Here is a 57,671-nt window from a genome sequence, read left to right on the forward strand (position 1 = left end):
TTATAAAATAACACAATGTATTCTGTAATATCTGCTTTAGCTTCATCTCTGGTTTTATAGTTGCAATGATGCACTAATTCATTCTTGAGTATGCCCCAGAAACTTTCAATCGGTGCATTATCGTAACAGTCCCCACGTTTGCTCATTGAACCTTGAAAATCACATTTTTCCAGTATCTTTCGATATTCATGGCTGCAATATTGGCTGCCTCTGTCCGAATGAATAATTAAGCCTTTCGTTGGTTTTTGATTACGAATCGCCATAGTCAGTGCATTGCAAACAAGTTGTGCGGTCATACGCTCATTTAAGCTATAGCCAACCACTTGTTTCGTGTACAGGTCTTTTACTGCTGCCAAGTATAACCAACCTTCAGCAGTCCAAATGTATGTAATATCGCTTGACCATGCAAGATTGGGCTTAGTCATTGAAAACTGTTGCTCTAGTAAATTTGCGTAGATCGCTCGATTATGATCACTCTTCGTAGTTCTTTTGAAACGCTTATGACGCTTACAATACAGCTGGTTGAGCTTTTTTATTTGACGTACAGCATACGTACTGATTTTGATACCTTGCGCTTGTAAATGCTTAGTTAATCGAATATAGCCATAGCTTTGTTTAGTTTCCTCATGAGCTATTTTGACCAAAATTGTCTGTTGATTTCGCTGAACCAATCTTTTATTCATGCCTCGTTTTAGCCAATCATAAAATCGTGACACTGAAACGTGAAGTAATCTAGCCATAAAGCTAATCGGGAATAAATATCTTTGCTGTTTCATATAGGCGTACCTTACTGACTTTCTTTCGCAAAGTACGCTGCTGCCTTTTTTAGAAATTCACGTTCCATTTCAGCTGTTTTGAGCTGTTGTTTGAGCTTTTTATTTTCTTCGAGTAAGGCATTTAGATCAGGTGAATATTGTTTAGTGCCTGCTAAGGTGCCAGTCTTTGCTTTATTATTCCAATTTGAAAGAGTTTGCATTGAAATGCCAAGTTGTCTGGCTGTTTCCGATACATTGCCTTGATTGGCTTCAATCAATTTTATTGCTTCAACTTTAAATTCTGCGGTGTAAGTCTTCTGTTTCTTGCTCATGGTAAACTCCTGATGAGTGTCTATAGTTTACCAAGTTAAAACCTCCTGTTTTCTCAGCACACATCACATTCCCACCAGTTTCTGCTTGATAGGTATTATCCACAACTCTATACTTTTTCATATTCCCTATCCAAATTCCAAAGGGTTTATCTAGATCTGGCTGGAATTGTGCATAGTAAGCATCGGGTAGTTGTTGTGTAACATTTAATGTATCAACTGGAATAGCTGGAGTTCCTGTATTTAATGCAGATATACTCGTCTTTAACGTTGCAGAGAAATTAATAATCGCATCTGCCAAGTTCTGTGGAGATACAATAGGATAAAAGCCACCTTGTCCATACCCACCTACGCCTGCTAATTCAGCATTCCCCTCAACGGCAATTTCTCCTAAATTACAGGCATTTTTAATATCCTGAATATTCTCAGCGCTAACAGTAAATGAAGCTCCTTCAAACGTATATGTATCTCCAACATTTATAGAATTGCATTTATAATGTGTTCGAGTGACTGTGTTTCCTAAAGCATCTATTGAGGAAACATTAACTTGTAAATTACTTTTCTGTGTATAGGGTATATAGTTACTACCAAAACCCGCCACAGCAATCTTAATTGGTTTTGTTTCATCACTAGATAATCTTTTTGCAAACTCTCCAATACAAGACCAGCCAAAATCTGTTTTTCCTGTGGGAGTACGCAAGAAATTACCAGTAGATGGACAAGTAAAGGCTGGGTCGCCCAATGCATTTCTCATCATTTGCTGTGCTTCTGCTCTTGGTACAGATGTTGGAGCTGCATTGGTCAATAAAAATATACCATTTGCATTACAACCTGAGGTTGTAATTGGGCTTTGATATTTTGTTCCACCAGTTATTTTAGTGGTATCAGGAGAATATTTAAAACCATCCGCAGAATATGGTCCATTGGTTTTACCATCATAACTAAATGCAGAGACTAAGTTTGTTGTGCCCCCCTCTGTAGTAGTTCCTAACATATATGCCCCAGATTCAGCTACTGCACTGGCAAGAGGAGTTAAACCACCACTTCCCAAATTAGAAACCGTGACACGCATTTTATATCGTTGGTCACCAGATAAAGGAGCTGCTGGCACAACAATTTTGGCAGAAACATCATTACCCCAGCTACGCTCTTTTGTCGAACCCGTAAGAGCACTACTATAACGAGAATACAATATTTGAGCTACACTTACGTTATTCGATGAATCATTTGCAGCGTTTATAGTTGGCTGGTAACCTTTGGGGGATTGGGCAGGAAATTGCCCTAATCCCATCACTACGTCATCACTTAGACTAGTGTTTCCCAGTAACAGTGACATTGCCAACTTCATCCTATCCATACGACTGAATTTAAAATCATTCGTTATCGTTGCTGCAGTTGTACCTGCTGGTGGTCTTGATGAATTTGTGTAAGGACGACCGCTGGCTTTTACATTATCACAAAAAGGCATCCCCCAAAGAATTGCTGTCTGTGATGTACCACTTGACAGTCGTTGAGTAAGAGGATAAGCCTTTTGTAATAATGTCGTACTTACTTCTGAAAGATTACCTAGTCCTTTACAACCAGGATAATCTTCCTTTATGGAACGTGCAGCAGCCTGACCTCCAGATTGATCATCCATCCCACCTGAAGCATCTAACATCACCAATAAATTCTTTTTACCTGCTTGTGGAGGTGAATAAATATCCAAATCATTAGGAACACCACTATTTACCACATTTGGCAATGTAGCACCCAACACAATAGATGCGATTGCAATAACCAAAGGATTTGGCCTGAAATCTGATTTTTTATTATTTAAGACTTTCATTACATTTCTCCAACTTTTAGAGAGAATTAATTACATAGGTGTATTACTTTGACGGTATTCAGCGACTTGGGCATTAAATGGCACATCAAGGTTACGTAAACAATCTGAGATCGAATTACTACTATTTGAACCATCCACAATTGGATCAGCAGGATAATCGGTTAAACATGATTTAATTTGTGCAGAGGTCGCTGTACTTGCCATTGCTGGCATTAAAGATGTTGTATTAATTCTGACTCGGATGGGTTGAGGAACTTGAGGAACATCAGTGCCTTCTACAAAATTCTCCAAAGGATTCATTGCTGTATTGTCGACCTTGATTGCAACTTGTGTCATTACCGCCTTACGCCCACTGGTATAATTCTCTGCGATCGCGGGATCACACGCACCTCGAGTGATTGGCGTAATTTTTTTCTTCCCTGTACCGATTGGATCTACTGTATTAGTCAATACATTGGAAATCACGCCTACAGTATTGGTATCAAAATTTTGTACAATATTCTGGTTAAAACAAAAAACTACTTCCTTACCAATATTTTCAGGCTGAGAAGCAAAGCCAACAAAACCAAACTTACTTGCATTTAATTTTTTATATACATCACCCGCAGCTTCAATATTAAAAAAATAAGCATCTGAATTACGCATAAGCAAAGATTGAGCTTGACTATTGGTTGAAATCTTTAAGGAAGTAATACTTTGACGAATTGCGACTAACCCAATAATTGTCACAACAACAATTAATATTAAGACCACAATTAAAGTATTACCCAACTCTGAGTTTCGATATTTGCTTTTCATGATCCCCCTCCCAAAGCATTCCTAAACGCCACTGTCTGTGAAATAACCTGACGTAAGTTTGAGTCCACTGTATTGACAGTGATATTATTTTTATCCAAAACATTAAAGCTTGAACTATTACGTGTTTTAACCTCGGCATTCCCGCCAACGCTTTCATTAGAACGCATTAGCAGGCCAATCTGTACACCACGTATACGAGGTAAAGGTTGTGTAGTTGGATAACTGTCTATATAACGAAAATTCTTCTGAACCAGACCATCAGCCGGAATAGGATCATTAGAAATATTATCTCCATCAACTTTATCATCGCTTACTGCAAATAAAATACGCATGTATTCGGCATTACGGATAACGATCTCTCCATTTCCAGTAAAACCTGTCAGCGTACGTGGTAAAGGTTTACCATCTGCATCCGTTGCTGTAGGAGCCGCTTTAGGATATGTGCCTGCAACACATCGTAAATCTCCATTTAATATAAAATAACGTTGCAATACATAACTATTCTGTGGAATAAGTTTAGCCTCACAATCATACTGATCTGTTCTATCTACAAAATATTGAATCGTGAGCTGATCACTACTTGTATTGGTCTGCTTCCCTGTTCCCTCTGCCTCTTTTTTTGTCATTTCTGTAGCAGTGACAGGTGGGTTGAGAGCAGGTAAATTACCTGCACCTAAAACAATTCCAGCAAAAGGGATACCACTTTTAATTATAGGTTTATCTGCCGAAAAATTGGCTTTACGAATATCTTCGATCATGTAATTAATACCGAAGTTTCCATTATCCTGCACATCGGCTACCGCTCTTTGCAAATTGGCTCCTATTTGTGCTGTTACAAATAATTGTATCGCTGCAGCTACAATTATTAACCCAAGAACCAAAGCAACCATTAATTCTACAAGTGTAAATCCAGAATTAGGACGAATTAAGCTATGTTGTCTTATCATCTTAATAGGTCTCCACAACAATACACTTTGAATCGTCCTTAATCTTCCCGTATAAGGTACAGTAATTACTTGTCACCCCTTCACTTGCAGCATCTGTCGCTTCCGTAGTATCCCATGCCACATAAATGCATTTTCGCTCACTAGCCAAACTTGCGCGTTCTGTAATCGTTTTTGTGCTATCTGTTTCATCTGCTCTTGTTGTAGATTTTGAGCAAGGCAAGATATTAATTGTCATACCTTGTTGACGGGCTTTATCTACTACCTGCTTTACATCTTCAACTGCCATCTGAGCACTACTACATACATTCGTCCCATAACAGGAAGACCATGTATGAGCAATAACTACCCCTTTATTATCTGCAACTGCCTGTATATAAGCAGAATTGGTTGTATCACTTGTTATAGGAGAATTGTTTTTATCTAGCAATGTATATGCATAAGGATTAATTCGAATACGTTCAGCTAGATCCCGTGCAATATTCATCGCCTGAATTTTGTTCAATGATTCATTGGCAGCCTCTACAGCACGCAGTTGCAATGCGACGAAACCCAATACAGCAATTGCTAATAGAAAAAGGGAAACCAAGACTTCCATCATCCCCATCCCTTGTTGTGTGTTTTTTTTATTCATTAACAAGCTCCATCACTTTTAACAACTATCGTTCCCATTCTAGATACTGAAATAGTTTTCGTTATATGAAGATCGCTATTACAAATCACCAAATCACTATCATTTGTGGCATCTTTAACGAGTCCATATGAAGTAAAAATAATTGACGTGGCACTGGATGCTGTTAATGCATTACCTGTCTTGGCTAACCAGTACATTTGAGTATCTGTGTTATTTTTAGAAGATTTGGTTGTATCATTAAATGTAACTCTGACGTCCTTGCGTATTAGAACTGCTTTACTTCGCGCTTCGTTTAATGTGCTTGATAAATCTCTTACTGTTAATATCAGATTTTGTTTTGCAATCATTTCACTCATCTTAGGCGCCGCCATCATCGCAATCACAGCCAGCACCGCAATCGTCACCATCAATTCAATTAAGGTGAATCCCCGAGTTTTCCCCATTTCCCCAGCACCCAATTTTTAAAAATTCACTACTCTATCTTAAATTTTATTTTTACAGAACCAATACAAAACAGATAAGCAGCAAAAAAAACGGATGGAGTGCAATCCATCCGTTTCCAGTTCACATTTTTCTAATAAAATTAGGCTTGTATCACCTGTATACGCAACTCTTTTGGTAGACTAAAAGTGATATTTTCCTCACGTCCCTGTAACTCTTTTGGTGGTGTTGCACCCCAATCTTGTAAACGCTGGATCACCTGTTTAATTAAAATTTCAGGCGCAGAGGCACCCGCAGTCACCCCAATTTTACTGTCGGCTTTAAACCAGTCTTTTTGCAGCTGATCGGCATTATCGACCAGATAAGCAGATTTGCCCATGCGCTCGGCCAGTTCGCGTAAACGGTTTGAATTGGATGAGTTGGGCGAACCCACGACTAATACCACATCACACTGCTCCGCCAGATCACGTACTGCATCCTGACGGTTCTGTGTGGCATAGCAAATATCGTCTTTACGCGGGCCTTGAATTTGTGGAAATTTCGCCCGTAACGCATCAATCACTTTCGCCGTATCATCAATTGACAACGTAGTCTGGGTAACGAAAGCGACTTTATCAGGATGATTGACCATCAAGGCTTCCACATCTTCTTCATCTTCGACCAGATAAATTGCGCCGCCTTTGGTTTTATCATACTGGCCCATGGTGCCTTCAACTTCCGGATGACCTTCATGTCCAATTAGAATCGCTTCAGTCCCTTCACGGGCATATTTAGTCACTTCGATATGTACTTTGGTGACTAAGGGACAGGTGGCATCAAATACTTTTAAACCACGGCGCTCTGCTTCTTGTTGAACGGCTTTGGATACGCCATGGGCGCTAAAAATCACAATAGAATCATCAGGTACCTGATCCAGCTCATCCACAAACACGGCGCCACGCTGACGCAGGTCATCGACCACAAATTTGTTATGTACCACTTCATGACGGACATAAATTGGCGGATTAAAACATTCCAGTGCCCGATTGACGATTGCTATAGCACGGTCAACACCAGCACAAAAGCCTCGTGGATTGGCCAACACGATTTCCATAACAACCTCTCTGATCAACTGAATTTTTACGCCAAACTATTTCGTTTAATGGCACGCTACACTACAATAGCCAAGATATTTTATCATATTCAGGAAAAATATCATGTCGGGTCTCTTGTTTGTCGTTTCTGCAGCCTCAGGAACGGGCAAAACATCTTTGGTCAAAGCCCTACTCGATCGAGTCAGCAACCTGCACGTTTCTGTCTCACATACTACACGCGGTCAACGTCCTGGTGAACTCGATGGCGTTCACTATCATTTTACCAGTAAAGAAAGTTTTTTAGCACAAGTCGATGAAGGTGGTTTCATCGAATATGCCGAAGTGTTTGGAAACTATTACGGTACCTCACAAGCCAAAGTGAAAGAGCAGCTTGAACAAGGTCATGATGTTTTACTTGAAATTGACTGGCAAGGTGCTGAACAGGTTCGTCGACTTTTTCCTGAATCAAAACAGATCTTTATTCTCCCGCCAACCCAGTATGACTTAAGACAGCGCCTGTCAAATCGTGGTACCGACTCTGTCGACGTGATTGAACACCGCTTGAGTTGTGCCGTAGAGGATATGCGTCATTTTGCCAGTTTTGACTATGTCATTATCAATGATGATTTCAATAAAGCAGTACATGACCTGGAAGCCATTATTACCGCAAACCGCCTCGTGACCTTGCAGCAAAGCAATCGCCATCAGCAATTAATCCAAAACTTGATTACCCTTAATCGCGAATAACTTGAGTCTTGTATAAAAGCCTTTTATACTACTCAGTCTTTCAAATGTGATGTTCAGACGAGACAACTTATGGCACGTGTAACCGTTGAAGATTGTTTAGACCATGTAGATAACCGCTTCGAGTTGGTACTGGTAGCGAGTAAACGTGCACGTCAATTGGCACGTCAAGGCATGGAACCAACTGTAGAGTGGGATAATGACAAACCAACAGTGGTTGCATTACGCGAGATCGCAGTCGGTCATGTGACTAAAGAAATTTTAAAACAACGCGATCAAGACTATCAAACATCAAACCTTGATATGGTGTTGTCTACAAATTCATTAAACTTAGAAGGTTTCACTTTCTAAATCGAATTTGCTCTGCTGAAAAGCCCATTGTGAAGACACTGGGCTTTTTTGTTTGTTGTAAAATTCAGCGTTATATTGGTAAAAACAATATACTTCATTGAAAAAATTTACGAGTTTTTATAATGAACAAATTGACAAGCTTTGCAATTTGCTTTTCATTAGAAGATAAGCTTATTCATTACTGAATTCATGTTAAAAAGGTGTTATATGCCAGGCGAAGAAGTCAGCCAAGCCAAGCAACAGCTCAAAGTCATCATTGAAGCCTATCTCAAGGATAGTGACGTTCAACGTGTGCTTGCTGCCTGCGATTTTGCTGATTTAGCCCATAGCGGTATTACCCGTAAAAGCGGTGAACCCTATGTATTACACCCGATTGCGGTCAGTTGTATTCTTGCGCATATGCGTCTGGATGCCGATACCCTGATGGCCGCTTTACTGCATGATGTGATTGAAGACACTGACTTTACCAAAGACGAAATCGGACAGAAATATGGTCTGGTGGTAGCCGAACTGGTGGATGGCGTGACCAAACTCAGCCATTCCAGCGATAAAGAATATAACAAGGCTGCATCATTCCGAAAAATTTTACAAGCCACACTACAAGACCCGCGTGTCATTATTATTAAACTGGCAGACCGCTATCATAATATGACCACCTTGGGCGCACTGCGTCCCGATAAACGTGCCCGTATTGCGCAGGAAACTTTTGATATTTTTGTACCGATGGCACGTCTGGTCGGTATGAATGAAATGGCAGATAACCTTGAACATCTCTGCTATCAAAATCTTGATCTGGATATGTTCAATGATGTGCAAACCGCCTTATTGGAAACCAAACCAAAACGTTGTGAATATCAGGCCATCTGGGAACAGAAACTGACCGATCTATTAAAAAATCATGATTTAAAAGGTCGTATTAAAAAGAAAAATAACAATATCGAATTACTGCGTCACTTTGTTAAAAATGAAATCGACCTGAATGAACTCAGCCATAGCCATGCCTTTGAAATCATTTTACAAAGCATCGCTGACTGTGACCGTCTGGTCGATGCGCTCAAAGATAATTTTCAGGTTTTACAATATAGCGACCATATTCGCCGCCCTCTTCCGGGGGGTAACCAGTCCTTAATGATCAAGCTCAAGGGTGAGAAAACCACACTCTCCTTGACCATTCAAACCGAGCTGATGCGTAAAGCTGCACGTTTCGGGGTGGTGCTGGGTGAAAATGCGCCACAGGCCTGCCGTTCTGCAATTCAGGCGTCGATGCAGAATCTGAATACCTTGATCGATAGCGGTTGTGCCAAAACCACATTTAGCGACTTGCTGGACTATTTGCATCAGGAAAAAATCTGGGTCTATACTCCACATGGGCAATTACACGAATTACCGCAAGGTGCAACGGTGGTTGATTTTGCCTATTCAGCCAGCCTATTTTTAGGTAACCATGCGGTGGGTGCTAAAGTCGATGGCGAAATCCGTCCTTTATCGACCCCTTTGCATAGCGGACAAGTGGTCGAGATCATTACCGATGTACTGGCCACCCCCAATCCAGACTGGCTCAGCTTTATCAATACCCAGAAAGCCCGTCGCGCCTTACAGAACATGCTGCGTGAACAAGATATTGATGAGCAACGTCTGGTCGGTCAGCAAGCCTTGAACCGGGCCTTAAAACTGTTCCAGCGTTCGATCAATGACCTGTCGCAAACCGACTGGATTAACGTACTTGAATGGCGTCACTTAAGTAGCAAAGATACCCTGTTTGAACAGATCGCAGTCGGTGATTTGCTACCACAACTGGTGGCCAATCATTTGTTCTCGCAAGACTATTCACAGCATCAGGAAACGTCTGACCGCTTGATCGCGGGGACTGAAGGTGTCGATGTCAAATATGCGCATTGCTGCAATCCAGTTCTAGGCGATCCGATTCAAGGGCATTTATCACGACGCGGTTTAATCGTGCATCGCTCACGCTGTCGTAACTTATTGCATGAACAGCATCTGCATCCAGAAAATATTATGCCGCTTAACTGGCAATCTGAAGAAATTGATGATGTCCGCTTCAGTGCCTATCTATGCATTCATATGGAAATGAATGATGAACAAATCTCTGACCTGATCTATCAATGCCGTAAGGCCAAAACAGGGGTTGAAATGGTCCATTCCCAAGACCAGAAAACCTATGTCAACATCGTCGTCAGTAACCGTAACCAGATTGCCCAGATCATTCGTGATTTACGTATGCACTTCGGTTTCCCACGCATTGAACGTCTCAATATGCCAATTGTGCAGCCCGAAGTTGCCAAAGCCGAAACAGTGCATTAAAACTCAGGCTGTGCCGTAATCAATATTGCACAGTAAAAACTCAAGAATAGATTCAAACAACAGCGACTAAACAGTATTCAGCGCTTTCGTGTCTGCACTTTTGTGTTAAAGTCGCATTGTTTAAGAAAAAACATAGGACTTAGGAGAGCTTAATGTCACGTCAAGTTATTCATACTGAACACGCCCCTGCTGCTATCGGCACATATTCTCAGGCAATTCTTGTTGGCAACACGCTCTATCTCTCAGGCCAGATTGGTTTAGATCCGTACAGTATGGAACTTGTAGAAGGCATTGAAGCGCAAATCCGCCGTGTATTCGACAATCTTAAAGCAGTATGTACTGCTGCTGGCGGTAGCTTGGCAGATATTGCCAAACTAAATATTTTCCTGACCGATCTTTCACACTTTCAACTGGTCAACCAGATCATGGGCGAATATTTTGCTCAACCTTATCCAGCGCGTGCAGCACTGGGTGTCGCGAGTCTACCCAAAGGTGCACTGGTCGAAATGGATGGCATTGTCATCATTGCATAAGATATTTTTAACTTATAACTATCAATAAGATAAAAAACACTAAAAATACCGCCGATCAAGCGGTATTTTTTTATTCAAATTCCCAATAAAGTTATGAACTGCATTAGAATGAAATTCATTGACAAACGATAACAATTATCAATAATATCAATTATCGCATTTATATTTGTGGATCACTCCCATGTATGTCTGTTTATGTCGTGGAATTACAGATCAGGATATCAAAGACGCTGTTGCAAACGGCGCTGAAAGCTATCGTGAAATCCGTGACCTACTCGACCTAGGTACCTGTTGTGGTCGTTGTGCACCTGAAGCACGCGCAATTATTAGTGATGAGCTTGCTGAAATTGCAGCACGTATTTCCATTGCAGCCTGATTTAATTTAAAAACGACGTATTCATGTAAAGTATCTTTTACGACTCCACCGCTTCTTGCAGAATCTCAAAGGTTCCTCATCCAGCGGTTTTTTTATGAAAATCACATCCCTAACTGAATTTCGGTTGTTTCAAATACTCCTCTTATGATTGTGATTTTCATTTGCCGTTCTATAAATTACTCGCCAGAACATTATTTGTTGATTAATATAAGATAAATTGCCTTAGCTACTAGGGCATCAACACTTGGTGTTTTGGAGTAAACGCAATGAAAGGCAATCGCGAAGTTATCAACCAACTGAATCAGGTGCTTTACCACCATTTAACCGCCATCAACCAGTATTTTTTACACTCGCGTATGTTTAATGACTGGGGGATTGAACAGTTAGGTTCAGCTGAATACAAAGAATCGATCCGTCAGATGAAACACGCCGATAAAGTCATCGAGCGTATTTTATTTCTGGAAGGCTTACCGAATTTACAACATTTAGGCAAACTCTATATCGGCCAACATACCGAAGAAGTGCTGAACTGTGATATTCGTAAAGTCAAAGAAAATATTGAAGCGATCAAGCAAGCGGTTGAGCTTGCCGAAGCTCAACAAGATTATGTGACCCGCGATCTGGTCCAGGAAATTCTAGAGAAAGAAGAAGAATATTGGGACTGGCTCGATACCCAACTTGATCTGGTTGAAAATGTGGGTATTGAAAACTATATTCAAAGCCAGATTTAAACCTGCAACAAATAAAAAAACCAAAGCATTGCTTTGGTTTTTTTATTGCAAACAGTCTGGCTTAAGACTGTTTTACCTGTGTCTTATTATTTAATTCGATAATCTCTGCCAGACTCAGCTTTTGCTTATACAACTGCCTCAAAACCACCAACTGTTGCTCTGCTTTCTCTAACTTGTGATTGTAGGCCAGTAGCTGCGCATACTTCTTCAGGTTGTACGGCGTAGCTTTATTCTTGACCATTTCTCCCAACAAGCTTAGCTCAGACTCAGACATTTTGGTTTGCGGTTTTAAAGCAATCCAGTCAAGACGTTGCTGAAACTGGGTCAGTACTATAATTTTAGAACTGCCCAGAATTTCTGCTGTAGGCGCTTGGTTTTTAAAGACCAAACGGCTATTTTCCTGATAGAGCTTATAATCACGCCAGATCAACAATACCACGATCAGTGCAAGCACTCCAATACAGCGAATGACATTGTTATTGACCGTTATGCCTTTTAGTTTTGGTGTTTGGGCCTGAATGAGTCCCAGCAAGAAGCCCATAGGTAGCAGAAAATAAGCGTAGCGTTGTGGAAACTCCAGCATGGCATGTATCAGGATGGCACAGACCATCAAGATCGCAATAATCGAGCTGGTCTCCTTGGCATTCTTATTCAGCCAGAACAACCATAACGAGATATAACCAATAATCAACAGCCCGAGTGGCACACCATTCCAGACCAGCAGATCCAGCAATACATTATGCGCGCTGTTAAACCAGACCTGTACGGTATTGAACTGAATACTCTCGAACACCGCAATACTGGTTTGACTCCAGCCATAACCAAACCATGGCTTCTCGGCAATGGCATGTAAGATCTGCACCCACATCCCCAGGCGCTCATGCCCCGACCCTGCACGTTGCGCAATGGATGCAGTCTGGGTCACACCGGTATCAATGCCTGAGCTTAAAAGTTGGCTCAGCACAGGGAGTAAGTAACCTGCAATCACCAAGTACAGCCCGACCCAGAGCAGTAGTCTTGGGAAATTAAATCGCGGTGAATTTTTGTATTGTTTATAAATCCAGTAAAAGAACAGGAATATACACACCACCCAGGAAGTTCTTGATTGAGTCAGCGTGATTGCAAATAACGTAATCAAGCTTGCCGGGATTAACAACCATAAGGTCAGCCTTCTTTTTTCATATAAATATAAGCCCCCCATCAAGCCCATAATTAAAAAGGTTGCCAGATTATTCGGTTGCCCGAAATTGGCATAAGGTCGGCTGGTCTTGAGCTTTATAATTCCATCAATATAGGCTTCGAGATTTAACCACTGTACGATGGCCATGATCGCACTGATGAACGAAATACTCAGCAATAGATAGCTTACGCCCAGCATAATCCGTTCCCGTTGCTCTGCTTGCAGGCTTAAGTTGTAACCCGCAACAACCATTAACCAGAACACAAACAGGTAACCGAAACTCAGGAATGCGGTACTAAAATCCGTAATTAAACCAAAAGCCCACTGGCATAGCGGAATAAACGCAATACCCAGCATCAAGATTTGAGGACGCGGGATTTTTACATTTTTATTGAACAGCAGGGCCAGTAACGCCACGCCACCGCCAAAGCTTGCCAGTTCACTGGAAAAGGTCACCCAAGGATAGGTATGGACTGGGGATAGCCAAGCAAAACTAAACAAGATGCTGGCAAGTAAAAAGCATAAAAATTGCATAGGTCATACATGAAAAAAGGCCTAGCGAATTATATCGTTAAGCCTCGAGATAGAAATCGAATATTAGATAAAAACTACAATTTACTTCCACGGACGTAAGTCAACAATCTTAACCACTTCACCTTTTTCTTTGTTAATGAGAACGGTCATGTCAACAGCATTGGCTTTTAAGGGAACAAAGGCAGTCGCTTGTGGATATTGGGCTAAGACTTTTTGAACTACAGCTTTGTCATTAAATTGGTTTAAAACATCCAAATTTTGAGCACGTTGTTGAATCTGTTTTTTTACGTTATCTAATGGGACATAACGTTCTGGCTTCTGAGCCAGTGAAATCCCTCCGAGAACTTCTGCAAGTATATCATTGTTACGACTCTTAAAATCTTTAGAAAACTCTACACCGACAAATTGCGGTTTTAACCATGAAGGCTGTTGATATTGGGGACTTGCCTGACTTATCTGTTCTCGGAGAATCTCGTTATTGCGCACCAGCTCAAAGCGATCTACATTATAAACTAGCCATGATGGACGCCCCTGAGCAATACTATAAACACCATAGCCTAATGCAAGAACCTGAATCAGGATAATGATACTCAAATCCATTTTTAAAGACTTCTTTCCTTCTTTGTAAACCAGTAGCCCTAGTAATGGCCCAATAATGACATCAATGGCTAACATCATTAAAAAGATATGGGTTACCCCCACAGCTTTTGCCAAAGGTGAGGGATACCAAATAAAAAATACAACCCCAATCACAATTAAAGCAATAAAAAAAGAAATTACTAAGTGACCTAGAAAAAAATTAAGGCGTTTGCTCATAAATTTCCTTATTAAATTATAAAAGTGAACAATAAAAAAACTGGCCTCAGCCAGTTATTTTATTGAGTTAACATTAAGATTGAATTGTACGGCAGCTTGCAGGTAAATATTTCACTGGAGTCCCGTTAGTTTTTGTAGGGCCACATGACCATTCCGCAATACCTGCAGAAGCAACACTGCTAAAATCAACTGATTTACTTCCATCAGAGTTTGTTACTTCTTTACCCGCTAACGGAGTATTCGCTTTAGACATTGGTACCATGACAATTGATGTACCAGCAGCACCTTTTAAATCACTAACTTGCTCCGTAGTAACTGTAATTTGGCCTGGTGTAGCCATAGCTGAACTTACGACTACTTTTGCAACATACTTAGAAGCTCGTTCTGCTGCGACATCATTTCCATTAGTATCCTTACTAGCATCTTTACCTTGTTCACATCCCCAGTTCCCTTCAGGAGGAATAATTCCATTTTGTATAGCCTCTGTTACTGCTGTTCGACAAGAAGAACCTGCTAGAATTGCTTCAGATACTTTTGCACGTACTGTATAGTCCTGATAAGCAGGTAATGCCACTGCCGCCAAAATACCAATGATCGCCACAACGATCATCAATTCGATAAGAGTAAAACCCTTTTGCATTGATTTCATAACATTTCTCCAATGGATATTTTTTATAAGCTTTTTTCAGCTACTTAGTATTTAGCATGTTTTATGCCAGTCCTTAGCTTAGCCAATTTTACTCTAAAAAAACAGGGACTTAAAAAAAATTCATGTTGTATAAAAGCAGAGCAATTTAGACGTTTTAAGAAAAAAAATGACAAATAACGTCAGCTTTACTGCTTTATTATGCGTTTTTTTAGATATCAAATTTGACTACTTTCGAATTGTATTTAAATTGAGCGACCTGAATCACACAAAATTTATTTCAATTATTTTTTATAATTTCTTACCGTTTATCGGAAGCTGATAAGAAGGCTTGCGATTCAGAAATTTATCTATACAGAATGGTCTGCACAATAATTTATTTTTTCTAAAATAACAAGCCAGATTTTTGATGAAAATTAAAAACCGAATTTAATTTAAAATGATCGGTTCATTAGGCAGTTCATTTTGATCATTCAAGTCTGATTTTACATAATACTGATCTAAAATCTGCCCAATTTCTGTCACCCCGTTGGTCACTGCTTGCAGATATTGTTTTTGGGCCAGCAACAACACCATACTTTGACAAATCCCGTTCCAGATTTCAGTCTGGGTCGCATTCTTTAAACCACGATCAATCACGATTTCAACTTTACGTTCGCACAGGTTCAAATACAGCAATACACCACTATTCAGTTCAGTATCCCAGACACCCAGTTCAGCAAACAGTTGCTGCGCCCGTAAGCGGGTATTTTGCTGATAGGCTTGAGAACATGGGATATGCCCTTCGATCACCACCTGTATTTCACCGACATGGCCTTTTTCTGCCTGCTGTACCGCTTTGGCAATTTCGTTCCGCTCCTGCTTGCTAAAATAACGATGCGCCGATGAGACATAGAGGAAATGTTTGAACCAGCGTTTTAAACTCGGTTGAACATGCTCATCCAGTTTCGGCTGGGTAATAATCTGTGTTGTATCTGTCTTGGTTACCATGAGCCTGATGCTCCTCCCCCGCCAAAGCTACCACCGCCACCGCTGTAGCCACCGCCGCTGCCGCCAAAACCTCCACCACCACCGCCTCCGCGGCCGCCACCTGACAAGAACATCTGGAAAATCAGTTGCGCCAGTGAAGTAATCAATAAAAAGAACACCCCGACGCCGAGTAACAAACTCATTACCAGACCTGCGCCATTGACGAGTCCAGCAACCGTTGCTGCCACGGCGGCGGTTGAGGCACTTAAGCGCTTGCCTATAATAAATGAGCCGACCACACCCGCGATCAGGATAAATAAGGCCATCATGAGGGTATTGTCTTTGGCTTGCTGCGCATGTAAGGCCTGCTCATGCCGGTCTTTTAACTCTTGAGCCGCCTGCTGGGCAATTTCAGGGTCTAAATTCACAATACGGGTGATTTCATCCAGACCCGCTGAGATGCCCTGTGCATATTGGCCCTGTTTAAAATAAGGCGTAATCTGGTTGCGAATAATCCGGCTCAGCACCAGATCTGGTAGTACACCTTCCAGACCATAACCCGTCAGAATCTGGATATTACGGTCATTCACCGCAATTGCCATTAACAAACCGTTATCACGTTTGGCTGAACCCAGTTGCCATTTTTCCCCAGCTCGCAGGGCAAAATCAAAAATCGCTTCCTGCCCGGTGGTCGGCACGATAATTACACCGACTTGGGCCTTCCCTTGCTGATAAAGACTTAGAATTTTCTGATTGAGCTGCTGCATTTCTGCATCACTCAGGATTTTGGCCTGATCAATGACCGGCTGGTTTAACGTGGGTAAGCCACGAATGGACTCACCCTCCGCCATATCATCGGCGACTTTGGGCAATACCGGTGTTTCAGTATTTGAGCTACTTGCAGGAGCAGTTTTATTGTTTTGCTGTTCCTGAATAATTTTGCCTGCAACCACCAGATCACTTTGATCCGTTGCGGTTGCAACCTCGGCCCAGACCGTATGTTGAAAACAAAATGTCGCAAACACCAGCAACAATGCAGCCCCAAGCTGCTGTTTTAATCTTTGCGTTAACATTGCGAACATACGGTCACTCCCCAGCATTCAAAAACAATTTCAAAACTTAGTTAAATGAAACTGTTGGTGCCTGTTGAGCAGACTGTTCTGCCTTGAAGTTTTCCTTGGTTTTCATGCCAATTACTTTAGCGGTCAAGGCTTGAGGGAATTGACGAACATAGCCGTTATAGTCCTGAACCGTTGTAATATAACGGTTACGTGCAACCGCAATACGGTTTTCAGTGCCTTCTAGCTGCGCTTGAAGGTCACGGAACTGTTCATTGGCTTTCAGATCAGGATAGTTTTCCGAAACGGCGATCAGACGTGACAATGCACCGGTCAATTGACTTTGCGCCTGTTGGTATTTCTCAAATAAGGCAGGATCTTCCAGCACTTCTTTATCGACTTTCAAGCCCGCCACATTCGAACGTGCCTGAGTTACTTCAGTGAGCACCTGTTCTTCGTGTTTGGCATAGCCTTTTACCACATTGACCAGATTCGGCACTAGGTCAGCACGGCGTTGATATTGGTTCTGTACCTCAGACCACGATGCGTTCACCGCCTCATCTTTCACTTGTAAAGTGTTATAGCCACACCCTGTGAACAGAAGCGTGCTTGCCAATACGGTTGCCAGTGCGGTTTGTTTCATGACTTTCATAAAAATTTATCCTCAAGTTTTTCTTTATATTTTTGCGTTACTTCATTGTAATGGGATTTTTTTGCCTGCTGTGTAACATTTATTAAAGTTGATGAATGAGACTGTTTAAATAAAAAAGGCATTACTCAAGCCTGTTGATGTAATGCCGCGCTAAGCAAACTTTATTTTAAGAGAGAATTTAACTATACAACTGGGGTGTGGCGCCCTCCTGAAAGCTGACCATGTCATACTCATCCGCCATACGTGCTTTCCAGTAGTTGACCAACTGCGTGTAATCATGTTTTGCCGGATGAAAATCCGCCTGATAATAGGACAAATATTCTGGAATCAGCTGGATTAACATTTTCGCCAGTAAATAGGTCCCGAACAGATTACCCCCCAGTTTAGGCAGGCTTTTCCATTTGTCCTGCCAGATCAGCCGCGACGTGGCGTAAAAAGTCAGGCTGGCAAAACCTGTGGTTACGCTACGCATCAATAGACGGCGGATACGGTCATCACCATAGACTTGCTGATAGACATCGAAAGCTACCGAACGATGCTCAATTTCCTCAATCGCATGCCATACCCACAATTTCATGGCATCCTCATCCAGGGTACTTAAAATTTCTGGATGTTTCAGAATATAACCGCCCAGCATGGCAGTAAAATGTTCAAAGGCACAGGTCAAGGCCAGCTGTAATTTAGGATGAATATTACGAAGCAGCTCATCGCGTTTTGCCAGCCACGCCTGAAAACGGTCTAGATTATAGTCATCGCGTCGCCATGCATCATTAAATTCGGTATGGGCCTTGGAATGCATTGCTTCTTGCCCGATAAAAGCCGCAATTTGTGCCTGTAATTGGGGATCTTTTACTTTGTCGCGAACATTGCGGACACTATTGACAAAATACTGCTCGCCAATCGGGAAAGTGGAAGACAGTGCGGTCAGCAGATGCGACATCACTGGTGAATTGGCAAAATAATGACGTTTGATTTTTTCTGGGTTAAATTGCAGACGACGTACAGTAATCCCCAATGCCTTGGGACGATTTAAATAGCTTTTTCCTACATTCGCATTTGCAAGTGCCATCGCGATTACCTTGTTCATTTTATAGTCCGTCTTCGAGTATTGCGCTGTAAAAAACTCTAGGACAGGGCAAAAAAGCTTAGAAGATTTGCCAAAACTACCAAAATGATGACTGGTCTATGACGATGAAACAGGTCCGCCACATTCTTCTGGTTTAATTTTTCTCAAGCTCAGCATGCCTATAATAAACAGTCCCCCCATGATGGTGACCACACTGTGAAAGGCCAATAACTGGGCTTGAGCCATAGAATAATGCAAGCTTGTCACTGCCCATTCGATCATAAACGCAGTCAGCGTACCCAATACTGCAATACCGAAAGTTAGACCTAGTTGTCTGAGCATATTTAAAATTGCCGCAGCAAAACTGGCATCTGCCTGCGATACCGCATGCAAGCTCAAGGTACTGGAACTGGGGACAATCAAGCCAATACCTGCTCCCAGCATGCAGCTTAAACCTATAAATAACAGATAAGAAGCGTTACTCTGGAAACTGATCATTGCGATCAAGGCGATACCCGAAATGAACAACCCCAATTTGAGTAAGGGCAATACGCCATAACTTTGCTGTAAGCGACCAAAGCCAATAGAAACCACCGCTTGCATCAGAAATTGCGGGGCGATCAACCAACCGGCCTGAGCCGCGCTTAAATGCACCTGCTCCTGATAAAACAGGGCAAAAACAAATAAGGAACTATAACCTGCAAATCCCAACAGAAAGGAGATCAGATTAAAACGTAAAAAAATACGGTTATGGAATAAATGACGTGGAATGAGCGGATGCGAAGCCTTGTTCTGATGTCGTATAAAAATCAGCGCAAACACCATCGAAAGCAGGAAACTAAACACAATCAGATAGCCAATATGTACTTGCTGTACCATGATGATGCTATAGGTTAAGCTGGCAATTGCAACTACACTATAAATCAGTCCTAAATAGTCAAACCTAATGCTTTGCTGCTGCTCATCGGCAACAATACCTTTCCAGCCTAAAAACAATGCCAACAATCCAACCGGAAGATTTAACCAGAAAATACTTTGCCAGCCCAGATAATGCACCATGAGGCCGCCCATCAAGGGCCCAACAATCAAGGCAAAGGCACTGAATGAACTCCAGTTGCCAATTTCCCGTGCCTTGCGATCAACTTGGGTAAAATGATGTACGATGATCGCCAAAGTCAGGGGAATCAGCATCGCTCCTGCAATGCCCTGAATTACGCGCCCCACGATCAATACGTTAAAAGCAGGTGCTGCCGCACAAATCACCGAGCCGAAAATAAAAATCACGACACCAGCCAACCACAAGCGTTTACGTCCTAGCCACTGGCTTAAAGCTCCCACCGCGAGCATCAAGCTCGACATGCTCAAAGCATAACTATCAATCACCCATTGTAAATCGGCAAGCTGGCTATTGAACTGTGTCTGGATTGCAGCTAAAGCCAGATTGACACTGCTCAAATCAACCAGGCAGAGAAAAGTACTGGTATACAGTGCGGCAATTAACAGCCTGTCATTGAGTTTTGGTGTCATTATTTTATCCACCTTAAAATGAGAATTATTATCATTTAAAGAGTAGCAATTTATTGCGCTTTTATTCAAGTCTTTTCATTATTCTGCTTATTGCATAGATGCTGACTATCCATCGCTTTTATCCAGATCCTTTAATTCATATAGAAAAATGCCCAAGCATGAGGCTTGGGCATTTAAAAATTAAATACTGAAAAAGAGCTTACACGCCAAGATAATCCAGAATACCTTCCGCTGCCTGACGGCCTTCCCAGATCGCAGTCACAACCAGATCAGAACCACGTACCATATCGCCACCGGCAAAGATTTTTGGATTCGAAGTCTGGAACTTGAACTCTTGTTGTTCCGCTGCAACCACTCGGCCTGAACCATCTAGACTTACATTGGCGCCACCAAACCAGTCTGCAGGACTTGGGCGGAAACCAAAGGCAAGCAACACTGCATCTGCAGGCAAGATTTCTTCAGAACCAGGAACAGGCTCAGGGCTGCGACGACCACGGCTATCAGGCTCGCCCATTTGCGTAGTCACGACTTTAACGCCAGTCACTTTACCGTTTTCACCGACAATCTCAATCGGTTGGCGGTTGAACAGGAATTTAACACCTTCTTCATAGGCATTCTTCACTTCACGTGCAGAACCCGGCATGTTGCTTTCGTCACGACGATATGCACAGGTCACATCATGCGCGCCTTGGCGTAATGAGGTACGATTACAGTCCATCGCAGTATCACCGCCACCCAGTACGATGACTTTCTTGCCATCGACACTGATGTATTCGCTTGGATCTTTTTCCCAGCCTTGGCAACGATTGACATTGGCAATCAGGAAGTCTAAGGCATCGTAAACACCATTCAGATCTTCACCCGGGAAACCACCTTTCATATAAGTATAGGTTCCCATGCCCATGAACACTGCATCGTATTCAGTCAGCAATTGTTCAATAGTGACATCAACGCCAATCTCGGTATTTAAACGGAACTCAATGCCCATACCGGTAAAGATTTCGCGACGACGTTTCATCACATCTTTTTCCATTTTAAATTCTGGAATACCAAATGTGAGCAGACCGCCAATTTCTGGACGTTTATCAAACACCACTGGCTTTACGCCACCACGCGCCAGAATATCCGCACAGCCTAAGCCAGCTGGGCCTGCACCAATGATCGCGACTTTTTTATTGGTCCACTTAACGCCAGACATGTCTGGACGCCAGCCCAAAGCGAAAGCGGTATCATTAATATATTTTTCAGCATTACCAATGGTCACTGCACCAAAACCATCGTTTAAGGTACAGGCACCTTCACACAAACGGTCTTGCGGGCATACACGACCACAGACTTCTGGCAAGGTGTTGGTTTGATGGCACAGTTCAGCGGCCTGAAAAATCTGGCCTTCTGCAATCAGTTTTAACCAGTTTGGAATGTAGTTATGTACCGGACATTTCCATTCACAATAGGGGTTACCACAACCTAAACAGCGATGGGTCTGATTGGCAGCCACTTCCGCAGTAAAAGGTTTATAAATTTCCACAAACTCTGCCTTGCGGACAGTAATATCTTTTTTCTCTGGATCTTGGCGTGCTACATCCAGAAATTGAAAGTCATTATTAAGGCGCTCTGCCATGTCTCTCTCCGTGGGTAGGCGCAGCGATGTCCCTCATCTCTGCACCTGCCTATGTCTATGCAGTCGTGGAATTATTGTGGATCGGCTTGGGTGGTTTTCAAAAGCGTCTGTAAATTAGCAGCTTTTGGTTTCACCAGCCAGAACTTACGACTATAGAAGTCGAACTCATTACGGATCTTGTAAGCCCATGCACTTCCCGTTTCCTGAATGTGCTCATCCAGAATACGCAGTAGGTTTTCTTTATGGTCTTCCATCGCCTCTGTCGAGATACGATTGAGATCAATCAGTTCGTGGTTATAGTAGTCAACAAAGTCATTATCAAGATCAAGGACATACGCAAAACCACCGGTCATACCTGCACCGAAGTTATGGCCCACTTTACCTAATACGGTTACCACACCACCGGTCATGTATTCACAACAGTGGTCGCCCGCACCTTCAATCACGGCAAATGCGCCTGAGTTACGCACCGCGAAACGCTCACCGGCAGTTCCCGCAGCAAAGACTTTACCGCCAGTCGCACCATATAAGCAGGTGTTCCCGATAATAGCCGTATTTTGGGTTTGGAACGGCGATCCTTTTGGCGGGAAGATCGAGACACGACCGCCTGCCATACCTTTACCGACATAGTCGTTGGCATCACCTTCAAGCTTGATATGCAGACCACCCGCATTCCATACCCCGAGTGACTGACCCGCAGTACCGATCAGGTTCATGACCACTGGATTGTTTTCCATCCCCAGATTGCCATAACGACGTGCAATCTCACCTGAGATACGCGCACCAATCGAACGGTCACAGTTACCGACAGTGAAGTTGAATGAACCACCTGTACCCGCTTCAATTGCTGGCAACATTTCTGCCACCATTTGCTCAGCCAAGACACCTTTATCAAATGGTGCATTGCCCTGAACCTGGCAATATTGCGCCTTACCTTCAGCAGCAGGATGTGAGGTCAATAAGGCACTGAGATCAAGATGGGCATGTTTGTCTGTTTCACCTGGTAGAACTTCAAGCAAATCAACACGACCAATCAAGTCTTTCAGTGAAGCAACACCCAATGCAGCTAACCATTCACGGGTTTCTTCTGCAATAAACTTGAAGAAGTTAATCAGCATTTCAGGTTCACCAATATAGTGTTCCTGACGTAAATGATCTTGCTGTGTTGCAACACCGGTTGCACAGTTGTTCAGGTGGCAGATACGCAGGTATTTACAACCCAATGCGATCATTGGCGTAGAACCGAAACCGAAGCTTTCCGCACCTAAAATAGCCGCCTTGATCACATCCAGACCGGTTTTCAAACCACCATCGGTTTGTACACGAACCTTGCCACGCAAATCATTAACACGGAGGGCTTGATGCGCTTCGCTTAGCCCCAATTCCCAAGGAGAACCCGCATGGTGAATCGATGAAAGTGGTGATGCCGCTGTACCACCGTCATAACCTGAAATGGTAATGAAGTCGGCATACGCTTTTGCAACACCCGCAGCAATTGTTCCAACACCTGGTTCAGAGACCAGTTTGACTGATACCATCGCTTGAGGATTGACCTGTTTCAAGTCAAAGATCAATTGTGATAAATCTTCAATCGAATAAATATCATGGTGCGGTGGTGGTGAAATCAATGTAACACCAGGTACTGAGTAACGTAAACGTGCAATTAAGCCATTCACTTTACCACCCGGTAACTGACCACCCTCACCCGGTTTTGCACCCTGTGCAACTTTGATCTGTAATACTTCAGCAGACGTTAAGTAAGCTGGCGTTACACCAAAACGACCAGAAGCAATCTGTTTGATTTTCGAGTTACGAATCGTGCCATAACGCGCAGGATCTTCACCGCCCTCACCCGAGTTGGAACGACCACCAATCGTATTCATGGCAATCGCAATTGCTTCATGTGCTTCTGGTGATAATGCACCTAAAGACATACCCGCAGAGTCAAAACGTGGCAGAATCTCTTCAATCGTTTCAACCTGATCAATCGCAATTCCATCTGTGGTTTTTAACTTGAATAAATCACGAATGGTCGCCACTGGACGGTTATTCACCAGTTCTGCATATTCTTTAAAGTCTTGATACTGGCCTGAACGTACCGCTTTATGCAAGGCATTGATCACGTCTGGATTAAACGCATGATACTCTTTACCAAATACGAATTTAAGCAAACCACCTTGATCAATCGGCTTACGGTTCTGCCAAGCCGTGGTTGCCAATTTCTTCTGGTCATTTTCCAGATCGGCAAAGGTTGCACCTTGAATACGGCTTGGCACGCCAAGGAAACATTTATCTACCACTTCAGAAGATAAACCTACCGCTTCAAATAGCTGACCGCCACGATAAGAAGCAACCGTCGAGATGCCCATTTTAGAAAGAACTTTCAGTAAGCCTTTCTCAATCCCTTTACGGAAGTTGGCTTGCGCTTGAATTGGATCACCCAGTAGCTCACCTTTCGCAACCAGATCATTGATCACATCATAGGCCAGATATGGATAAACCGCAGTCGCACCAAAGCCAAGTAATACCGCAAACTGATGGGGATCACGCGCAAAACCGGTTTCAACCATAATGTTCGCGTCAGTACGCAAACCGGTCTTGATCAAATGGTGATGTACCGCACCTGTGGCCAAGGCGGCATTTGCAGGCAAATACCCTTCGCGGAAGTTTTTATCGGTTAATACAATCAGTGTTTTACCATCACGAACCGCCTGTGCCGATTCTTCACAGATACGCTCAATCGCAGCCTGTAAACCTTCAGCTTCTGCATAGTTCAGGTCAATATCCACCACGCCATAGCCTTCGCGATCTTTTTCTACATCACGAAGTTGCTGCATTTTTGAATTAGACAAGACCGGGCTGGAAATGATGATACGGTCCGCATGCTCCGGGCCTTGTTCGAACACATTCTGTTCACGGCCTAAACAGGTTTCCAGTGACATCACGATCGATTCACGGAGTGGATCGATTGGCGGGTTGGTAACCTGAGCAAACTGCTGACGGAAATAGTCAGACACATGGCGCACTTGACGAGACAATACCGCCATTGGGGTATCATCACCCATTGAACCAACCGCTTCCTGACCACTTTCAGCGATCGGGCGTAACAGTTGATCGCGCTCTTCAAATGTCACCATGAACATTTTTTGTGCTGCTTTTAACTTGTCGCCGGTTAAGCCTTGATCGACCAGTTGCTCTTCAAGCTGTGGATTGGCCTGTAGGCGAATCGCATGATCACGCAACCATTCACGGTATGGGCGCATGTTCTTGAGGTGATTGCTGACATCCTTGGTATCCAGCACTTTGCCTGTCAAGGTATCGACAACCAGGATTTGACCCGGACCGACACGGCCTTTAGACACCACATCTTCTGGCTCGTAGCCCCACACCCCGATTTCAGAGGCAAGGGTAATGTAATCATTCTTGGTGATGACCCAACGCGCTGGACGCAAGCCGTTACGATCCAGCATACAGATCGCATGACGACCATCCTGGATCACCAGACCTGCCGGACCATCCCAAGCTTCCATATGCTTCGAGTTAAATTCATAGAAAGCACGTAAGTCAGCATCCAGAGTTTCAACGTTTTGCCATGCAGGTGGAACCAGCATACGTAGCGCACGGAACAGATCCATGCCACCACCGACCAAAATTTCAAGCATGTTATCCAGACTTGACGAATCTGAACCGGTCCGGTTAACGATCGGATTCAGCTCAGTCAGGCCAGGCAATAACGGGTTTTCAAATTTCGGGGTACGTGCCAATGCCCAGTTACGGTTTGCGGTAATGGTATTGATCTCACCATTGTGCGCAAGGTAACGGAAAGGTTGCGCCAAAGGCCAACGTGGCAAGGTGTTGGTCGAGAAACGTTGGTGGAACACCACAATATGCGATTTTAAACGCTCATCAGCCAAGTCGGTATAGAAGTCTGCAATCGCAGCCGGCATCATCAAGCCTTTATAGCTGATCACGGTCGAGCAAAGCGTGGTCACATAGAATGACGGATCGTTTTGTAATTGTTGTTCTGCACGACGACGTGCCAGGAAAAGCTTACGGTTAAACTCAACCTCACTTACCCCCATTGGACAGTTCACAATGACCTGTTCAAATGCAGGCAGAGATTGCAGTGCAATTTCACCGAGGACATCGTTATTGGTCGGAACCACACGCCAAGCCAGTACGCGTAAGCCATCTGACTCGATTTCTTTGGTTAAAATATTTTTGGAATGTTGCGCTAATGCCGGATCTACATTTAAAAATACGGTACCCACAGCAAAAATTTCACTCAGTGTAATATCACTCAGTTTTTTTGCTTCGTCACGGAAAAATTGCTTTGGCATCGCCAATAATAAGCCGCAACCATCTCCCGTCTTGCCATCTGCGGCAATACCACCACGGTGCGTCATGCAACTTAAACTGTGAATCGCGGTTTCTACAAGATGATGACTTGATTCACCCTTCATGTGGGCGATCAGACCAAAACCACAGTTATCCTTAAACTCGTCAGGCTGATATAAACCTTGAGCGGGAGCTACAGTATTAGGCGATGGCATGTGCATAGCGTACCCTTCTTTCAACATGGCTCTTTCGAGCAACAAACATTCAATTCATTTTCTGCGATATTGCCGATCAACTCATTTAAAGTTCAATGCTTCGCGAAAACATTTTTACTGGCGGATTTGCAATATACGCCTTTCTTTTTCAAGACGCAGTGCATTTCGCCATCTAAAGTGTTTTCAGTTATTACACCCTCAAAAAAGTTTGTAAAGCACAAAAACTTTCCATTTCACGAAACTAATGAATCATTTAGTTTCAAAAGGCGCAATGAGCAGACAAATTAGCACCACAAGGATGCAAAAAACATGCCATGTAAAATTAGGTTTACTAAATCATTAAAAAAATTAAAATAACTTTAAGTTATAAGGGGCAAACCACTTGCCCCTTTCTGAAAAGTGCACCAAAAATAATCAGGGTGCTATAAAAAGAATCATGTGTGCACAATTTTAGTGCATCATTAATTAAATGGATCACTGACTTCTCGTTTAGAAGAATCTGAATTTTCTTTTATTTTTTCAGCATTTGCTGGTGCTGGAGGTGCAGATTGGCTTTGTTTGACATTTACCACATTGCCCTGTGCATCACGTTGAGTCACCGTGGTTTTTACTGTGGTTGATGATTCAGCCGTCCGGTTGCTCGTTACTGGTGCTCGATTCATTAACAAGGTTTCATCAACTTTTGGCAATGCTGCAGGTCTGAGCTGAACCGCATAAAGCTGATTGGACGCCGATTTCATTTCATCAGCGCCCAAATCATTGACCAATTCAGCATAGGTCGACAATTGCTGCGCTTTGGGTTTGACCGAATCAGGCAGCGCCAGATTAAGCTGCGCAAATTGACGGGTAGCTTCTTCTGCATTTGAAAAAGCACCATAAGTAAGCACATATTGCTCGACCTGATCTTCGCCGCTGAGACGGAAATACACAAACTTCTTGCGATCTGAACGATTGAGCAAGAAGTTTTTAATAATGGCCTCATCCGAACTGCGGAAAATTTCCACTGTCCACTGACGTTGATGGTCCTTCATATATTTGGTGCCACGAAATTCGGGTGCATGATCATTGGCCACCACTACGCGTGTGGTCAGATCCAAAGGTTTGACTTCATCCGAGAGTGCGCCCAGATGCGCAGTCGCCGCCACTTTTTCCGGTTGAATTTGAACCTGTGCTTCGGTTTCAGCGGGCTGTTGCTCTTTCACCAATGCCTTGGTATCGGTAACGCCCCAGAATATCAACGCAGCAATTAAACAAGCCAGCGCAAAAACCAGCCAGCTATATTGTTGAATATTTTGCCAAATTGATCGTGACACAGCCATGCTTTACCCAAATAATTAATTATGCAGATTGATTCGCAAGAATAGATTGTTTCATTAGCTCAACATCAAAGTCTTTAGTAATGACGGCCTGACCCAAGCTTTTCAATAAAACCAGACGTAACTGACCGTTTAAGACTTTTTTGTCATGCGACATATAAGCCAAGAATTCATCTAATGGAATTTTTGGACATGATATCGGTAAATTGGCACGTTGAATGATATTTTTTGTACGTTGCACCTCTTCGGCTGAAATCCAGCCTAAACGATGAGACAAATCTGCTGCCATCACCATACCGGTCGCCACCGCTTCACCATGTAACCAGGTGCCGTAACCCAGATAAGATTCTATGGCATGGCCAAAGGTATGCCCCAGGTTTAATAAGGCACGCTCGCCCTGCTCTTTTTCGTCATTGGCCACAATCCGCGCTTTATGAGCACATGAACGATAAACCGCTTCTGCCAGTAAATTTGCATCACGTCCGATCAATCCATCCATGTTTTGCTCTAGCCAGACCAGAAAATCGACATCACCCAATAAGGCATATTTAATCACTTCTGATAGTCCCGCAGACAGTTCGCGATCTGGCAACGTCTCCAGTTGCGCCATATCCGCCAGCACCACTTGTGGCTGCTGGAAAGCTCCCAGCATATTTTTACCCAAGGGATGATTAATCCCGGTCTTGCCACCGACACTTGAGTCAACCTGTGACAATAACGTTGTCGGCACCTGCACAAAATAAACGCCACGCTGGAAACAGGCTGAGGCAAAACCAGCCATATCGCCAATCACTCCACCGCCCAATGCCAGTACGGTACAGTCACGGTTAAAACCGGCTTCAAGCAAAGCATCAAAAATAAGATTCAAATGCTGAATATCTTTATATTGCTCACCATCAGGCAGAATGCATTGCGCAACCTGTTTATCCAGCTGAATCAAGGCATCCATATAATGTTGTAAATACAAAGGCGCAACTGTTGAGTTAGACACCAGCATCACTTGTCGACCATGTAAATACGGCTCAAGCAATGTTTTCGGGTCTAAATGACTGCCTACAAATATGGGATAACGACGGTCACCCAACTCAACATGTAACGTTTGCATAATAACAACCAACCAGCGATTACTTAACTTGTTTAGATAAAATGACGTGCAAGATACGTTGTGCCAAATCCCGTGCCGCACCTTGATTTGTTTCAATGACGTAATGTGCGACTTCGCGATATAAAGGATCACGCAGGGCCAATAAGTCACGTAGTTTTTGCTCTGGATTTTCGACTTGTAAGAGAGGACGATTTTTATCACGATAGGTGCGCTGTAGCTGTAGCTCTACAGGCGTATAAAGATAGACAACGATACCACGCTGTTTGAGAAATTCACGGTTTTTGACTTGGGTGACTGCGCCACCGCCTGTGGCCAATACCAATAATGGACGAGAGGTTAAGTCATTCAATACATTGGTTTCGCGTAACCGAAATCCGACTTCCCCTTCTTTTTCAAAAATCCATGGAATTGTGGCACCTGTTTTACGTTCGATTTCATGATCGCTATCAATAAAATCACGGCCTAGCAATTCTGCTAAATGCCGGCCAACTGTTGTTTTTCCTGCCCCCATTGGCCCTACCAAATAGATATTTGGTAGGGTTTCAAACGCTTTGCTTGGCAACGCGCCACCTATATGAATTGCGATTATTGAAAATATATTAATGATTTCTGGTCAAAGTGTCATTAACAATTCTCGGCGTAATAAAAATAAGCAGTTCACGTTTATTGTCTGTTTTCAGGTCACGGCGGAATAAACGTCCGACATAAGGCAAGTCACCGAGGAACGGCACTTTGACCTGAGAACTGATATTTTCCTGCTCAAAAATACCGCCAAGCACCACGGTTTCACCATTATCCACCAATACATTGGTATCGATCTGGTTTTTATTGATAGTGAGCTAACCTGTCGGGGTCGGGGTACTTTGCGAGTCTTTGGTAATGTTCAGTTTCATCATCACCTTACCGTCTGGGGTAATGCTTGGTGTTACATCCAGACTTAAAGTCGCGTCAATAAATTCTGTTTTAGGCACCGCATTCGCACCACCGCCAGAAGAGGAGGTATACGGAATTTTCTTACCTGATTCAATTTTGGCTGCCTGCTTGTCTGCGGTCATGACTTTCGGTGTCGAAATCACTTCACCATAACCATCGGCCTGTACTGCTGAAAGTTCCAGATCCAGCATAAAGTCAGAAAGACTGATCAAACCAAAGGCAATACGGCTTGCACCAGGGGTAACTGCGCCCAAGTCGACATTCAGATTATCCGGGCGTTCAATTTCATATTTCCAGCCCCCTGTATCACTATCTTTCTCAGGCTTTCTTAAGTTCCATAGGGTTGTATCGCTACCACCGACTAACAGGTCATTATTTTTGGTGATCCCCTGCGACAGGATGCCCCATTTCACCCCCATCTCTTTGGTGAAATCGGTACTGGCACTGACAATACGTGCTTCAATCATCACCTGTTTCACCGACACATCCAGTAGGTCAACCATCTTACGGATCTGATCAATCTTCTGTGAAGTATCATTCACAATTAAAGTATTGGTTCGCGGATCAATCGAGATAGTTCCGCGTGGACTTAACAAGCCACCCGCCAAAGTATCATTGCTGATTGAGCCGGAAGAATTACCATTCCCTGTACTCGCATTTTTGCCTTGAGTAATCAATTTTTCAATATCGGCTGCTTTTGCATAGCTTAAGGTAATATACTCGGTTTGCAGTGGCGCCAGTTTCACGCTTTGCGCCTGCGCTTTGGCTTCTTCTTCCTCTGCCTTAATCAATTCTGAAACCGGTGCAATCCAGATCACATTGCCATTACGACGCTTGTCCAGATTCTTGGTTTTCAGAACAATATCCAGAGCCTGATCCCATGGCACATCTTTAAGACGTAAGGTGATGTTGCCCTGTACTGTATCTGCCGCCACCATATTGATACCGGTAAAGTCAGCCAGCAACTGCAAGACACGACGTACTTCAATATCCTGGAAATCTAGAGAAATCTTATTGCCAGTATAGGTTTGAGTCTTGGCCTTGGTTGGCGATTTATCTTCAGGACGCTTTAAACTGATAGTCAGTTTATTCTCTGCCTGATAGGCCATATATTCATAGCTACCTGCAGACTGAATCGTTACCACGCCATTACCTTTATCGTTATAGGCATCGATACTGGCAACAGGTGTTGCAAAGTCATTGGTATTTAAACGACGCGCCAGATGGGTCGGGATTTTATTGCCCATGGTCCGCACAACAATCTTACTGCCTTGCTGTTGCACATCGACCGGCGTGTTATTGCCAAGCAAATCAATCACTACCAGACCTTCACCCTGATTGCCACGCTGGAAACCAATATTGGAAATCCCTTGTTGAACCTGACGAACAGCAGCGACCGGCGTTGCCATAGCAGGTTTGGCTGAATTGATTTTCAGTACAAAAGTATTGCCTTCAACACGGGTGGTAAAAGCGCCTGCATCTTTTAAATTTACAATCACGCGGGAACGCTGATCATCAGCCGCGACTTCCACAGAGCTTGCTTCATTGGTAGATACAGGAATAGAGGTCTGTTTTAAATTCTGTTGTGCCTTATCAAAATCCAGAATCAAGCGAGCAGGCTGTTCCAGCTGATAAGCTTGTGGCTGCGGCGGTAACCCGTTAAACATGACACGGATCTCGGTCCCTTGTTCAGCCAAATTCATCGGCACAATGTTGGTCATGCTGACTTGTGCCGAAGCCACCTGCATCACTGCAAGCGTAATCGCAGCCATAGAAAATTGACGGAATGCATGATTCATGGTCTTCGCTTCCCCAAATAAAGAATCTTTAAACTGTTTTTTCATTGTTATTCCTTTAATCTTATGGTGCTGGCCCAATGAGAACGAGTGTTCGCGGTCTTTCCACATAACCTTCTCGTCCATCCGGTACGATTTCCACTAAATCTATTTGCGTCGGGCTAATTTTAATGATGCGCCCCTGATTCATCCCCAAATAACTCCCCACTTGTACGCGCTCGATTTGTCCATCCGGCGTTTGAATTAGAGCAATGGTGGCATTGGTTCTACCCCGCATACTGCCCTTCATATTTAAGGATTCGAGGGCATAACTTTCCAGTGGTTGCGGCTGACGGTTGAAGTTCGGATATACACGTTTACCGGCCATAATCTTTAACTCGGCCGCCAAGGAGCTTGGCATAAACGGGCTTTTCAGCTGATGCGCCGAATAGTTAAATAAAGGTACAGGTGTAAATACCGGTGCAGGCTCAATCGGTAAAGGCGGCTGATTGCGAATTTCAGCCATCTTCTGGTTGACTGCATCGATACGCGAATCACATCCAACCAGCCCCAATCCAAGCAACAAGCTCAGTAGTAATTTATAATTATTCATGGCTTATTTTCCTCCTGCAGCAGGTGGATTATTTGTCGCTGCCGCAGCGGCATTGGCCTGATCATCCGCACCTACATAGCGGTAGGTTTTGGCTTTCACGGTATAATTCACCACCGGAATATCCGACTTTTTCTGGGTATCTTCTTTTGCTTCTACGGTAAAGTCATGCAAGGTAACGATACGAGGTAAAGCCGCAATACCGGTAACAAATGCACCAAAGGCATGGTAGTCACCTGTCGCATCGATACTGATCGGTTGCTCAATAAAGAACTCTTGCTTGACTTCATTTTCCAGACGGATATTTTTAAATTTCAGACCTGAATTCACTCCGGTCAGGTTAATATCTTCAACCAGACTTGGAATTTCTGTCTCTTTGGGCAGTTGCTCTAATTGTTGATTAAAGTTCGCTTCCATTTCTTGCAGTTGCGCTTGATATTGCTGCAAGTTACGCAGCTTGGAATCTTTTTCTCTAAACTCGTTGAGCAAACTCTGTTCCTGGGCCTGAGCATTTTCAATCGCTTCGAGCTGAGATTTAATCACCACAAAATAACCCAGCGCCAGCACGGCTAAAAACACAAAAATCCAGCAGGTAATTTTGACAGATAAAGGCCAACTGCCGTAATTGTTCATATCCAGCGTATTAAATTGCTGGAAGAACTGCTCGACCGTCATTTTCTTTTTCTTGACCGCAACGCTGTCTTGATTCAATTCATCTTGGTTCATTTCGCGGCCCCCACTGCTACTACCCCTGATGCTGCCTGTTCTGATGCGGGTGCAGCTTCAACCGTTGTACCAATTTCACCCAAATCGACAGTGACAATAAAACTGCCATAATTTTCCTCAACCCGAGGAACCAGCGAACTTGCTGCTTTATCTTTGTTTTTATCTTCATCCACTGCCAGGAATGAATTCATGAAGGCATTGCGATACCATGGTGAAGCTTCCAGGTTACGCAACAGCTCAGCCACGGTATTCGGGCTTTCTGCTTTTCCTTCAATGGTGAATTTATCACCGGTGCGTGTGAACTTGGTTAAATACATGGTCGGTGGTGTGACCCGGACCAGCTCATCCACCAGACGTACGGTAACCGGACGCTGTCCTTGTAAACCCTGAATCAGCTTCATACGCTCGATAATCGCATTACGGCGTTCTTGCAAGCCATCCAGTGCTTTCAGTTGAGTATCCAGATTCTGGTTGGTACTCACAATCAGCTGATTGGCCTGTTCCTGATCACTGAGTTTATGATCAAAATACATCCAGCCTGAGAAGACCGAAGCAACCCCTAATGCAGCAACCCCAACACAAAAAGCGACAAACTGTTTCTTTCGTTGTTCTCTTAGCTCATCACGCCAAGGGAGTAAGTTAATCTTTGCCATTAATCAAAACTCCTCATTGCCAAACCGCATGCCACCATTAATGAAGAGGCATCATTTTCAATTTTTTTAATATCAATTTGGGGAGAAAAACCCATTTGTAAAAATGGATTGGCAATGGTCACCCGATAACCGAGCTTTTGTTGTAACAGCTTGGCCAGACCAGGAATATTGGCATTCCCGCCAGCAAGCAGAATATGATCAATCTCATTAAACTGAGAGGATGAAAAGAAGAACTGCAGTGAACGTGCCGCTTGCTGAACAACGGCATCAAGGAAAGGCTCAAGCACCTCGGTATCATAATCGTCTGGCAGGGTTCTTTCTTTTTTTGCACGACCGGCTTCTTCAAAAGACAAGCCATAGCGACTTTGTACATCCTGAGTCAGTTGACGACCACCAAAGACCTGCTCACGGGTATAGATAATTTTGCCTTTCTGCATTACAGACAGCGTGGTCATGGTATGCCCGATATCCAGAATACCCACGGTATTGGCACCCATCGGCAAGGTATCGGCAAAGACACTGAAAGCACGCTCCATGGCGTAACTTTCCACTTCTGCAATTTTCGCGGTGAGGCCAGCCAGTTCAAGCACTTCGACGCGCGTGTCTACATTTTCTGTCCGTGTTGCCACGAGCAGGACGTTTACCCGGTTTGGATTGGCCAAACGATCCGGTAAAACTTCAAAATCCAGACTCACTTCATCTAATGGGAACGGAATGTATTGCTCAGCGTCCATACGGATCTGAACTTCACGTTCTTCATCCGACATGTCAGCATCCATTTCTATGATCTTGTTAATGACCATAGATGTCGGCACTGCGATTGCAACATTGGTGGTGTGAGGATTGGCAAGGTTCACCACTCTCTCTAACGCATCCCCCACCGCCTCTGGGTTCAGAATGCTTTTTTCCACTACACTGTTTTCAGGTAATGGCATCACCGCATAACTTTCAACCCAATATCTACCGTTCTTTACAGAGAGCTCCAATAACTTAACAGTTGTCGAACTAATATCGACACCCACTAACCCCTTATTTGGTTTACGATATAACCTGAGCACAGTACTTTCCTATTTATTTTTTTATCCCCAAAAATACAACATACTAATTTTGTTTTGGTCTTTAATTGATACGGATACAATAACTCATCTAACAATCCGCATGTCTAAAGGATATACTGACCACAATTAGTTTGCCATTCGCTCTTATTAAAACTTACTTATTATGAAAAAGCTATCCAGTTCTGGTATTGTTCGCCCATTTTTTTTGATCATTATTATTATCTTAGTCTCACTTCCAATGGGATTTTATGGCATGTATCTCTATCTCGCGCCATCATTGCCAGATATGAGTTCATTAAAAAAAGCGCCTTTATTAAAACCATTGCAGGTCTATACGGCTGATAATAAGTTGATTGCGGAATACGGCGGAAAACTCTCCATTCCTGTTAAGTATGAACAGATTCCTCCAACCTTCATTCATGGTTTTCTTGCAGCAGAAGACTCCTCATTTTTTGAGCATAGCGGCATCAGTTTTAAAGGCTTGGGGCGAGCTTTAACTGAATCTGTTACGGGCTCGGATGTGCAGACTGGCGGCTCAACCATTACCATGCAGGTTGCGAAAAACTATTATTTAAGTCCGGACCGTACGCTTAGACGTAAACTGACGGAAGTGTTTCTGGCACGAAAAATCGAACAGAACTTGACCAAGCAGGAAATCTTGACGGCCTATGTCAATAAAATTTTCCTGGGTAAAAATGCCTATGGTATCGCTGCGGCAGCTCGTATCTATTACAACAAAAACCTGAATGAGCTGACCACCGCACAAATGGCCATGATTGCAGGCTTACCGAAAGCACCGTCAAAATATAATCCGGTGGTGAATCCAGACCGTGCGCTCGAGCGCCGTAACTGGATTTTAGGCCGTATGCTACAACTGGGTTATCTCAACCAGAACCAGTATCAGCAAGCGGTTGCCGAGCCGATCAATCTCAACATGGTGGATCGCTCTGTCAGTAACGTTTTTCCCTATGTCGGAGAAATGGTCCGTTCCGAATTAGTTGAGCATTTTGGCGAACAGGCGATTGATTCGGGCTATAAGGTTTATACCACCATTGACAGCAACCGCCAGCGCTATGCAGAACAGGCGATTCAAAACGGACTGGAAGCCTATGACCGTCGTCATGGCTGGCGCGGTCCAGAAGCACATGATAAACCGTTAAAACAGTTCATGGCCTATGCCAACACCTACCCTGCGCAAGTTACCAAAGTGAATAATAATTCCTTTGAAGCCTTGATGCAGGATGGCTCAACCGTAACCGTGAACTGGTCAGGCATGTCTTGGGTGCGTCCATATCGTAATGCCAATAGCGTCGGTGGTGCGCCATCCAATGCTGCACAAATTGTTAAAGTTAAAGATATTGTGCGTTTACGTCCAAATGAAGGCAAAACAGTCTGGGCTTTGACTCAAGTACCTAAAGTACAGGGCCAACTCATTGCCATTAATCCGAATGACGGTGCAATTGAAGCCGTTGTAGGTGGCTATAACTTCTATCAATCGAAATTTAACCGCGCTTTACAGGGTTGGAGACAGCCTGGTTCGACCATTAAACCATTTGTGTATGCATTGGCTTTAGAGCGTGGTATGACCCCATATAGCATGGTCAATGACAGTCCGATTACCATTGGTAAATGGTCACCAAGAAACGCCGATGGACGCTATCTTGGTATGATTCCGTTACGCCGCGCCCTGTATTTGTCACGAAATTCGGTTTCTGTGCGTTTATTACAAAATGTCGGCATCGAGCGTGCCCGCCAACTGTTTATGGATTTTGGTTTACAAGATGACCAGATTCCACGTAACTACACCATTGCCTTAGGTACGCCACAGGTATTACCGATCCAGATGGCAACCGGTTATGCGACCTTTGCCAATGGCGGTTACCGTATCCAGCCACACTTTATCACCCGTATTGAAGATGCGTATGGCAAAGTGATTTATGAAGCCAAGCCTGAATATGCATGTATTCCATGTATTGCCACGGCAAATAACAGTGCGAAGCAAGCAACGGCGGATGCAAGCAAAAAAGATGACGTCAAAGACATTACCAATGAGACACTGGATGATGTCAATGCGGCATCTGATGTTGAACTGACTGCTGCTGATACTGCACAGGCCAGCAAACCAAATGGTGACTACCGTCAGGCGCAACGCATCCTGAAATCAAGCTCGGCCTATGATATGGCCAACATTCTTCGTGATGTAATCCAGCACGGTACTGGACGTGCAGCGATGAAAATCGGCCGTGATGATCTGGGCGGTAAAACAGGGACCACCAATGATGCCAAAGATGCCTGGTTTGCAGGTTTTAACGGTAAGTTAGTTGCTGTGGCTTGGGTGGGCTTTGACCAGCCGCGTACTCTGGGTCGTCGTGAATATGGTGGGGTTGCTGCGCTTCCGATCTGGACTAACTTCATGGGTCAGTCTTTAAAAGACACACCATCAGCATGGGTACGTCTGGATAAAGATGCCAAAGATCCGATTTCGCGCGATAAGTTACAGATCCAGCAAAGCGAAGACAAAAAAGAATATCGTGCTTCGCCACCGCTGGCTCGTCCAATGTATCGCCCAGCACCACCAGCGCCAACGCGTTCAACCGAAAATGACTTTTCTGACTTGCCTGGCACCACACCACCAAGCGTCGGTGAGGAACGTCCAATCACACCTGCGAAGAAGCAGCCACCGGCAATGGGGTCAAACAATCCGACACCTCAAAAAGAGCGTGACGGAATTGAGAATCTGATTAATCAGATTCAATAAGAAAAAAAACAAGCCATCAAATTGATGGCTTGTTTTTTTTCTGGAACAGATAAATCTGGAAGGCTGCCGTTGCTGCGAATTGTGGCGACTGCTCCAGCAGTTTGCGTCGTTCGGGATTGGCCTTATAAGCATACGGTGTCATGGCAATCAGGTTTTTTAAAGCCTGCTGATCCAGCGACATGTCACTTTCCACCACCTGCTCCTGTTTGAGCTCAAACTGTGCTTCTAGCTGCTCCACAAACTTCTGTGGTTCATGCAGGTTCACCTGCTCAAACAAGGCGGCACGCAAATCATATAAATGACGTGGCGCAGGCGTGACTACAATCAGATATCCATCCTGTTGTAGCACCCGCATGATTTCATCTTGAGGAATTGGACTAAACAGACTGGTACACAGATCAATGCAATGATCCTGAACAGGCAAGGTGGCCCCCGTTCCCACCACCCAGGTCACTTTTGCATTCAGCTTGGCTGCTCGCTGTACCGCTGTCTTGGCAATATCCACCCCAATACATTGCTTGGTCTGCGCCTGCATGGCACTGGTGTAGTAGCCCTCACCACAGCCAATATCCAGTACCGCTTCAGGTTGAAGCTGTTGCAGTATCTCGACCACCGCCTGCTGTAAAGGCTGGTAAAAACCGGCTTGCAGAAACTCACGACGCGCCAGTACCGACTCAGGCGTATCGCCCGGTGACTTGCTGTGTTTATGTTGTACTACATGTAAATTGACATAGCCCTGTTTTGCGACATCATAGTGATGTCCTTGTTCACAACGCCATGAGTTCTCTACCAAATTCAATGATTGGCGACAAACAGGACACATCAACAAACTCATCTATTTTCTCCAAACATAAAAAAAGCTGGTCAATACCAGCTTCTTTCTTGAATCTTGGTTTAACGTAATTTTAAGGTCATTAAGCCTAACACGACCAGGAAAATCGTGATAATCCAGAAACGGATGACCACCTGGGTTTCTTTCCAGCCCTGTTTTTCATAATGGTGATGCAGAGGCGCCATCAAGAACACACGTTTGTTACGCATACGCAATGAACCGATCTGCAAGAATACCGAAATGGCTTCCATTACAAAGACACCGCCCATAATCGCAAAGACGATTTCCTGACGCACCATCACCGCGATGGTACCGAGCATCGCTCCAAGTGCCAATGCACCGACATCACCCATGAAGACTTGTGCCGGATGTGCATTGTACCAGAGGAAGGCCAGACCGGCACCGACCATTGCCGAACAGATCACCACCAGCTCAGAGGTATATTTGACATAAGGAATATGCAGATATTCAGCGAAACGGATATCCCCCGACAAATAAGCAAATACGCCTAGGCCAGCCGCAACCATCACGATCGGCATAATTGCCAAACCGTCTAAGCCATCGGTCAGGTTCACCGCATTCGATGCACCGTTAATCACCAGATAAGTAAACACAATAAATGCCAAACCTAATGGGAATACTGACAACGGAATTGAAAGGTTCTTAAAGAAAGGAATCAGCAAGTCCAGCATATTCGCGGTATGCACTGCGCTATCTTGCTGTTTTGCAATCACATATAAGGCAATACCGGCTCCTAGAGACGCCACCGAAGTCCAGAAAAACTTCTTGCGCGCAGGTAAGCCCGCATTGTCTTTATAACGGACCTTAATCCAGTCATCAGCCCAGCCCACTGCACCAAACACCACCATCACGCCAAGCACGATCCAGACGTAAGGATTGGATAAATCTGCCCACAATAAAGTACTGATCCCGATAGAGAGTAAAATCAGGATCCCGCCCATGGTAGGGGTTCCCATTTTTTTGGCATGGTTTTCTGGCGCAAAAGAGCTGACTGCCTGACCATACTTGAGTGCCTGTAATTTACGAATCATGACCGGGCCTAAGGCCAGACCAATCGTCAGGGCAGTCAGTAAGCTCAACAAAGAGCGCAATGTTAAATAACGAACAACCTGAAACGAACTGTTATAGTCCGCCAATTGTTCAAATAACCATAACAACATTTAAATTTTCTCCATCAAGTCAGCCATCAACGTTTCCATATGGGTATAACGAGACCCTTTGAACAGGAAACTCATTGACTGGGGTTGATGTGTGTGGACTAAATTAATTAAAAACGGTAAGGCTTCTGCCTGTGTTGCAAAGGCATATAGCTTTGCTGAATGAGATGAACCTTGTTGCGCTGCTGCAGCGAATTCACCCACTACAATCAATTGATCAAGTGGCAAGGCCGATAAGTCACGTCCTAGATCATGATGTTCCTGCCAGCTACTGTCACCGAGTTCGCCAATATCCCCCATGACCATGACTTTCAAGCCCTGCTGCTGCAAGAGCACCTGCGCGGCTGCACGCATCGAGGTCGGATTGGCATTATAGGTATCATCAATAAACAGGTAATTGTGCTGCTGGATAAAGTTCAGACGACCTTTGGCACCTTGTGCTTGCTCCAAGCCTTGCACAATATCATCCAGTGCAATACCCAGTGCTAGAGCAAATGCTGTAGCTGCTGCGGCATTCTGTACATTGTGCGCGCCAGCAAAGGGCAAATTCACTGCACGAACACCTTGTGGCGTATGCAAGTTAAACTGTGCCGATTGAGGATGAAGCTGAATCTCTGTCGCAAAAATATCACCACCCTCACCAAAGCTCAGCGTCGGATGGGGCTGGGCATTTTCACGAATAGTGGCTGCAAAATCATCTTGCGCAGGAACAATGGCGGTGCCTTGCGGCAAAATATGCGCATAGATTTCCGATTTAGCGCGGCAAATCCCTTCGCGGCCACCGAACTCACCCAAATGTGCCGTACCGATATTCAAAATGCCTGCCACATGTGGCTGCACCAGATTGGAGGTGTAATCAATTTCACCTTGGTGGCTGGCACCCAGTTCCATCACCGCATATTGATGTTGCTGACGTAGTTCCAGCAACATCATCGGCACACCCAAATCATTATTCAGGTTGCCACGGGTAATCAGGGTTGGGGCTAAACGCGATAAAATACTGCCCAACATTTCTTTGGTGGTGGTTTTACCACTGCTACCGGTCAAGGCAATCACTTTCAACTGTTGGTTTTGCTGACGGCGATAGGCTCCAAGGTGTCCTAATGCCAAACGTGTATCTTTTACGACAAGCTGTGCAATATCAGCCTCAACAGGATGCTCTACGATGGCAATCTGACAACCCTGTGCAGCCACTTGTGCGACAAAGTCATGTGCATCAAAACGCTCGCCCTTTAATGCTAGAAATGCATCACCAGCCTCGGCATGACGTGAGTCAGTCAAAATACGCTTAATTTCACCCTGCGGAATATTCTGCTGATACCACTGGCCTTGGGTGGCTTGTTGTAATTGTTCTGCTGTCCACGCTTCTAATGGAACAGTACTGGTTGTTGAGGTATGCATGGTTTTTTATTTACCTTTTTTCACACTATTGCACAGGATAAGCAGAATGTAGCGAATGCGGTTGCGCAGCAATCGCAGACTGTACTTCAACCACATCATCAAACCAATGCCGCACGCCATCGATTTCCTGATAGTTTTCATGGCCTTTGCCCGCAATCACCACGATATCTCCGGCTTGGGCTTGCGCTACAGCAAATTTAATTGCTTCACGGCGGTCATGAATTTCATGCATGACGTGTGCACTAAAATCAATGCCCTGCTTCATATCGGCAAAAATCTGTTCAGGATTTTCAGTCCGTGGGTTATCTGAGGTCAGCATGACCGGATTGGCGTGATCAAGCGCGGCCTGCGTCATGAGCGGACGTTTGCCACGATCACGATCACCACCACAGCCAAATACCGCCCATAACTGTCCAGTGACATGACGTTTTAATGTGGTCAATACCTGAATCAAGGCATCCGGTGTGTGGGCATAATCCACCACAAATAGACGCTCGGCATCCTGAATCACCTGCATACGACCTGGTGCACCTTGCAGTTGCGGTACAAACTGCGCCAGATCTGCCAGTGCGAAACCTGCATATTCGGCAGCAATCAGGCTCGCCAATAAGTTTTCAACATTAAAATGCCCCAGCAGTGGGCTTTGTACCACATAGGCGCCGGTTGGGCTGATCAGGGTAAAACTTGCCCCGCTTAAACGATACTGCAAATCAGCAATATGATAATCAGCCGTTGTTTGGGTCAAAGAGTAGGTCAGAATTTTGGGTTGTGACGGGTTGGCTTTCGCTGCATCCAGCATGATTTGGGCATGCGCATCATCCAGATTAATCACAACAGCTTTTAAAGTCGTAAACTTGAACAGCAAGGCTTTTGCTTCAGCATAGGCCTCAAGCGTACCGTGATAATCCAGATGGTCGCGGCTTAAATTGCTATAGACCGCAATTTCAAGCTCACAACCGTTGAGACGGCCTTGCTCCAGACCATGCGAACTGGCTTCCAGCGCCACGAAGCTCGCTCCTTGTTTGGCATAATCATGCAGCGCATGTTGCAATTGCAAGGCATCTAAAGTGGTATGTGTAGATGGGGTTAAGTTGGGTAAAATCCCGTTACCGGTGGTACCCATCACCGCACAGCCTTGACCTTGCGAGCTAATCAGCTCGGCAATCAGACGAGAAATGGTGGTTTTACCATTGGTTCCCGTCACCGCAATACCACGTAATGACGCTACCGGATCGACTGCCTGTAAATACTGCTTTTGCCATTCGCCCATGTGATAGCGAACCTCAGGACACAGCCACTCATTGGCAAAACCTAAAGCCGTTTCACTAATGATCGCTAATGCCCCGGCATCTAAGGCATTCTGGGCAAACTGGCGTGTTTTTTCTGGCTGGCTATAACTGCTCAGGGCAATAAAAATCTGCCCCTTTTCAATCTTACGACTATCCAGAGAAAAGCCCTGAAAAGGTTGGGTAGACCAAGCCGCATCAATGCTGATCGGATGTATCTGCTGAAAACTAATCGACATAATCTACCTACGGATTGGATTTTATAGAAGTATCAAGTGGTTTATCTAAAGGTACGTTCAGAAGACGTAATGATTCCTGCATGATGCGTGCAAATACCGGGGCAGCAACCAGACCACCGTAATAACGGCCTTGCGGGTTTTCAACCACCACAATGATGGCCAGACGCGGATCACTGATCGGCGCAACCCCTGCAAATAAGGCACGATATTCACTGTTGGAGTAGCCTTTACGGTCTGCACGCAGTTTATGTGCAGTCCCTGTTTTACCCCCGACACGGTAACCCGGAATTACGGCCTGCTTGGCAGTACCGCCCGGCATGGTGACTTGCTCCAGCATGGTGAGGACCTGATCGGCAATTTTAGGTGCCAGCACTTGTGTGCCTTCTGGTGCCTTGTCCAGTTTGCGCAAGCTCAACGGCATTTGCACACCATGATTCGCTAGCATGGCATAGCCTTGGGCTACCTGTAAAATGGTCGCATTCAGACCATAACCATAAGCCATGGTTCCCAGTTGTGAAGGATTCAGCTTGTTACCGGAATAGAGCAAACCCGCACTTTCACCCGGGAACTTGACTGCTGAGCGTTGCCCGAAACCAGCCCGTCTAAAGAAAGAAGGAACCGTATCTTTTGGCAGCGACAACGCGATCTTGGCCGAACCAACGTTTGACGATTTAATAATCACGCCAGACACCGTCAAGGCACCGTAGTTATGCGTGTCACGGATCGTATGCCAGCCTAAACGCATCGAACCTGGTGAGGTATTGACAATAGTCGACGGTGTATACTTACCACTCTCCAAGGCTGCGGCAACGGTAAACGGCTTCATGGTCGAGCCTGGCTCAAACATGTCAATCGCACCACGGTTACGCATGGCATCTTTGTTGCTGAGACCGTTTTTGTCATTCGGATTATAAGACGGCCAACTGGTCATCGCCAGAATTTCACCGGTTTTGACATCAACCGCAATTGCGGTGGCAGAGCGGGCATTATTGGCCACACCTGCTGCGGTCAGCTCACGATACATGATGTATTGCAAACGCGAGTCGATACTCAGGGTAATATTTTCGCCTGATTCGACTTCTTTAATCACTTCAGAAACTTTAAGACGGTTACCTTTTTTATCCCGAATGATTTTTTGCTCACCATCGACACCCGACAACTGTTTGTTCAGCTGCATTTCCAGACCTTCGATGCCTACCCCTTCACTATTGGTCAGGCCGATAATCTGTGCATTAGGCTGAGGTTGCGGATAGTAACGCTTATAGCTCTTCTCGGCGTAAACGCCCTGAAAATTACGTTTGGTAATCAGGTCTGCCTGCTGGGGTGGAATTTCTTTTTGTAGTACCAGATAACGTGAACGAGGGCGTGCCTGCATCTGTTTCTTTAAATCTGCACGATCAACACCGACCGCATCGGCCAGTTCATCCAGATTCAGGTTTTTATCGGGCAATTGGCGTTTTAATTTACGGTTATTCGGGTCTTTCTTTAACTCAGCTGTAATTTCATCAAACTGCTGTTTGGTTTCCCAGTAATCTCTCGGGTCGATCACGATTTTCATGATCGGGGTACTAATCGCCAACGGCACGCCATGACGGTCACTGATCACGCCACGCATCGCCTCAAGACGTTCGGTACGCAAGATATTGGCATTGGCCTTATTTTGTAAAAAGTCCTTATTGACCACTTGCACATAGAAGGCGCGTGCGACCAGAACCACAAAGCAAAGCAGCACCGTGCCCCACAGCAAATAAAATCGCCACATGTCCAAAGCAAGTGTTGGTCTTTCCGAAATCGACTGCTGTTTTTTTCGTATTGGTTTGCTTCTTTTATCTGCCATACAGCATGCCTTATTTATCTTGCTTTGAAGTCATAGGTAAAGAAATCACTACAGTTTGCGTAGCGGGTGGCGAGAACATACGCAGTTGGGTCACGGCCCGAGAACCGATCTGTGCTGTGGCACCAAAGGTTTGCTGCTCGATCAGTAAGCGGCCCCACTCTGCATTCAGATCATCGCGTTCGCGCATGTAGGCGCTTAAGTCACGATAATCATGACGATATTCAAAGACCTGAAACACCACCATCATTGCACTGGTAAAAACCAATGCAACGAGTACAGCATATACAACGACTTTTTTCAGTCCCTTTTTGCTGCTTGGTAAAACGTCGTCGTCATTCTTGTTGTTCATTCTTAGCCTTTTTGCTCTAAACGCTCCGCCACACGTAGCCATGCACTACGCGAGCGAGGATTTGCTTTTACTTCTGCTTCACTCGCACGAATACGAGAAACTTTCTTTAAACGTCGAGTATCAACCTGCGCTTGAGGCATGCCCCAACCTGAATCTTCGGCCAGACTCGATTCTTTTTGAATAAATTGCTTGATCAGACGATCTTCCAGCGAATGGAAGCTAATCACCGCCAGCTGCGCCGTTGGTTTTAACAAGGTAACCGCTTGCGGCAAGAATGTCTCGATATCGTCGAGTTCTTTATTGATAGCAATCCGGATGGCCTGAAAAGTCCGTGTGGCCGGATGCTTATGCTTTTCCCATTTTGGATGTGCTGTTTTAACCACTTCTGCCAGTTGAGCTGTTGTTGTCATTTCGCCTGCCAGTTTAATGGCTTTGGCAATACGGCGGCTATAACGTTCTTCACCATATTGGTAAATAATGTTTGCAAGTTTTTCTTCTTCAATATCAAGCAGCCATTCTGCCGCAGTTGGGCCTTGCGAATTATCCATACGCATATCCAGTGGCCCGTTTTGCATAAAACTGAAACCACGTTCTGCCTGGTCAAGCTGTGGTGATGACACACCCAAGTCAGCCATAATGCCGTCAACTTCGGTAATGCCAATCTTGGCAAGTTCAGCCTGCAAATCGGCAAAGCTGGCATGAATAATTTTAAAGCGTGGATCTTCTTGTTCTAATTGTGCTGCAACTTCAAGCGCTTGAGGATCTTTATCAAAGGCATAGACGCGCGCATTCTGATCAAGTTTTGACAATAAAAGCTTGGTATGTCCACCACGACCAAAGGTGGCATCGACAAAAATACCAGTATCGCGACCTGCCAATACGCCATCAACGGTTTCATGAAGTAAGACAGAAATATGCGACATAAGAATTGAATCAACAGCTGAAAATGTAACTGCACATTATCACCTTGTTTTACGCCAGCACCAAACGACTTTTTGTAGAGAATTCTTAACTTTTCATAGATAAAACCGTTTTCTTGTCATTTTTCATGCAATAAAAAAGCAAACACCTTGGGTATTTGCTTTTCAATCTTTTGTGTTGGTCTGAATGAAGACTAAATTTATGGTTTTTCCGCATAAATCTGATCAAAAATCGCACCATTTACAAAATGGGTTTTTTGCGCTTTTGCCCAGCCGCCAAACACGTCATTTATATTGAATAATTTGATCTTGGGAAATTGTTTGGCATATTTGGCTGCCACCTGAGGATTGCGTGGACGGAAATAATGTTTTGCTGCCAGTTCCTGACCGAGCGGCGAATAAAGAAAGTTTAAATAGCCACGTGCCAATTGACGGTTACCATTCTTATCTACCGTTTTATCCACGATTGCCACTGAAGGCTCCGCCAGAATTGAAATTGAAGGATAGACGATGTCAAACTTATCTTTACCTAAGCCTTGCGTTGCCAATAAGGCTTCGTTCTCCCAGGACAGCAATACATCACCAATGCCACGCTCAGCAAAGGTGGTCAGGGAACCGCGTGCACCAGAGTCCAGGACTTTGACATTTTGATAAAGCTTTTTCACCAGCTCACGGGCTTTGGCATCATTTCCACCCGGCTGTTTCAAGGCATAGCCCCAAGCCGACAAGTAGATCCAGCGCGGTGCCCCACCGGTTTTTGGATTTGGCGTAATGATCTCCACCCCATCTTTGGTCAGATCATTCCAGTCGCGAATATTTTTAGGATTACCTTTACGTACCAGAAAAACCACGGTCGACGTATAGGGTGCAGAATTATCCTTAAACTGTTTTTGCCAGTCTTTACGGATTAAACCGGCATTGGCAATTTCATCAATGTCATTTGCCAGCGCCAAAGTCACCACATCGGCTTGCAAGCCATCAATCACGGAACGTGCCTGTTTACCCGAGCCGCCATGAGACTGTTTAAAATCAACCTCCTGACCGGTTCGTTGTTTCCAGTATTGACCAAAGGCCTGATTATATTCCTGATAAAATTCCCGAGTCGGGTCATAAGACACGTTTAAAAATGTCGTCGCGGCTTGCGCCACCCCATTTAAGCCCAGCGCCAATAATGCTGCTGCAATCACTGTTTTCATTGTTTATTGATCCAGTCCACCCCATTTGTAATCACTATATTTATTTAAAAATGATTTACAATCATGCAGTTATATCAATAAATTTATTGCTTTTCAGTTTTTAAGCTAAGGTTGGAATGGATGGACTGGATAAAAAGCCGCCAAAACAACATCTGGAAGCAAAAATGAGAAAAATTATCATTCTCCACTTTTTCTACACATTTGCTTGCTAAATTGCGCGTGTATACAAAGTAGCCAGAATGCTATAATTCTAGAGAAGGATGTGTTGAATTTTAAGATTTTTGTAAAAAGTGTGACTTAGTTCTACTTTTTTATTAAGATTTATGTTTAAATCGTATTATTAAAGCAATAGTATAGTAGTTTGGTAGTCTTATAGACTCAAATTCAAGAGGGGAATGTTAGCGATGCCAACATTAAAATTGAAGAAAACAGTATATATAAGTTTATTTTTGCTATGTTCTGTTCAAGCTGGACATGCAGCTGCAATTAAAGAAAGCAATAACATAAAAACGCTTGATAAATCTTCTTCAAGCTTGATCGTCAAAGCACTGGATCAGCAAAAACGCAATACCAGCATGCTACCGTCAACAGATGACGAGTTAAAAATGTTAAATACCATTCGTACGACACCAACCCAGACTTTTTTTGCCAGTCAACATGAGCGTTTTTCACGTTTCGTTCAAACCATATTCCAGCCGCATAGCTCATAATTTTTAAATATGTGCCCCTCACATGTTTAAATGAAGCCTAGTCCTGTTGTGACTAGGCTTTTTCGTTATAATAGTTTCAATTTTAATTTAACCTCCGATCATTTATGAAAGTCCGTACCCGTATTGCTCCTTCTCCGACAGGATTTCCGCATGTAGGCACCGCCTATATCGCGTTGTTTAATTTATGTTTTGCCAAGCAACATGGCGGTGAATTCATTTTACGTATTGAAGATACCGACCAGCTTCGCTCTACACCAGAATCTGAAAAAATGATTCTGGATTCTTTGCGCTGGCTGGGTCTGAATTGGTCTGAAGGCCCGGATGTGGGTGGTCCACATGCGCCTTACCGCCAGTCAGAACGGATGGGCATTTATAAGCAATATGCGCTTGAGCTGGTTGAAAAAGGCCATGCATTTTATTGTTTCGCAACAGCAGAAGAATTAGATCAAATGCGTGCAGAACAACAGGCACGTGGCGAAACACCAAAATATGACGGTCGCGGTTTAAAATTATCTCAAGAAGAAGTACAACGTCGTCTTGCAGCAGGCGAACCTCATGTTATCCGTATGAAAGTACCGGAAGAAGGCATTTGTAAAATCAATGACTTACTCCGTGGTGAAGTCGAGATTCCATGGGCGCAAGTGGACATGCAAGTCCTGCTAAAAACCGATGGTTTGCCAACCTATCACCTTGCGAACGTGGTAGATGACCATTTAATGGAAATCACCCATGTATTACGTGGTGAAGAATGGTTGCCTTCTGCACCTAAACACCAGCTGCTTTATCAATATTTCGGTTGGGACATGCCAACACTGTGCCATATGCCGTTGTTGCGTAATCCGGACAAATCCAAACTGTCTAAACGTAAAAACCCAACCTCAATCAACTACTATCATGACATCGGCGTCTTGCCAGAAGCCTTGCTGAACTATTTAGGTCGCATGGGCTGGTCAATGCCGGATGAACGTGAAATCTTTACCTTAAAAGACATGATTGAGAATTTTGACGTGCAACGTGTTTCTCTTGGTGGTCCGATCTTTGATGTGGAGAAACTCAACTGGCTCAACGGTCAGTGGATTAAAGGCCTGACACCGGGACAACTGCTAGACCGTTTACTGGCATGGAAGAGCGACCGTCAAACCCTTGAAGATATTGCGGCTGCGATTCAACCGCGTATCAACCTGCTCTCTGAAGCAGTGAACTGGGCCGGATTCTACTTCAACCATATGCCACAAATCAGCAAAGAACAGTTCGAAAACAAGAAACTGAGCGAAGAACAGGTTCGTCAAAGTTTACAGTTTGCCATCTGGCGTTTAGAAAGCCAGTTCACATGGAATAATGACACCGTCAGTCAAACCCTAATGGATCTGGCTAACCAGATGGAAGTCAAACTGCGTGACTTCATGCCGGCCTTCTTTATTGCCATTGCCGGTTCAACCAGTTCAACCCCAGTGATGCAGGCCATGGTTACCCTTGGACCTGATTTGACCTTTGCCCGCTTACGTCATGCCCTGGAAATTGTGGGTGCGCCGAGCAAGAAAGAACTGAAAGTCTGGGAAAAATTGAATGAATCCCTAAAATTGCCGAAAAATGATGCAAATAGTGAGACTTAATTCAGTTTAATGATTGACGTGTGAGCGCATTCCCCCTAATATTGCGCTCACACATTCTGGGGTCATAGCTCAGTTGGTAGAGCGCTACAATGGCATTGTAGAGGTCAGCAGTTCGATCCTGCTTGGCTCCACCACCGTTTCCGAATAGGAAGCGTGAAGCACAGTTATGCTCAAATCTTTGTGTGTTGCCTCATCTGTCCCTATCGTCTAGAGGCCTAGGACATCGCCCTTTCACGGCGGTAACCGGGGTTCGAATCCCCGTAGGGACGCCATATTCTGTCTGATAATAATTATATTTTTCTTACAATCTTGCCTCAAGCAGATTGCACATTTTCGAATTTTCCATAAAATAGCCGCTTCTCTATGCTTGGACAAATTGTCGTATGCAATCTTCCAACTCAAATGCGAATACAGAACCCAAAACGCTAAAGCGTGCCATGAGCACCCGCCATTTAGTCATGCTTTCTTTAGGCGGCGCAATTGGTACCGGCCTGTTTTTAGGTTCTGGTGAAGTTATCGCGCAAACCGGACCGATTGGTGCAATTATTGCCTATATTCTCGGCGGTCTGATTGCCTATATGGTCATGCTCTGTCTAGGTGAACTTGCAGTACATATGCCTGTTGCTGGATCTTTTGGTGCATACGCTCGAAAATATATTGGTCCAGGCACAGGTTACATGATTTCTTGGGTGTACTGGCTCACCTGGACTGCGACCTTAGGGACCGAGTTCACCGCTGCTGCCCTGCTGATGCAGGAATGGTTTCCCCATATTTCCATGTGGATCTGGACCATTATCTTTGCCGTTACCATTCTGGGTCTGAATTTAACCTCAACCCGTATGTTTGCCGAATCTGAATTCTGGCTAGCGCTGGTCAAAGTGGTGACCGTGATTGCCTTTATCATTCTAGGCTTGATGGCTATTTTTGGTCTGATCTCGTTCCATGGTTATGAATCGGCACCGCTATTTCACAACCTGACCGCCCATGGCTGGTTCCCGCAAGGCTTAATTCCTATCTTCACCACCATGCTGATCGTGAACTTTGCTTTCTCGGGCACCGAGTTAATCGGTGTTGCCGCAGGTGAAACCAAAGATCCTGCTGAAAATGTACCCAAAGCCATTAATGCCGCGATCTGGCGTTTATTGATTTTCTTTGTCGGTACCATCATCGTGATTAGTGCACTGCTTCCTTTCCAGGTGGCAGGTTTAGGCGGTGAAGGCGTGAGTAGCAGTCCGTTCGTGACCGTGTTTAATTACATCGGTATTCCTTATGCCGACGATATTATCCGCTTCGTGATTATCACCGCACTGCTTTCAGCTGCCAACTCAGGTCTGTATGCGGCATCACGTATGATGTGGTCTTTGTCCGACCAGCGTCAGCTACCCAGCGTTTTCTCTCGCTTGTCAAAGAGTGGTACGCCTATCATTGCACTGGTCGTCACCATGTTTGGTGCAATTCCAGGGTTGTTATCAGAACACTTTGCACCTGAGACCATTTTCAAGAATTTACTTGGGGTGGCTGCATTCACCATGGTGATCGTGTGGATGAGTATCTGCTGGAGTCAATTTAACTTCAGACGTCAATGGTACAAGGCCGGACATACTGCAAAAGATTTAAAATTTGCTGCGCCGCTTTACCCGATCGTCCCAATTTTAGGTTTTATCTTCTGTTTGATTACAGGGTTAAGTATGGCAGCCGATCCGGAGATGCAAGCAGGTTTTATTGGTTGCTTGCTGTTTATTGCCGCATGTTATGTGAGCCATTACATTTTCTATCGTCATCGCCAATAATTCGTTCCTATAAAAAATGCAGCTTAAGCTGCATTTTTTATATCTGGAGCAAAGCCCTTTTTTTCATATTTTTGAGCTTAACTGCTTATTTTTGATTACTTATTCCTCAATATGTTTTATTTTTAAACACTTGTTTGGTTTTTTTAATTTTTCTTGAGAAAAGTGTTTGACACCCCACCCGATTCACCCTAATATACGCCCACCTCTGAAACGTCCCTATCGTCTAGAGGCCTAGGACATCGCCCTTTCACGGCGGTAACCGGGGTTCGAATCCCCGTAGGGACGCCACTAAATTCGAGGAAAGGCAAAGGTGAATCATCCTTGCTGAGAATTTAGGCTTACACGCGATATGTTTCATATTCTGTAAGTAAATCTCCTCCGATAAGTCCCTATCGTCTAGAGGCCTAGGACATCGCCCTTTCACGGCGGTAACCGGGGTTCGAATCCCCGTAGGGACGCCAAATTCTAAAAAGCCACTGCATTGACAGTGGCTTTTTTCTTATCTGCTTTTATTTTCGTAATCCGTGCCAATCCCGACCTGGACTTCCAGACGGCCCGATTGCACGCGTAAACCCCGAATCTCAAACTGATCCACCAGTTGCTGTACCAGTTCACGACTTTCCTGCAAGATATTCAAACCCGGCAAAATACTAAAATCAGTCAGGCTGAGCAGTTTATCGACCATCCACGAGCGGTTATTAATGAAGTCGATAAAACCCGCTTCTTCCAGATCGATATACCATAAGCGATGCCCTTCTTTCTGGATGCCCGGCACATCACGAATCAGGTGATTAATCAGAAAAGGAATTGGTAAGGAATTGATCAGTTCAAAACTGGCATTGCCCACACGACGCGCTGCCCAGTTGGTCAGGGTTCCACCATGACGAATCTGTAAATCCAGATGTTCATCGACCTGACGTAAGCGTAAATATTTTTCCTGACCGATCCGACATTCCAACACATTAAATTCCAGTGAAAGCCGGTATAAAAAGCGACGGTAATGCCCATCCAGTTCAATGTGAAAACGGTCATTGCCGCATTCAATTTTAATATCATCAATTTCAGAGCGATCCATGCGCTTGCGAATCTGGTTATTCAGCAGCATTTCCGGTAAATACAGGGTCAAACTACTTTTGCCCAAAGAAGCCCTTGCCATCGCCAATGCCACCTGACGTGCCGCCTCACTGGTTTCCGAGACCATGTCCCGAACCGTATTGCGCATGCCTTCCACTCCACGCTTGGTATGATGCGTCACCTGATCCAGTGCATCCAGCGCCGCATCCGCCACACCGGCAATATTGCGTGAGGTATCACTGGCAAATTCCACTGCATCTTGTGCATGTTGCAAGGTCTTATTAATGAGCCGACGTGATAATGATGGTTTCACAGCAGAGAATTCTGTATCTGCCGGCATAATATCGAACATCGCCTTTTTATCATCTTGTCGATTCAAGATGCTCTCCCTCTTCCCTTTGCTACTGGCTCACTTCTTATGAGCAACGATCTGCGTGCTGAACTTATTCGCCGTTTTTCTGTAGATTATCACGCTCTACCAGACAATTTGCGTATTTTTGTTGCACAGTTTTAATTTATTTCTGCCCCCGTTTCAGCGCTTGTCCCATGAATTAATCAGGGTCTTTGCGAGCAGGTACGACCTCTGCGGTAGAGGGTAAGCGTTGTATCTGGCTAAAACGGATACGTTTATACTGTTCCAATGCCAGCTCAATCTGCTGTACTTTCTCTTGGGCCAATGGCTGCTCAAAATTCAATAATTCTCGCAAGGCCACCCACGCCACCTGCATCAGTTCAAAAGTATGGCCTTTTTCCAGTTTGGGCCGCATCCAGCTTGCAAGATCCTGTATCCGTTGTTGCATTTCAAACTGTAATGCAAACAGTCCGCTACTCAATGCAGTTTCTTTCAATGGCAAACATAAATCATGGACCTGTTGAAACAACTGAATCTGTTGCTCAAGATCAGGCAACAACAAGTCGGCATAGAACCATTTAGCAAAAGCAGTCATCTCAGTGACCACCTGATCACGCTGGGTATATAAGGCATCTCGCTGTGGATGCTGTTTATCCAACCGCAGCTCGCCCAAATAAGCCATCAAGCCCTGTTGCAGAATGAGCTGAATATTTTCAGAACGTGTTGTATCTTTGCGTTGTGATGTGCGCTGCTGAAGCCTCTCCATCAATTGATCATATTGAGCGGGCTGCACCAATAATTCCAGAATTGCTGGATCGTGTTGCATCACTTGCCATAAGGATTGAAGTAAAGATGGATCATCGCTCAATACACCCGCATGCTGTGTTGCAAGACAGCGCTGTAAAGCATGTTGCATTGCTTCGGACTGCGCCAGACTTTCCAATGCACTTTGCTCGGTCAAAAGCTGTGGTGCACTGGCGATCACCTCCTGACTAAAAGGCAGATGATGCTCCCGACCACCCCATAAGCTATTCAGTGTTTTACCCAAAGCATTTAAGCTGCGTCCGGCATCAGCCATTACACTGGTTGCTGTCGCACGCGTATCTAGAATGGATTCTGGCAACAGCAAGCTCACCGCTTGCCGCAAGATAATGCGATAGGCTTTTTGATCAATCGGTTTCTGATAGCGTATGAGTAAATCAAGCGCATATTCGATATCACTGACCTGAGGTCGATATTCGGGCTGATGGCGCTTGAGTAAACATTCAATATAGGCATAAAAAGCCACTTCATTAAATTGAGATGATTGTGCTGCGGCCCATTCAAAATACTCAATCGCCTGGGTATAGTGGCCGGCACCAGCATATGCTTTGGCCAGCGCATTGGCATGCAATGCACAAGGAGAATACTGCTGAAAATAATGGAGTAGCTCAATTTTAGGTTGCTGATCGAGGCATTGCTCCAGCTGGCGTAAATAGCCATTGATTTGCTGTTGGGTCGGTTGCGGGACGACAAAGTTAAGCTGATACCTCAGGCATTGCTCATACCAGCCATATTTGCGTGCATGCGTGCTATAGGCAGTAATAAACTGATCTTCAATCAGCTGAATCAATTGGGTGGCATAGAGAATATCTTCATCATTCTCATGATGAAATTGCCATTGCTTGGGCAAAGTTAATTTAAAAAGCCGCAATAAAAAATTGGCACTCAGGTCAGGGTTTTCCGAAGTTACCAGCATCAATTGATCTTGTGTGGACAGATGCTGTTTTCCCTTGTGAATGCGAGATAAACGTAACTTTAAAATTTTGGTGGGTAACATGCGTATCCTTCCGCATTATTCAGCCAACTCATCCTGCAAATTAGCATGACTGCCTCTGCTTTTGCGAATAGCTTTAGACGAGCTGTAGTCTCACATTTTCAAAGCTCATCACTGCGGCTAGCGCAGAGCTATAAACTCATAAATAAGTAAAGTTATGTATTTGAAACGCTCAGCATTTTTGCTTTTGCATAATTTTCGCTAAAATAGCCAAAACACTATAGGAAATCCTTATGCAATACCGCTGCCCTAAATGTCAAAGCGTGAAAATTATGCCTGTCAGCCAGGGTACCAACAGCCCTCGCCCTAACGTGCCAAAAAGTCTGGTGCTTTTAGTGCCTGCAATTTTTATTTTATTGTTTTTGGTGCTGATCAGCATTGGCATGTGGATTTTCGGTAATGGTGCCGGACAAAGCCTGCAAATCGCGACGGTTGTGGTTTTTGCAGTCTGTGTGATTGCAGGAGTTTTATTCTGGCGTGATCTGCCTGATTTCAAAATTTCAATGCAGGCGTTTATGCAAGCGCAAAAACATTGGAAATGCCGTGACTGCAATCATGAATGGCAGAATTAATCCGATAACAGCAGTAAGATTCACATCAGCTTAATGCTGATGTGAATGGTCATGTGCTTCATGGTCAGCATGTTGATGCGTATGCTGGCAGTTCATCTCTGCATCATCTTCAATTTGCAAGGTCACTTCGGCAATACCATGTTCATGTGACAGCATTTCTGTGGCAGTCCGATGTAACTGATTACGATCCGCCTTGGGTGCAAACAGATGCACCGTCAGATGAATATTCTTGGAGGTAATCGCCCAGACTTTCAACTGGTGAATGCTTTCCACACCATCGAGTGCCAGCAAGTCATTGCGTAGTTTCTCGACATCAACTTCTTCAGGCACACCTTCCAACAGGATATTGATACTCTGTTTGAGTAAAATCCAGGTTCTTGGCAAGACCCAGAAACCGATTGCAACCGCAATAATGGTATCAACCCAGTACCAGTTGGTGAAATAGATGATCACTGCACCAATAATCACGCCGACCGAACCCAAGGCATCGCTCAATACTTCTAAATATGCGCCTTTCATATTCAGGCTTTCAGCAGCACTCGACATTAAAATCTTCATCGAGATCAGGTTAATCACCAGACCGATTGAAGCCACGATCAACATACCCAAACTCTGGATTTCAGGCGGCTGGGTAAAACGTTGATAGGCTTCGTAAAGAATATACATCGCCACAAAAAACAGCATGGAGGCATTAAACAATGCTGCCAGAATTTCAAAGCGTTGATAACCAAAGGTTCGCTTATTGTCTGCTGGACGTTTGGCAATCTGGATCGCAACCAATGCAATCGCCAGTGCGGCGGCGTCGGTAAACATATGCGCTGCATCAGACAATAAGGCCAGACTTTGGGTAATTAAACCGGCAACAAATTCAACAATCAGAAATGTTGTGGTCAATACCAACGCAATCGTAAGTTTTTTGGCATTGCCTTCGGTAACGACTGCATGACTATGATCATGCCCTTGATGTCCACTCATGTTGGACTCCTTATAATTTTAAAATTCAACTTTCTTTCTACACTATCTTAAATCATCGATGAATATGATGAGTGAAGTGCAACGAATTGTCCTAAAATCTTTCGCTATCCGACCTCTAACCTACATTTACGAGCGTGGCGGCGGCATGGATGCCGCCTGTTGGTCTGCGGCATCATGGAAGTGCCGTCAGACCGACAAAGGATTTTTGTTACTTTTGATCCTTCAAAAGTAAGTAAATCCAATCCCCTCACTGGTAAATGCCTGATTATTGTTCAGAGGACTTTTCATTCATCCAGCGATAAACCACCGGCAAAATCAGCAAGGTCAGCAAGGTCGAAGAAATAATCCCGCCAATCACCACCGTCGCCAGTGGACGCTGGACTTCCGCACCTGTACCTGTGGCAATGGCCATGGGGATAAAGCCTAGCGATGCGACACAGGCCGTCATCAGTACAGGACGCAAGCGCAATACCGCGCCATGCCAAGTGGCATAATGAATATCAAATTGTTCTCTCAACTCTTTGATAAAGCTCAGCATCACCAGACCATTCAATACCGCAACACCCGACAGGGCAATAAAGCCCACACCTGCCGACATGGACAAGGGAATATCACGTAACCACAGCGCGACCAAACCACCGGACAGGGCAAATGGCACACCACTAAACACCAGCAAGCTCTCTTTAAAGTTATTGAACACTGCCATCAGCAGAATAAAGATCATCAGCAATGCCAGTGGCACCACAATTTGCATTCTGGCTTTTGCCGATGCCAGATTTTCAAATTGCCCGCCATAACCGAGCCAATAACCGCTTGGTAATTTTTGCTGGGCCAGTTTCTGCTGCATCTCAGCCACGAATGAGCCCAGATCACGGTCACGTACGTTGGTCGTCACCACCACACGGCGCTTGCCATTTTCACGGCTGACCTGTGCCAGACCTAAGATATTCTCCACTTTTGCCACATCTTGCAGTTTGATCAGACCGCCATTCGGCAATTGAATCGGCAACATGGCCAATTGCTGTGGCGTACGCATGACATCATCCAAACGCACCACAAAATCAAATCGACGGTCACCCTGTAAAATTTGTCCAACACTTTGACCACCAATACTGGCAGCCACCAGATCCTGAATGGATTTGACCGATAAGCCATATTGCGCAGCCAGTGCATGGTCGATATCGACATTGAGTAACGGTAAGCCATCGGTCTGTTCGACTTTGACTTCGCTGGCCCCCGGAATGGTTCTCAGGGTTTGAGCAACTTTCTCAGCCTCCTGGTTCAGCACCTGCATATCATCACCAAAGATCTTAACCCCAATATCACTCCGTACGCCTGAAATTAACTCATTGAAACGGAGTTCAATCGGTTGCGAAAACTCACTGTTGTTACCTGGGATTTTCTCAACATAAGCCAACATTTTAGTTCGCAGCTCGTCGATGCTTTCCGATTTATCTGGCCATTGATCACGAGGCTTTAACAGCACCACTGCATCGGAAATATTCGGTGGCATAACATCGGTTGCCACTTCCGCAGTCCCGGTACGGGCAAAGATCGCCTTGATTTCAGGAAATTCTGCCATAAGCTGTTTTTCAACACTTTCCTGAATCTTGAGTGATTCCTCAATCCCGGTACTTGGCGCACGCATTAACTGCAACGCAAAATCGCCTTCACTGAGTTGAGGTGCAAACTCACTCCCGACACGTGTCCCAATCGCAGCCGTTAATATTAAAATCGTCACAGCACCTGCCAGTACGACATATCGGAAGGCATACGCTCGATCAAGGAGTGCCTCATAATTGCGTTTCAGGGCCGCCATCCAGCGACTTTCCTTCTCCTTCACCTCACCTGTGACAAATAATGCCACCGCCGCCGGAACAAAAGTCACCGATAAAATGATGGCCCCAATCAATGCAAGCACCACGGTCATCGCCATAGGATGGAACATTTTCGCTTCCACGCCCGCCAGTGCAAAGATCGGCAAGTACACCACCATGATGATGATTTGCCCAAAGATCAGCGGACGTCTCGCCTGTTTCGCTGCCAGGAATACTTCGGTGAAGCGTTCGGAACGGGTCAGTAATCGTCCTTTATGGTGTTGAGCCTCTGCCAGCCG

General features: G+C 44.5%; 46 protein-coding genes, 4 tRNA genes and 2 pseudogenes (1 of these 52 running past the window's edge). 15 read left to right on the forward strand and 37 right to left on the reverse strand.

The features are described from left to right. From ACINWC323_RS18055 to ispH, 7 genes are all read right to left on the reverse strand, one after another. Positions 1–1,087, reverse strand: a protein-coding gene (locus ACINWC323_RS18055; RefSeq protein ID WP_155758117.1) for an IS3-like element ISAba21 family transposase whose coding sequence is annotated in 2 segments (ribosomal slippage) — positions 1–829 and positions 829–1,087 — 1,088 coding nt annotated over the 2 segments. Because the reading frame shifts where the segments join, the coding sequence is not laid out codon by codon here. This gene is flagged as partial in the annotation. Beyond that, positions 1,050–2,912 (reverse strand): pilus assembly protein, encoded by a 1,863-nt coding sequence (locus ACINWC323_RS18045; RefSeq protein ID WP_009506695.1) that lies wholly within the window; start codon positions 2,910–2,912, stop codon positions 1,050–1,052. The genes ACINWC323_RS18045 and ACINWC323_RS18055, both read right to left, overlap by 38 nt. Positions 2,913–2,942: 30 nt before the next feature. Then, the gene (locus tag ACINWC323_RS18040; protein WP_009506622.1) at positions 2,943–3,710 is read right to left on the reverse strand and encodes a hypothetical protein; all 768 of its coding nucleotides are present in this window, start codon (positions 3,708–3,710) and stop codon (positions 2,943–2,945) included. Next, positions 3,707–4,657: a PilW family protein gene (locus tag ACINWC323_RS18035; protein WP_032880847.1), complete on the reverse strand. Its 951-nt coding sequence runs from the start codon at positions 4,655–4,657 to the stop codon at positions 3,707–3,709. The genes ACINWC323_RS18040 and ACINWC323_RS18035 overlap by 4 nt, the downstream gene beginning before the upstream one ends. A 1-nt stretch (position 4,658) precedes the next feature. Continuing rightward, positions 4,659–5,288 (reverse strand): type IV pilus modification protein PilV, encoded by a 630-nt coding sequence (pilV, locus tag ACINWC323_RS18030; RefSeq protein WP_009506573.1) that lies wholly within the window; start codon positions 5,286–5,288, stop codon positions 4,659–4,661. Then, positions 5,288–5,731 (reverse strand): GspH/FimT family pseudopilin, encoded by a 444-nt coding sequence (locus ACINWC323_RS18025; RefSeq protein ID WP_009506598.1) that lies wholly within the window; start codon positions 5,729–5,731, stop codon positions 5,288–5,290. The genes pilV and ACINWC323_RS18025 overlap by 1 nt, the downstream gene beginning before the upstream one ends. 140 nt (positions 5,732–5,871) lie before the next feature. Beyond that, positions 5,872–6,822, reverse strand: a complete 951-nt coding sequence (ispH, locus tag ACINWC323_RS18020; protein WP_009506613.1) for a 4-hydroxy-3-methylbut-2-enyl diphosphate reductase — start codon at positions 6,820–6,822, stop codon at positions 5,872–5,874. Positions 6,823–6,925: 103 nt separating this feature from the next. On the opposite strand from ispH, the gene gmk reads away from it, so the two are divergent. The 6 genes from gmk (at position 6,926) to bfr (ending at position 11,859) form a co-directional block, all read left to right on the forward strand. After that, a complete protein-coding gene (gene gmk, locus ACINWC323_RS18015) occupies positions 6,926–7,549 on the forward strand; it encodes a guanylate kinase (RefSeq protein WP_005227618.1) in 624 nt (207 codons plus the stop codon). A gap of 69 nt (positions 7,550–7,618) precedes the next feature. Next, a complete protein-coding gene (rpoZ, locus tag ACINWC323_RS18010; RefSeq protein WP_004657467.1) occupies positions 7,619–7,897 on the forward strand; it encodes a DNA-directed RNA polymerase subunit omega in 279 nt (92 codons plus the stop codon). Positions 7,898–8,104: 207 nt separating this feature from the next. Continuing rightward, positions 8,105–10,219, forward strand: coding sequence for a RelA/SpoT family protein (locus ACINWC323_RS18005; protein ID WP_005282720.1), 2,115 nt, complete (start codon positions 8,105–8,107; stop codon positions 10,217–10,219). A 152-nt stretch (positions 10,220–10,371) separates the two neighbouring features. Then, positions 10,372–10,752, forward strand: a complete 381-nt coding sequence (gene ridA, locus ACINWC323_RS18000; protein ID WP_005227623.1) for a deaminase RidA — start codon at positions 10,372–10,374, stop codon at positions 10,750–10,752. A gap of 181 nt (positions 10,753–10,933) precedes the next feature. Further along, positions 10,934–11,128, forward strand: coding sequence for a bacterioferritin-associated ferredoxin (locus ACINWC323_RS17995; RefSeq protein WP_004776027.1), 195 nt, complete (start codon positions 10,934–10,936; stop codon positions 11,126–11,128). A gap of 266 nt (positions 11,129–11,394) precedes the next feature. Continuing rightward, the gene (bfr, locus tag ACINWC323_RS17990) at positions 11,395–11,859 is read left to right on the forward strand and encodes a heteropolymeric bacterioferritin subunit Bfr (protein WP_005227625.1); all 465 of its coding nucleotides are present in this window, start codon (positions 11,395–11,397) and stop codon (positions 11,857–11,859) included. Between the two features lie 61 nt (positions 11,860–11,920). Here bfr and ACINWC323_RS17985 read toward each other — a convergent pair whose 3' ends face one another. From ACINWC323_RS17985 to ACINWC323_RS17900, 18 genes and pseudogenes are all read right to left on the reverse strand, one after another. Next, positions 11,921–13,573, reverse strand: coding sequence for a PglL family O-oligosaccharyltransferase (locus tag ACINWC323_RS17985; protein ID WP_009506672.1), 1,653 nt, complete (start codon positions 13,571–13,573; stop codon positions 11,921–11,923). Positions 13,574–13,654: 81 nt separating this feature from the next. Continuing rightward, positions 13,655–14,389: a TfpX/TfpZ family type IV pilin accessory protein gene (gene tfpZ, locus ACINWC323_RS17980; protein WP_009506567.1), complete on the reverse strand. Its 735-nt coding sequence runs from the start codon at positions 14,387–14,389 to the stop codon at positions 13,655–13,657. A gap of 73 nt (positions 14,390–14,462) precedes the next feature. Next, positions 14,463–15,029, reverse strand: coding sequence for a pilin (locus tag ACINWC323_RS17975; protein WP_502322122.1), 567 nt, complete (start codon positions 15,027–15,029; stop codon positions 14,463–14,465). 435 nt (positions 15,030–15,464) lie between these two features. Next, entirely contained in the window at positions 15,465–16,025 is a 561-nt protein-coding gene (locus ACINWC323_RS17970; protein ID WP_009506731.1) for a TPM domain-containing protein, read from the reverse strand. Next, complete coding sequence (locus ACINWC323_RS17965) at positions 16,019–17,086, reverse strand: TPM domain-containing protein (protein ID WP_009506689.1); 1,068 nt, start codon at positions 17,084–17,086, stop codon at positions 16,019–16,021. The genes ACINWC323_RS17970 and ACINWC323_RS17965 overlap by 7 nt, the downstream gene beginning before the upstream one ends. Positions 17,087–17,123: 37 nt before the next feature. Further along, a complete protein-coding gene (locus ACINWC323_RS17960) occupies positions 17,124–17,714 on the reverse strand; it encodes a LemA family protein (RefSeq protein WP_005227639.1) in 591 nt (196 codons plus the stop codon). A gap of 178 nt (positions 17,715–17,892) precedes the next feature. Further along, positions 17,893–18,783: a metal-dependent hydrolase gene (locus ACINWC323_RS17955; protein ID WP_009506569.1), complete on the reverse strand. Its 891-nt coding sequence runs from the start codon at positions 18,781–18,783 to the stop codon at positions 17,893–17,895. Between the two features lie 114 nt (positions 18,784–18,897). Continuing rightward, positions 18,898–20,307: an MFS transporter gene (locus tag ACINWC323_RS17950; protein WP_009506702.1), complete on the reverse strand. Its 1,410-nt coding sequence runs from the start codon at positions 20,305–20,307 to the stop codon at positions 18,898–18,900. A 199-nt stretch (positions 20,308–20,506) separates the two neighbouring features. After that, positions 20,507–21,928: a glutamate synthase small subunit GltD family protein gene (locus ACINWC323_RS17945; RefSeq protein ID WP_009506662.1), complete on the reverse strand. Its 1,422-nt coding sequence runs from the start codon at positions 21,926–21,928 to the stop codon at positions 20,507–20,509. Positions 21,929–21,999: 71 nt separating this feature from the next. Further along, entirely contained in the window at positions 22,000–26,481 is a 4,482-nt protein-coding gene (gene gltB / locus ACINWC323_RS17940; RefSeq protein ID WP_171062151.1) for a glutamate synthase large subunit, read from the reverse strand. 461 nt (positions 26,482–26,942) lie between these two features. After that, the gene (locus ACINWC323_RS17935) at positions 26,943–27,800 is read right to left on the reverse strand and encodes a hypothetical protein (protein ID WP_009506628.1); all 858 of its coding nucleotides are present in this window, start codon (positions 27,798–27,800) and stop codon (positions 26,943–26,945) included. A 19-nt stretch (positions 27,801–27,819) separates the two neighbouring features. Then, positions 27,820–28,902 carry a 3-dehydroquinate synthase gene (gene aroB, locus ACINWC323_RS17930; RefSeq protein ID WP_009506640.1) on the reverse strand — a complete coding sequence of 361 codons (1,083 nt, stop codon included), beginning with the start codon at positions 28,900–28,902 and terminating at the stop codon, positions 27,820–27,822. A 19-nt stretch (positions 28,903–28,921) separates the two neighbouring features. Further along, a complete protein-coding gene (aroK, locus tag ACINWC323_RS17925; RefSeq protein ID WP_104021896.1) occupies positions 28,922–29,491 on the reverse strand; it encodes a shikimate kinase AroK in 570 nt (189 codons plus the stop codon). A 10-nt stretch (positions 29,492–29,501) separates the two neighbouring features. Then, positions 29,502–31,634: pseudogene (locus tag ACINWC323_RS17920) on the reverse strand (type IV pilus secretin PilQ). A gap of 61 nt (positions 31,635–31,695) precedes the next feature. Continuing rightward, positions 31,696–32,223, reverse strand: a complete 528-nt coding sequence (locus ACINWC323_RS17915) for a pilus assembly protein PilP (protein WP_005227658.1) — start codon at positions 32,221–32,223, stop codon at positions 31,696–31,698. A gap of 3 nt (positions 32,224–32,226) precedes the next feature. Continuing rightward, complete coding sequence (locus tag ACINWC323_RS17910) at positions 32,227–32,946, reverse strand: type IV pilus inner membrane component PilO (RefSeq protein ID WP_009506583.1); 720 nt, start codon at positions 32,944–32,946, stop codon at positions 32,227–32,229. Next, positions 32,943–33,599 carry a PilN domain-containing protein gene (locus tag ACINWC323_RS17905; protein WP_009506658.1) on the reverse strand — a complete coding sequence of 219 codons (657 nt, stop codon included), beginning with the start codon at positions 33,597–33,599 and terminating at the stop codon, positions 32,943–32,945. The genes ACINWC323_RS17910 and ACINWC323_RS17905 overlap by 4 nt, the downstream gene beginning before the upstream one ends. Further along, complete coding sequence (locus ACINWC323_RS17900) at positions 33,599–34,657, reverse strand: pilus assembly protein PilM (protein ID WP_005227665.1); 1,059 nt, start codon at positions 34,655–34,657, stop codon at positions 33,599–33,601. The genes ACINWC323_RS17905 and ACINWC323_RS17900 overlap by 1 nt, the downstream gene beginning before the upstream one ends. A 163-nt stretch (positions 34,658–34,820) precedes the next feature. Here ACINWC323_RS17900 and ponA point away from each other — a divergent pair, with 163 nt between their 5' ends. Beyond that, positions 34,821–37,415 (forward strand): penicillin-binding protein PBP1a, encoded by a 2,595-nt coding sequence (ponA, locus tag ACINWC323_RS17895; protein ID WP_081401837.1) that lies wholly within the window; start codon positions 34,821–34,823, stop codon positions 37,413–37,415. Positions 37,416–37,431: 16 nt separating this feature from the next. Here ponA and ACINWC323_RS17890 read toward each other — a convergent pair whose 3' ends face one another. The 8 genes and pseudogenes from ACINWC323_RS17890 to ACINWC323_RS17860 all read right to left on the reverse strand — a co-directional run bounded on the left by ACINWC323_RS17890 (position 37,432) and on the right by ACINWC323_RS17860 (position 46,653). Next, positions 37,432–38,250, reverse strand: a complete 819-nt coding sequence (locus tag ACINWC323_RS17890; protein WP_009506707.1) for a methyltransferase — start codon at positions 38,248–38,250, stop codon at positions 37,432–37,434. Positions 38,251–38,309: 59 nt separating this feature from the next. After that, entirely contained in the window at positions 38,310–39,428 is a 1,119-nt protein-coding gene (mraY, locus tag ACINWC323_RS17885; RefSeq protein ID WP_005227668.1) for a phospho-N-acetylmuramoyl-pentapeptide-transferase, read from the reverse strand. Next, the gene (locus ACINWC323_RS17880) at positions 39,429–40,826 is read right to left on the reverse strand and encodes a UDP-N-acetylmuramoyl-tripeptide--D-alanyl-D-alanine ligase (protein ID WP_009506716.1); all 1,398 of its coding nucleotides are present in this window, start codon (positions 40,824–40,826) and stop codon (positions 39,429–39,431) included. Between the two features lie 25 nt (positions 40,827–40,851). Beyond that, a complete protein-coding gene (locus tag ACINWC323_RS17875) occupies positions 40,852–42,351 on the reverse strand; it encodes a UDP-N-acetylmuramoyl-L-alanyl-D-glutamate--2,6-diaminopimelate ligase (protein ID WP_009506724.1) in 1,500 nt (499 codons plus the stop codon). Positions 42,352–42,354: 3 nt separating this feature from the next. Further along, a pseudogene (gene ftsI, locus ACINWC323_RS17870) lies at positions 42,355–44,188 on the reverse strand (penicillin-binding protein PBP3). Positions 44,189–44,198: 10 nt separating this feature from the next. After that, positions 44,199–44,537 (reverse strand): cell division protein FtsL, encoded by a 339-nt coding sequence (ftsL, locus tag ACINWC323_RS0118610; protein ID WP_005227681.1) that lies wholly within the window; start codon positions 44,535–44,537, stop codon positions 44,199–44,201. Between the two features lie 2 nt (positions 44,538–44,539). After that, a complete protein-coding gene (rsmH, locus tag ACINWC323_RS17865) occupies positions 44,540–45,460 on the reverse strand; it encodes a 16S rRNA (cytosine(1402)-N(4))-methyltransferase RsmH (RefSeq protein WP_009506602.1) in 921 nt (306 codons plus the stop codon). Positions 45,461–45,657: 197 nt separating this feature from the next. After that, entirely contained in the window at positions 45,658–46,653 is a 996-nt protein-coding gene (locus ACINWC323_RS17860) for a sulfate ABC transporter substrate-binding protein (RefSeq protein WP_009506617.1), read from the reverse strand. Between the two features lie 404 nt (positions 46,654–47,057). Between ACINWC323_RS17860 and ACINWC323_RS17855 the strand changes: the two genes are divergently transcribed. From ACINWC323_RS17855 to ACINWC323_RS17825, 7 genes are all read left to right on the forward strand, one after another. Further along, positions 47,058–47,363: a hypothetical protein gene (locus ACINWC323_RS17855; RefSeq protein ID WP_005227687.1), complete on the forward strand. Its 306-nt coding sequence runs from the start codon at positions 47,058–47,060 to the stop codon at positions 47,361–47,363. 104 nt (positions 47,364–47,467) lie between these two features. Further along, positions 47,468–48,976 (forward strand): glutamate--tRNA ligase, encoded by a 1,509-nt coding sequence (gene gltX, locus ACINWC323_RS17850; protein ID WP_009506720.1) that lies wholly within the window; start codon positions 47,468–47,470, stop codon positions 48,974–48,976. Between the two features lie 58 nt (positions 48,977–49,034). Then, positions 49,035–49,110 (forward strand) — tRNA-Ala (locus ACINWC323_RS17845). Positions 49,111–49,172: 62 nt separating this feature from the next. Further along, positions 49,173–49,248 (forward strand) — tRNA-Glu (locus ACINWC323_RS17840). Positions 49,249–49,359: 111 nt separating this feature from the next. Continuing rightward, positions 49,360–50,766 (forward strand): amino acid permease, encoded by a 1,407-nt coding sequence (locus tag ACINWC323_RS17835; RefSeq protein WP_009506714.1) that lies wholly within the window; start codon positions 49,360–49,362, stop codon positions 50,764–50,766. A 212-nt stretch (positions 50,767–50,978) separates the two neighbouring features. Beyond that, a tRNA-Glu gene (locus ACINWC323_RS17830) sits at positions 50,979–51,054 on the forward strand. 97 nt (positions 51,055–51,151) lie between these two features. After that, positions 51,152–51,227 (forward strand) — tRNA-Glu (locus ACINWC323_RS17825). Positions 51,228–51,265: 38 nt separating this feature from the next. On the opposite strand, the gene ACINWC323_RS17820 is transcribed toward ACINWC323_RS17825, so the two are convergent. Together ACINWC323_RS17820 and ACINWC323_RS17815 are read right to left on the reverse strand one after the other, a co-directional pair. Continuing rightward, positions 51,266–52,219: a hypothetical protein gene (locus tag ACINWC323_RS17820; RefSeq protein WP_005282654.1), complete on the reverse strand. Its 954-nt coding sequence runs from the start codon at positions 52,217–52,219 to the stop codon at positions 51,266–51,268. Positions 52,220–52,391: 172 nt separating this feature from the next. Continuing rightward, the gene (locus ACINWC323_RS17815) at positions 52,392–54,011 is read right to left on the reverse strand and encodes a hypothetical protein (protein WP_009506615.1); all 1,620 of its coding nucleotides are present in this window, start codon (positions 54,009–54,011) and stop codon (positions 52,392–52,394) included. Positions 54,012–54,241: 230 nt separating this feature from the next. Between ACINWC323_RS17815 and ACINWC323_RS17810 the strand changes: the two genes are divergently transcribed. Continuing rightward, positions 54,242–54,580: a zinc-ribbon domain-containing protein gene (locus ACINWC323_RS17810; RefSeq protein ID WP_005227693.1), complete on the forward strand. Its 339-nt coding sequence runs from the start codon at positions 54,242–54,244 to the stop codon at positions 54,578–54,580. 30 nt (positions 54,581–54,610) lie between these two features. Here the strand turns inward: ACINWC323_RS17810 and ACINWC323_RS17805 are convergent, their stop codons facing one another. Continuing rightward, positions 54,611–55,555 (reverse strand): cation diffusion facilitator family transporter, encoded by a 945-nt coding sequence (locus ACINWC323_RS17805; protein WP_009506611.1) that lies wholly within the window; start codon positions 55,553–55,555, stop codon positions 54,611–54,613. Between the two features lie 265 nt (positions 55,556–55,820). After that, positions 55,821–57,671: the 3' portion of an efflux RND transporter permease subunit gene (locus tag ACINWC323_RS17800; protein ID WP_009506605.1), read on the reverse strand. 1,299 nt of this gene lie beyond the right edge of the window; only the last 1,851 of its 3,150 coding nucleotides appear in the window; the start codon falls outside the window, past its right edge — the gene reads right to left on this strand; the stop codon is at positions 55,821–55,823.

Origin of the sequence: Acinetobacter sp. WC-323, from assembly GCF_000314615.1 — a bacterium.
Classification (GTDB): Bacteria; Pseudomonadota; Gammaproteobacteria; order Pseudomonadales; family Moraxellaceae; genus Acinetobacter; species Acinetobacter courvalinii.

Excerpts from the sequence above, each read along its gene's own strand:
- gltX (WP_009506720.1), top strand. The coding sequence starts at position 47,468 with ATGAAAGTCCGTACCCGTATTGCTCCTTCTCCGACAGGATTTCCGCAT.
- bfr (WP_005227625.1), top strand. The coding sequence starts at position 11,395 with ATGAAAGGCAATCGCGAAGTTATCAACCAACTGAATCAGGTGCTTTAC.
- gmk (WP_005227618.1), top strand. The coding sequence starts at position 6,926 with ATGTCGGGTCTCTTGTTTGTCGTTTCTGCAGCCTCAGGAACGGGCAAA.
- ACINWC323_RS17835 (WP_009506714.1), top strand. The coding sequence starts at position 49,360 with ATGCAATCTTCCAACTCAAATGCGAATACAGAACCCAAAACGCTAAAG.
- ACINWC323_RS17970 (WP_009506731.1), bottom strand. The coding sequence starts at position 16,025 with ATGGTAACCAAGACAGATACAACACAGATTATTACCCAGCCGAAACTG.
- ACINWC323_RS17910 (WP_009506583.1), bottom strand. The coding sequence starts at position 32,946 with ATGAACCAAGATGAATTGAATCAAGACAGCGTTGCGGTCAAGAAAAAG.
- ACINWC323_RS17985 (WP_009506672.1), bottom strand. The coding sequence starts at position 13,573 with ATGCAATTTTTATGCTTTTTACTTGCCAGCATCTTGTTTAGTTTTGCT.
- ACINWC323_RS18025 (WP_009506598.1), bottom strand. The coding sequence starts at position 5,731 with ATGGGGAAAACTCGGGGATTCACCTTAATTGAATTGATGGTGACGATT.
- ridA (WP_005227623.1), top strand. The coding sequence starts at position 10,372 with ATGTCACGTCAAGTTATTCATACTGAACACGCCCCTGCTGCTATCGGC.
- pilV (WP_009506573.1), bottom strand. The coding sequence starts at position 5,288 with ATGAATAAAAAAAACACACAACAAGGGATGGGGATGATGGAAGTCTTG.
- rsmH (WP_009506602.1), bottom strand. The coding sequence starts at position 45,460 with ATGTCGCATATTTCTGTCTTACTTCATGAAACCGTTGATGGCGTATTG.
- ftsL (WP_005227681.1), bottom strand. The coding sequence starts at position 44,537 with ATGAACAACAAGAATGACGACGACGTTTTACCAAGCAGCAAAAAGGGA.
- ACINWC323_RS17975 (WP_502322122.1), bottom strand. The coding sequence starts at position 15,029 with ATGCAAAAGGGTTTTACTCTTATCGAATTGATGATCGTTGTGGCGATC.
- ACINWC323_RS17960 (WP_005227639.1), bottom strand. The coding sequence starts at position 17,714 with ATGAAAGTCATGAAACAAACCGCACTGGCAACCGTATTGGCAAGCACG.
- ponA (WP_081401837.1), top strand. The coding sequence starts at position 34,821 with ATGAAAAAGCTATCCAGTTCTGGTATTGTTCGCCCATTTTTTTTGATC.
- ACINWC323_RS18040 (WP_009506622.1), bottom strand. The coding sequence starts at position 3,710 with ATGAAAAGCAAATATCGAAACTCAGAGTTGGGTAATACTTTAATTGTG.
- ACINWC323_RS17815 (WP_009506615.1), bottom strand. The coding sequence starts at position 54,011 with ATGTTACCCACCAAAATTTTAAAGTTACGTTTATCTCGCATTCACAAG.
- ACINWC323_RS17935 (WP_009506628.1), bottom strand. The coding sequence starts at position 27,800 with ATGGCTGTGTCACGATCAATTTGGCAAAATATTCAACAATATAGCTGG.
- ACINWC323_RS17890 (WP_009506707.1), bottom strand. The coding sequence starts at position 38,250 with ATGAGTTTGTTGATGTGTCCTGTTTGTCGCCAATCATTGAATTTGGTA.
- ACINWC323_RS17810 (WP_005227693.1), top strand. The coding sequence starts at position 54,242 with ATGCAATACCGCTGCCCTAAATGTCAAAGCGTGAAAATTATGCCTGTC.
- ACINWC323_RS17950 (WP_009506702.1), bottom strand. The coding sequence starts at position 20,307 with ATGACACCAAAACTCAATGACAGGCTGTTAATTGCCGCACTGTATACC.
- ACINWC323_RS17995 (WP_004776027.1), top strand. The coding sequence starts at position 10,934 with ATGTATGTCTGTTTATGTCGTGGAATTACAGATCAGGATATCAAAGAC.
- rpoZ (WP_004657467.1), top strand. The coding sequence starts at position 7,619 with ATGGCACGTGTAACCGTTGAAGATTGTTTAGACCATGTAGATAACCGC.
- tfpZ (WP_009506567.1), bottom strand. The coding sequence starts at position 14,389 with ATGAGCAAACGCCTTAATTTTTTTCTAGGTCACTTAGTAATTTCTTTT.
- gltB (WP_171062151.1), bottom strand. The coding sequence starts at position 26,481 with ATGCCATCGCCTAATACTGTAGCTCCCGCTCAAGGTTTATATCAGCCT.
- ACINWC323_RS17875 (WP_009506724.1), bottom strand. The coding sequence starts at position 42,351 with ATGTCGATTAGTTTTCAGCAGATACATCCGATCAGCATTGATGCGGCT.
- ispH (WP_009506613.1), bottom strand. The coding sequence starts at position 6,822 with ATGGAAATCGTGTTGGCCAATCCACGAGGCTTTTGTGCTGGTGTTGAC.
- ACINWC323_RS17965 (WP_009506689.1), bottom strand. The coding sequence starts at position 17,086 with ATGTTCGCAATGTTAACGCAAAGATTAAAACAGCAGCTTGGGGCTGCA.
- ACINWC323_RS17915 (WP_005227658.1), bottom strand. The coding sequence starts at position 32,223 with ATGAATAATTATAAATTACTACTGAGCTTGTTGCTTGGATTGGGGCTG.
- aroB (WP_009506640.1), bottom strand. The coding sequence starts at position 28,902 with ATGCAAACGTTACATGTTGAGTTGGGTGACCGTCGTTATCCCATATTT.
- mraY (WP_005227668.1), bottom strand. The coding sequence starts at position 39,428 with ATGTTGTTATGGTTATTTGAACAATTGGCGGACTATAACAGTTCGTTT.
- ACINWC323_RS18035 (WP_032880847.1), bottom strand. The coding sequence starts at position 4,657 with ATGATAAGACAACATAGCTTAATTCGTCCTAATTCTGGATTTACACTT.
- ACINWC323_RS17860 (WP_009506617.1), bottom strand. The coding sequence starts at position 46,653 with ATGAAAACAGTGATTGCAGCAGCATTATTGGCGCTGGGCTTAAATGGG.
- ACINWC323_RS18045 (WP_009506695.1), bottom strand. The coding sequence starts at position 2,912 with ATGAAAGTCTTAAATAATAAAAAATCAGATTTCAGGCCAAATCCTTTG.
- ACINWC323_RS17855 (WP_005227687.1), top strand. The coding sequence starts at position 47,058 with ATGCCAACATTAAAATTGAAGAAAACAGTATATATAAGTTTATTTTTG.
- ACINWC323_RS17945 (WP_009506662.1), bottom strand. The coding sequence starts at position 21,928 with ATGGCAGAGCGCCTTAATAATGACTTTCAATTTCTGGATGTAGCACGC.
- ACINWC323_RS17905 (WP_009506658.1), bottom strand. The coding sequence starts at position 33,599 with ATGGCAAAGATTAACTTACTCCCTTGGCGTGATGAGCTAAGAGAACAA.
- ACINWC323_RS17880 (WP_009506716.1), bottom strand. The coding sequence starts at position 40,826 with ATGCATACCTCAACAACCAGTACTGTTCCATTAGAAGCGTGGACAGCA.
- ACINWC323_RS18005 (WP_005282720.1), top strand. The coding sequence starts at position 8,105 with ATGCCAGGCGAAGAAGTCAGCCAAGCCAAGCAACAGCTCAAAGTCATC.
- ACINWC323_RS17955 (WP_009506569.1), bottom strand. The coding sequence starts at position 18,783 with ATGGCACTTGCAAATGCGAATGTAGGAAAAAGCTATTTAAATCGTCCC.
- ACINWC323_RS17805 (WP_009506611.1), bottom strand. The coding sequence starts at position 55,555 with ATGAGTGGACATCAAGGGCATGATCATAGTCATGCAGTCGTTACCGAA.